Raw genomic sequence first — 48625 nt, 5'->3', positions numbered from 1 at the left:
ATCAAGCCAGCTCCTACAGGGGTTCCTACCGTAGGTTCCCGAAGGATTGTGTAGTGCGATAGATGACAGCGAAAACGACAAAGCCCGCACAAGGCGGGCTTTGGGATTCGAGTAGGTGGCCGGTGCTGGTCTCCGGCTTACAAGGTTTATCAGGACTCTCACAGAACAGTTTTGTGCTCTTCTGCTTCACACGGCATAAGGGCTGGATCTCAGCGCGGAGATCTTTCTAACCGTGTACCCTTCGGAACGCGCCCCACGTGTCCTTGCCATCCGCTTGCGCATCAGTCTGCGTCTTCACCTACATGTTCAATGGTAGCCCACCGTCAGCAATGCGAAACGGCATTTTTAGATCGATTTGATCCGCAACGAAGCCCCGCAGGAAGCAAAGAAAATAACCACCCCAAAGCCGCATTCCCCGCATACCTGCGCAATCTGGCAACAGTGTTTGTCCAGCGGACCGCTATTTGAGGAAAGACTAAACTCCTAGCATCGACTTCACCCGGTGAACATACGATTCAAGCAGCCACTGACTCACCGGGACCCACCGAAACTCGATGCGAAGGTGAACACCATGAAAGCTTTAAAAATCGCGATGTTTCTGGCATTTGCCGGTGTAGCCGCTCAGGCCTACTCGGATGAAACTCCCACTAATGCGGCCAGCCAGATTCCGGTTGAAAGTTACTCTTACGGCATGAAACTCGATATCCAGAAAATCATTACCGTGACGGATACGGGAGACGAGTGCTCGCCAGTGCCGAAGCAAATGACCTATGAAGACTCGAAGGGTCAACGCCGTATCCTTCAGTACCAGGTGATGGGAACCGGCTGTTCGAACGGTTGAGGACCGTGCGTACGATGGGGGGTCGACACTCCATGCCTGCCGCCCCCCCTGCATTATCGTCCTGCGGCTGAACCGGCAATTTCTTCATCGGATGCCAACAGCACCGGTAGGTAATCCTTCAGAAACTCCACCCATGTCTTTATTTTTGCGTCCACGAACTTGCGTGACGGGTAGATCGGCTGGCACGCAACGCAATCAACGTGATGTGCGGTTGTGGTTTTAAACGTGAGTGAAGGACTCGAAGACATTCTGGCCGAGCACTTGGCGGTGATTTTTTGCGGGATCAATCCGGGTGTGATGGCCGCGGCCCAGGGGCATCACTTTGCTGGCAGGGGCAATCGCTTCTGGCGCACGCTGCATCTTGCCGGTTTTACACCGCAGGAAGTACGCCCGGAAAACGACCGGCAGATTTTGCAGTATGAGTGTGGCTTGACCGCCGTGGTGGATCGGCCGACGGCGCGGGCGGATCAACTATCGATGGATGAATTCACCGTCGCCGCGGCGAGTTCCGAACAGAAAATCGAACGCCATGCGCCACGCTTCGTAGCGTTTCTCGGTAAAGCGGCGTATTGCGCGTTATCCCGCCAGCGAGACATTGCCTGGGGCCTGCAAACAACCACGTTTGGCAATGCCGCAGTGTGGGTGCTGCCCAATCCGAGCGGTCGGAATCTCGCCTTCACCCAGGAACAGTTGATTGCCGCTTACCGCCAACTCTATCTGGCGACCAAAGCGGGTCAGCCATCGACCGCTTGAATACTCCGCCATAAGCAGCGTTTCAGATCCATTGCGATACAGTCATTGGCAATGCTTTCAGAACAACAACAAAACAGGAGTTGAATATGTCCGAGCTGAAACTGCACCCCAACGCGGCAGCATCCTTGGCCCAGTGGCACGCAATGATCCGCGAAGCTGACCTGCAAGCCCTGCCCGCCCTGCTGGACCCGAACGCGGTGTTCCGCTCACCGATGGCACACACTCCGTACCCGGGCGCCAAGGTGGTCACGATGATTCTGACCACGGTGTTCAACGTCTTTGAAGAGTTCACCTACCACCGCGAGTTGGCGACTGCGGACGGCTTGAATGTCGTTCTCGAATTCAGCGCCAAGGTCGGCGGAAAAGAGCTCAAGGGCATCGACATGATCCGCTTCGACGAGCAAGGCAAAATCGTTGAATTCGAGGTCATGGTCCGTCCGCTGAGCGGCTTGCAGGCCCTGGGCGAAGAAATGGGTCGCCGTCTCGGTGCTTATCTGGCGGCCAGCAAGGCCTGAAGAATTAAAGGCATCGCCAGCAAGCCGGCTCCTACAGGGGCAGCGCAAAACCTGTAGGAGCCGGCTTGCTGGCGATGGCCACACCTCGACTTCAAGGTCGATCCCCTACAACGTCCTCTGCCCGTTGCCGATGCGCTTGGCTTTCTCGATCCCCCACTCCATCGCCGCTTCCATGTCGAGAAAATGCAGCGCGGGATGATCGTTCTCCTCAACGGCCGTGCCATCAGGTCGGTAGACACCGATAAACATACCCAACGAACCGTCCCGCAGGATCTCGGCCTTGACCTTGATGCTGCATCCGTTCGACAGCGTTTCCGTGTGGAGCAAATGGCGTTCAGTCATTGTTGCGTTCCTCCGGGTAGTTAAGTCGGTCAACGCGTACCGCAGTCCATATTTTTAGTTCAAAAAACCGCTGAAAGGCCTGGTGTACAAGGGTGCAAGACAGCGGCGCAATGCCACCTATACTACAAGCCACCGCCCCCTCGGGGTCTGCACTCCCAACAATAAAAAGCAGAGGTGGAACATGGTCTGGCAGCAAATCTACGATCCGTTCGGCAACCCGGTCATTTCAACCATCATGGCAGCAGTGCCGGTCGTGGTGATGCTGGCAGCCCTGGCGTTCTTCCACATCAAAGCACATCTGGCGGCATTGCTCGCCCTCGCCTCGGCCCTGGTCATCGCGATTTTCGCCTTCGGCATGCCGGCGAACATGGCAGGCTCGGCCGCTCTTTATGGCGCCGCCAACGGCTTGCTGCCGATTGGCTGGATTGTGCTCAACATCATCTTCCTGCACCGACTGACCACCGAGAACGGCTCGTTCAAAGTGTTGCAGGACTCGCTGGCGCGCATTACCGACGATCGTCGCCTGCAATTGTTGCTGATTGCCTTCTGCTTCGGCGCCTTTTTCGAAGGGGCTGCCGGGTTCGGTACGCCGGTGGCGGTGACCGGGGCGATTCTGATCGGTCTGGGCTTCTCGCCGCTGGCCGCGTCCGGCCTGGCATTGATCGCCAACACCGCACCCGTGGCGTTCGGCGCGCTGGGTACGCCGATCATTACGCTGGCCAAGGTCACCGGCCTGGATGAGATGGAGCTGTCGATGATGGTCGGCCGGCAATTGCCGTTTTTCTCGGTGATCGTGCCGTTCTGGTTGATCTGGGCCTTCGCCGGCTGGCGCAAGATGCTGGAAATCTGGCCGGCCATTCTGGTCGCTGGGGTTAGCTTCGCAGTGCCGCAGTTCCTGGTGTCCAACTACCACGGGCCGATGCTGGTGGACGTGATCGCCGCGCTGATTTCCATGGCCTGCCTGACCGGTTTTCTCAGGGTGTGGAAACCCGCGACAGTGCACACCTCCGCCGCGCTGTCCGGGCGCGTCGACAACTCCAAAATAGCCGAAGAGCATGATGAAAAACCCGTCGCCAGCGCGACTTTCGCCAGCGACACCAAGCCTGCTGTCATGCGCGCCTGGATGCCGTGGATCATCCTCACAGTGTTCGTTTTCGCCTGGGGCACCCAGGGCTTCAAGAACCTGTTCGATACCCGCCCGGCGATTGATCCGGTCACGAACTCGGCCAAGCTCGATCCCCAAGGCAAACCGCTGCGCGAAGCGAACCCGATCTTTGCCCCGGTCGTCACCTTCGGCACGATCCACCAGCAAATCGAAAAAGTCCCGCCGGTGGTGCCTGCGCCTAAAACCGAGGATGCGGTCTACAAGTTCACCTGGCTGACCAGCACTGGCAGCGGCATCTTGTTGGCGGCGATCTTAGGCGGCTTGTTGATGGGCTATTCCATCCCGCAATTGATCAAGCAGTACCTGCGAACCATCTGGGTTGTGCGTTACTCGCTGATTACCATTGTGGCGATGCTCGCGCTCGGCTTCCTCACCCGCTATTCGGGGCTGGATGCCACCATGGGTCTGGCGTTCGCGGCGACGGGGATTTTCTATCCCATGTTCGGCACCCTGCTCGGCTGGCTCGGCGTGGCGCTGACGGGTTCGGACACGGCGTCCAACGTGCTGTTCGGCGGCTTGCAGAAAGTGACTGCCGAGCAACTCGGTCTGAGCCCGGTGTTGATGGCGGCGGCCAACAGTTCCGGTGGGGTCATGGGCAAGATGGTTGACGCTCAGTCGATCGTGGTGGCTTCCACCGCCACGCGCTGGTATGGCCATGAAGGGGAAATTCTGCGTTATGTGTTCTTCCATTCCGTCATTCTGGCGATTCTGGTGGGTGGGTTGGTGACGTTGCAGGCGTATGTGTCGCCGTTTACGCAGATGGTTGTGGGTGGGCATTGAGCTAAGTGGGCATATCCGTTTCTTGGGTAACGGCGGAACCAATAGCCGCCGTTACCGCAGAAACGGATATACACCTAAGGCTCAAATAAACAGACCGCTGCCCGGCCATACACGAACGGAGTATCGTAAAACGACTATGAACATTCTCTACGATGAACGCGTTGATGGTGTGCTGCCGGACATCGACAAAGCCGCCTTGCTGCGAGCCCTGCAAACCCGCTTGCCGAAGCTGGAAGTACTGAGTCAGCAGGAAGAACTCAAGCCGTACGAATGCGACGGACTCTCGGCCTATCGCACCACGCCCCTGCTGGTGGTGCTGCCGCGCCACCTCGACGAGGTCCAAGGCGTGCTTCGACTCTGTCATGAATTGCACGTCCCGGTGGTCGCCCGTGGCGCCGGCACCGGTTTGTCCGGCGGCGCATTGCCGCTGGAAAAAGGCGTGCTGCTGGTAATGGCGCGTTTCAACAACATCCTGCACATCGACCCTGCCGCCCGCACGGCAAGGGTCCAGCCAGGCGTGCGCAACCTGGCGATTTCCCAGGCGGCCGCGCTGTTCGGCCTGTACTACGCGCCGGACCCTTCTTCGCAAATTGCCTGTTCCATCGGCGGCAATGTCGCTGAAAACGCTGGCGGCGTGCATTGCCTGAAATACGGCCTGACCGTGCACAACCTGCTTAAAGTCGACATTCTGACAGTCGATGGCGAACACCTGACGTTGGGCTCCGACGCCCTCGACTCGCCCGGCTTCGACCTGCTGGCGCTGTTCACCGGTTCCGAAGGCATGCTCGGGGTGATCACCGAAGTCACGGTCAAACTGCTGCCCAAACCACAGACCGCGAAGGTGCTGCTGGCCGCGTTCGATGCCGTCGAAAAGGCCGGTCGCGCGGTCGGGGACATCATCGCCGCCGGCATCATTCCCGGTGGCCTGGAAATGATGGACAACCTGGCGATTCGTGCCGCCGAAGACTTTATCCACGCCGGTTATCCGGTGGACGCCGAAGCCATCCTGCTGTGCGAACTCGACGGGGTCGAAGCCGATGTCCACGACGACTGCGACCGTGTGCGCCAGGTGCTGGAAAACGCGGGTGCCACCGAAGTGCGTCAGGCCAAGGATGAAGCAGAACGCGTGCGTTTCTGGGCCGGGCGCAAGAATGCCTTCCCGGCAGTGGGTCGCCTTTCTCCCGATTACTACTGCATGGACGGCACCATCCCGCGCCGCGAATTGCCTGGTGTGCTGCGTGCGATTGCGGCGCTGTCCGCCGAGTATGACCTGCGCGTCGCCAACGTTTTTCACGCGGGTGACGGCAACATGCACCCGCTGATTCTGTTCGACGCCAATCAACCGGGCGAGCTCGACCGCGCCGAAAACCTGGGCGGCAAGATCCTCGAGTTATGCGTGAAGGTCGGCGGCAGCATTACCGGAGAACACGGTGTGGGCCGCGAGAAAATCAATCAGATGTGCGCGCAGTTCAACAGCGACGAGCTGACCGTGTTCCATGCCGTCAAAGCCGCGTTCGATCCGAGTGGTTTGCTCAATCCGGGCAAGAACATTCCGACCCTGCACCGCTGCGCAGAGTTTGGTGCCATGCACGTGCACATGGGTCAACTGCCCTTCCCTGAGCTGGAGCGTTTCTGATGCACAGTGAATGGGATATCGATGACAGCGCCGTGCTGCTGGAGCAGGTCAACCAGGCACTGGAAAACGCCACGCCGCTGCGCATTCAGGGCTCCAACAGCAAGGCGTTTCTGGGACGCATTGTTGCGGGGGAAGTCCTCGATACACGCTCGCACCGTGGCATCGTCAGCTATGATCCGACCGAACTGGTGATCACCGCGCGCTGCGGTACGCCGTTGTCAGAGCTGAAGGAGGTGCTGGATGATGCGCAGCAGATGCTGCCCTGCGAACCGCCCTCCTTCGGTGACGACGCCACCGTCGGCGGGATGATCGCCTGCGGACTGTCGGGGCCACGCCGCCCATGGTCTGGCTCGGTTCGCGACTTTGTCCTAGGCACGCGCGTCATCACCGGGCATGGCAAACACTTGCGCTTCGGTGGCGAAGTGATGAAGAACGTCGCCGGCTACGACCTTTCGCGTCTGATGGCTGGCAGCTTCGGCTCCCTTGGCGTGATCACGGAAGTCTCGCTCAAGGTGCTGCCCAAACCACGTCAGTGCCTGAGCATCAGCCTGGAAATGGACAGCGAACGTGCCTTGTTGCGCCTCGCGGAATGGGGCCAGCAACCGCTGCCGATCAGCGCCGCGTGCCACGACGGGCAGCGCCTGCACCTGCGGTTGGAAGGTGGTGAAGGCTCGGTGACGGCGGCCCATGACCGGTTGGGTGGCGAGTTGTTGGACAGCGCTTACTGGACGGATCTCAACGAACAGCGACTGAGTTTCTTCGACGAGGATCAGCCGCTTTGGCGCTTGTCTGTGCCGCATAACACCGTTTGGTTGTCCCTGCCCGGCCGGCAATTGATCGACTGGGGCGGTGCCCAGCGCTGGCTCAAGTCCGACGCTGAAGCGGCGTTCATTCGCAAGGTCGTCGAAGAGGTTGGCGGCCACGTCACCTGCTACAGCCATGGCCTGATCGACAGCCCGTTCCAACCGCTGCCTGACGCGTTGATGCGCTATCACCGCAGCCTGAAGCAGCAACTCGATCCACGGGGCATCTTCAACCCCGCACGCCTGTACGCGGAGCTTTGACCATGCAGACGACCCTGAGCGACACCGCCCGACATCTGCCCCGCGCCGAAGAAGCCGAAAGCATCCTGCGCACCTGTGTGCACTGTGGATTCTGCAACGCCACATGCCCGACTTATCAATTGCTGGGCGATGAACTCGATGGACCACGGGGCCGCATTTACCTGATCAAACAGGTGCTGGAAGGCAACGAGGTCACCCAGAAAACCCAGCAGCATCTGGACCGTTGCCTGTCCTGCCGCAATTGCGAAACCACCTGCCCCTCTGGTGTCGATTATCACAACTTGCTGGACATTGGCCGCGCGGTGGTCGACGCAGCGGTGCCGCGCTCCATCGACCAGCGCCTGTTGCGTGAAGGTTTGCGCCGCGTCGTACCCAACCCGGGACTGTTCAAGGCACTGGTCAGCAGCGGTCAGGTGTTTCAGGCGCTGCTGCCCAACGCCTTGCAGGCCAAGTTGCCTCGTCGCGTTTATCCCTCCAGGCCTCGCCCCGTCGCCCGCCACGCCCGCCAGGTGCTGATGCTCGAAGGCTGCGTGCAGCCGAGCCTGTCGCCGAACACCAATGCAGCGGCTGCGCGAGTGCTGGATCGACTGGGCATCAGTGTCATCTCGTCCAGTGAGGCGGGTTGCTGCGGTGCCGTGGATTATCACCTCGACGCGCAGGCTGCCGGACTCGACCGCGCCCGGCGCAACATCGATGCCTGGTGGCCGAGTATCGAGAACGGCGCCGAAGCCATCGTGCAAACCGCCAGTGGCTGTGGCGCCTTCATCAAGGACTATGGCCATCTGCTCGAGCGCGATCCGGCCTACGCCGAAAAGGCAAAAAGGGTCAGCGCGCTGGCCAGGGATCTGGTGGAAGTGTTAGGCGACGAACCGCTGGAAACCCTCGGCGTCCACAGCGACCAGCGTCTGGCCTTCCATTGCCCCTGCACCTTGCAGCATGCGCAAAAACTCGGCGGCGCGGTGGAAGCAATGCTGATTCGCCTCGGTTTCAACCTCACGGCCGTGCCCGACAGCCACTTGTGTTGCGGTTCGGCGGGCACCTATTCGATCACCCAACCCGAACTGTCCCGGCAACTGCGCGACAACAAACTGAACGCGCTGGAAAGCGGCCATCCCGACGTCATTGTCACGGCCAATATCGGCTGTCAGTCGCACCTTGACGGTGCCGGCAGAACCCCGGTCCGGCACTGGATCGAACTGGTCGAAGCCGCGCTGCCCTCAACGATCCCCGGAGAAACCCCATGAAGAGCAAAGCCATCCTGAGCCAGGTCGAAGTCAGCCAGATCCTCGCGGCCGCACGCACCGAGGCGCAGAACAACCAATGGGCCGTGACCATCGTGGTCGTCGACGACGGCGGCCATCCCCTCGCCCTCGAACGCCTCGACGGCTGCGCACCCATCGGCGCCTACATCGCCACCGAAAAAGCCCGCACCTCGGCCCTCGGGCGGCGTGAATCCAAAGGTTATGAAGAGATGGTCAACGGTGGGCGCTATTCGTTTTTGTCGGCGCCGCTGCTGACGTCCCTTGAAGGCGGCGTGCCGATCATCGTCGATGGTCAGGTGGTCGGCGCGGTCGGGGTGTCTGGCGTAAAAGCCGAGCACGATGCGCAAGTGGCGAGGGTTGGGGCGCAGTGTTTGCCTTGATGATCCTTTCCCCCGCTCCGCGTCAGTTGAAAACGATGTAAAGCGGGTCGAGCCCCGACTCGACCGGGAACACTAGGATGTAGTCGTCAAACCGGTCATGCGCCTGCCCGGCATTGGCCTCAATGATCGGTGCTCGCGCGGACTGAACAAATCCCACACGACGCTGTTGGATCGGTGTAGCCACTGGATCGCTTACAACGGAAATTGGCCTGGCCCAGTGGACAGCGACTCCAGAAGAACCCTCAGGAGTAAAACTGAAACGGTTCCGATGCTGATCCTGCGTCGCGGCTCTGACCCTGACGCCAGAGATCGAACGACAGCCGCTGCAAGCCGTGACGTAAACCTGCGACAACGTTTTGATCTCGCGCAAACCCTGGAACATTTTGCCGGGGTTGGCGGGGACTGCCGCGGTGCTCATGCGAAAAGGCACATTGACCTCGGCCTGGTTCGCGGCGAGGTGTTGCCAATCCTGCCCTTCGATGGGCAGAAGCTCGGACAACGGTACGCTGACTCCGAACAACTGAGTGTCTGCCCGACTGGAAAAAGCGAAGCTCAAAACGGCGGCACGCTGGTTCTCTGTGTCCGGTTCGCTTGAGGTGTTCTGCCAGGAAAACTCGGCAACCGTCGAGCGTATCGCTTTAAGCAGATCCGCCTGCTGAGACGCCAGCAGCACCGGCGAACCGCCAGGCAATAAAAGATCGGGACGTTTATCGGCAGAATCGAGCGAAGCACTGATCGTGTGCACCGTTTGTGTCGTACTGCGCGAATCAATCAACTGTTGATGCGCCACTATCAGCAATGCTTCCGCTTCATCATGCAGAGTGCGATGTCGTTGAGTAATGCTTGCCAGCCGTGAGAGGTAGCGATCGTGAATGGCGTTGATCTGCTGCACAAGGCTCTGCCATTGCGCTTGCCCGGATTGCGCATAAGTCAGGTTGCGCTGAGCGCCGCTTTGGACAAACGCCACTCTCATTTTCCAGAACTCATACTTTCTGACGGCCATCAGTGCTTCATGCTGGGCAACTTCCAGAGTGCGTATGCCGGCTTCCTGATGGGGGATGTCCAGACGGGTGTTCTTTTGGCTTTCAAGGTGGCTTATCTGTAGTTCGAAATGGCCGAAAGCCTCTTCAACAACCTGTCCAGAGACCGCTACATCCGCCGCGATTTTTTCGACCTCGGCCAGGCTCCTGGCCAAAGGGCTTAGCGGCGCAACCGCTGGTTTGGTAACAGGAATGTCCTCGCATTTGAATGCCGGCATACCTTGTTGGTGATGCCATGTCCTGACGTGGTGGACAACGGCTTGCGGGCTGTTGGGGTTGGACTTGTCCGTAGGGTAGAACAGCAAATCTGCCCCTTGGGGATGACCAACGATCCGGTCGAAATGGTCGATCAGTTGGTCATGGGCCTGTTTCGGCAGATCAACGGCCCAGATTTTGTTGACCAGTGCCTGGAATTCCAGAGCGGTGTAATCCTTGAGTGTATTTTTAAGTTCCATCTTGGTTCTTCCTTGTTCTTTCGCACGATGAGACAGCACACCTGCTCACTTCTATGAGCAGGTGCGAATCTGATACGGCAAGTTATTCTGGTTTGAATCCCGGTTTGTTATTGGCTGCGCGCCATTCCTTGACTTCTTTCAGGATGCCTTCGGGGCTGTCTTCCTGACCTTCCTTTGGGTAGAAGATGACGTCGGAACGGTCTGGATGTTCGGAGACCACCTCAAAATGCTCCACGCGTTCAATTGAAAATTTATCAAACTCTTCCGAGGTTAAACCCTCCCCTCCATAAAAAAGTTCTCTCAGGAACTCCAGAAACTCAGACTCTGTGTAATCTTCGAGACGTGTAGTGTTTTTCATAATCAATTACCTCCTTTATGTACCAGAACATGCCGTCTCGGCGTCATCACGACAATATTTTCCATGTCGTAAACCGCTCCTCCCTGTGCAATCTCCAATTGATGATGAAGCTCGAATTTTACTCGACCTCCGTACTGGTCATTTGCACTCGGGTAAGGCGCCAACCCCTTTTGCATAAACCTCAGATTTCTAGCACTGAATTGTGTTCTCAGCTCAGGATCCGCGGCCACCGCCTTCCAGAACGCCCGCCTGAACTCATGAAAATTACGAAACTCCTTCCACCGCAACTGTTCTGCAATTTCCCATGGCACCGGTGCTCCCTCACCCCTCGCATCGTCTCCAAGCCAAACCTCCGAAACGTCTGATCCCCAGCCTGTAGCAATGCCTGGGTCATCACGTCGGTCTCGGAACAGCACATCCGACGATGGCAATTCCATATCCCCCGGAAACCCGGGAATACTCGCCCCCATCTCCCCTTCATCAACCGCCGGAAATGTCTCGTTTTGCGGTAGGACCGGGATGGCCGGGTTGCCGGGATAAACCACTGGCGGGATGGATGGGATGGGCGATGTCGTTGAGCCAAGATGCTCGCTACCCGGCGGCGCCAACGGTGTCCAGGTGCCAACTGGCGGAATCGGCCAGGGAACAACCGCCGGTACGATGCCCAACCACCCTTCGGCACTTTGCGGTGTTTTGATGCTGATTTTGTCGAGGTTGAACGGATCGGCCCAGAACTCGGGCCGCTCCTGATACCGCAATTCGAACTCGCGGTTTTCACCCACCCATGCGCTTTTCGGCGCGTACGGGGCGAAGCCTTGTTCGACACGTTTTTTGTTCACCTCATCGAGTCGATTTGTGAGCGACGAGTGTTCACCGAGCGCTCGCCACAACGCCTCATCGAACGCCCCGAACGACTTGAACTCCCTGCCCCGGAACTGATCGCCAATTTGGCTCGGTATCGCTGCGCCGGCTGTTTGGCTGACGCCTTTCCACCAATCAGTCGTCGCTGCTTGACCGGCTCCGGTTACTACACCTGTGCCTATGGGTGGAACGTTGAAGGACAGGTAAGTCGGTGGAAGGCCAGGCACGCAGACGATGCAATCCTGGATGCGCCAATCAACGCCCGGCGGGATGTCCTGAATCTGCGGTTCGGTGACAGTCAGACGAGTCTCGCTGGCCAAGGTCGCTTGAAGCGTGGCGTCTGGAGTGAACTGCACATACCTGGCCGGTGATCCAGGAACCTCGGCGGTGTAGATGCCTGTCTGCGGGTCGAGCACGGCATTCACGACCGGGACGCGAGAATCGATATCGCCACCCGTTGCGGTGACAACGATCGCGGTTCCTTGCGGTGTCGCAACAGGTTTGAGCCGGTATTCCACCTCCACCGAACTGCCTGCGTCAGCAGCGACCCGCACCTCTTGAGGGTCATGAAGCTCCAGAGCGTGAGCCGGGACTGCGACAGCCTCAAATAACCGATGTCGTTGCTCAGGGGTCAACTCGCCATTGCCCAGTTCACGAGTCGGATAAAGCACTCCCGCCATTAACAACGCAGCTTGCGGACGCGTGACCGTGCTCAAGACGCTGCCTACGACGATGGCCGCACGCGTTACTGCGGTTACCAGATTTCGCGCATCGACCCATTCACCACCGTGGCTGGGCAATACCCCGGCAGATAGCGCTGACGATGTGGCAGGTAATTGAAAGGTGTTGGCCTGCCTCACCCGTTCGAGGCGAGCATCCTCATCAACCTGCTGCTTGAACCGGACGCGCGCGTCTCGCTGCTCGGCGTGTTGCCGATGGCGTTCCCAGAGAGCCTCCCGCTCACGCCAGACGATGCTCTGCTCGGCATGATGAGCAGCCAGCACGTTGGATTTGTCGTGGAGCGCATCGAGTTGCGCCGACAACAACCGGGCTTCATGAGCCGCGTTGTAAGCGGCCTCCCAAAGCTGATGGCCACTCATGAGTGCATCGCCGAACTGCCCAAGTCGGGTCAGGTAATCATCGGCGGTGCGCGTGATTGGATCGTGTCCGTCGAATGCTGCGGCAATCGCGTTTTTGTCGTTGAGCGCTACGGTTTTCCGGGCGATCAGCCCATCGATTTCGTTCTTGTCTTTAGTGATGAGATAGAGCTGCCAGCGTTCGCTGGACTGACTGTCATGGTGGCGTTTGGCGCCAGAAATTTCGTGTTCAAGTGATTGCGTGAGTTGTTCGGCCCTGGCTGTAAAGCTTCGGTCGAGTTCGGTTCTGAAGGTGCTGTGACGTTGGGTCAGTACACCGAGCAGTTGCTGTCGCGATTGGATGCGGGCTTGCTCCTGAGCTCGTGCAACCGCATCGGCCTTGTCTTTCGCAGCCTTTTCTTCGCGTGCCTTGTTGGCGGCTTTCCTGAGCGCTTTGGTCTTTGAACTGACGCCCCCAAAATTGCCGGAAGCCCCAACGCGATTACCTCCGCCACCGCCACTACCACCACCCCAGCCGCCAGAAGCAGGCGGGCCGGACCTGATGACGACGTCTCCTGACGTGCCATCGTTGAATCGTTGTGCCATACAGTCTCTCCTTGTCTGTAGGGCACAGCTTGTCGATGGGGGAATGGCGAGGTGCGGTACATATGTATCGCGAGGGATTTATTTCGGAGATGGAAGCTTTCTGCATGGCTGAGTCGCGAACCCACATAAACCCTGCTCATGCGCTTAACTGACAGGGGTCCATCAACGTCAAAGAGGAAGCGCACCGATGACCCGTCTCACTGCGAAAGACTTTGCCCCGCAACTGCTCGAGCTCTACGACTACTACGCCCACGGCAAGATCAACCGGCGCGAATTCCTGGACCGCGCGGCGTTGTTCACCCTCGGCGGTTTGACGGCCAGTGCCTTGCTTACCGCGCTGAGCCCCGACTATGCGCTGGCCGAGCAGGTGAAATTCACCGACCCGGACATCATCGCCGAGTACGTCACCTACCCTTCCCCCAAAGGCAACGGGTCGGTTCGCGGTTATTTGGTGCGTCCGGCCAACGCCACCGGCAAGGTAGCGGCCGTGGTGGTCGTGCATGAAAATCGCGGGCTCAACCCGTACATCGAGGATGTCGCACGGCGGTTGGCCAAGGCCGGTTTCATCGCGCTCGCCCCCGATGGACTGACCTCGGTGGGCGGCTATCCCGGCAACGATGACAAAGGTCGGGAGCTGCAGGCGACCGTTGACCCTGAAAAGCTCATGAATGATTTTTTCGCCGCCATCGAGTGGCTGATGAAACACGATGCGAGCAGCGGAAAAGTCGGCATCACCGGCTTCTGCTACGGCGGTGGCGTAGTCAATGCCGCAGCAGTGGCCTATCCGGAGCTGGGCGCCGCCGTGTCATTTTATGGCCGACAGGCAGAGGCCAAGGATGCCCCTCGAATCAAGGCACCGCTGATGCTTCATTATGGGGAACTGGACACGCGCATCAACGAAGGATGGCCCGCCTATGAGACGGCTTTGAAAGCGGCGGGCAAAACGTATGAAGCCTATATCTATCCCGGCGCCAATCACGGTTTCCATAACGACTCCACGCCTCGATACGATGACGCCGCGGCAACACTGGCCTGGGAGAGGACGCTGGGCTGGTTTCGGCGTTACCTGGTCTAGCGAAGAAGCCGCCTACCCCACCACATCGATCAACTGCTCGCGCTGCGCCCCCGTCAGCATCGGACCGAACCCGGCACCGGCGTTTTCCGCCATGTAGCGCGGGTTGCCGGTGCCAGGGATGACGCAAGTCACCGCCGAATGTGCCAGCAAATACTTGAGCGCCAGTTGCGCCCAACTGGTGACACCGACTTGCGACGCCCAACCTGGCAGCGGCTTGCCCTTCAAGCGGGCGAGCAGATCACCACCACCGAATGGCCGGTTGCAGATCACTGCCACGCCGCGTTCGCGACACAGCGGCAGGATGCGTTTCTCGACGCCGCGATCGTCCAGCGCATAGTTGATCTGCAAGAAATCCAGTGGCTCGGCTTTCAGCACTGCTTCCACTTCGTCATACGCCGACGCGGTGTAATGGGTGATGCCGATGTAGCGAATGCGCCCTTCTTCCTTCCATTTGCGCAACGTGGGCAAATGGGTTTTCCAGTCCAGCAGGTTGTGAATCTGCATCAGGTCGATCCGGTCGGTCTGCAGCAGTTTGAACGACTGCTCCATCTGCGCGATGCCTTCTTCGCGACCACGGGTCCACACCTTGGTCGCCAGAAACGCCGGTGAGCGCGGCTTGTGGATAGACAGCAGTTCGCCGGTGGTCTGCTCGGCGCGGCCATACATGGGCGAACTGTCGATCACCGTCCCGCCCTTTTCGAACAACGCGCTGAGGACGGCGGACAGGTTTTTATAGGCCGGGTCGGCAGGCGCGACATCAAAGCCGCGATAGGTGCCCACGCCGACCATGGGCAGTGGCTCGTTGCTGGAAGGAATGGCGCGGGTCAGCATGTTCTTGCCTCCTATTGCCTTCGACGGCGCGGTGGCTGCAAAGGCCGGATCGAAAGTGAGCACCGCCGAAGCACCGGCAGCCAGCGTGAGTATTTGTCGACGCGTGTATCCATCAGTGTGGCTCATGGTTTCGTCCTTCCACTGCTTTGCTGTTTGCCTGTTGCGGCCAGCCACACTCATAACCCGCCCTTCAGTCCGGCAAACGGCACGATCAGCGGCGCCACCAGACTTCTGCTGGCTACAACAGAATAGCTGTCGGCGGCAGTTCGTCCTGGCTTGGGATACAACAAGGTGGCAAGGGCTGGTGTGCGGCAGCGATCGGTTGGGTGAATATCCGCTGCTTCGGCGATGGCTACTGGTGGTTCCGCTCTTACAGCGGGTCACTTGGAGAAAGCGCCAAGTAACCAAGCGATTTTGCCCCTTTCTTTCGGTGGCTCGCTGTGGCTCAGCATACCCGCGCTCCGCGAGGCGGCCTTCGGGCCGACCTGGCTCTTCAAGTGTGCGCATTACCCCTGTGGGAGCTGGCTTGCCAGCGATGGTCGTTAACGATGACGCGTGCGGTCTGAAGGAACGCGATGTCTGGGCATCCATCGCTAGCAAGCCAGCTCCTACAGGGGTTGCGCGAACTACCGCCAGTCCAGGCCGCGAACACGTTCTGGAGTGAACAGAATTAAACACCAGCGCCGGCGCACACCGTTGTCGTTCAACTACACTCTGAAAGCGATCAAGCCGTCGCAGTCGTCAAGCCCAGAGCAGGCAATGCCACCCACTCACGCCAACCGAATGTCCCGCCCCCTGATGTATATCGTCGTCATCGTCGCCGCGCTGTACCTGACGCTGTGCGTCGTGCTGTTCGTGTTCCAGCGCGCCCTGATCTACTTCCCGCAACCCGCCGCGCTCAACACACCCGAAACACTGCTCACGCTGACAATGGCAGACGCACAGCTGCAGGTCACCGTCAGACCGCACGCCGGGCCTAATGCATTGATCTATTTTGGCGGCAACGCCGAGGACGTTTCGCTAAACCTGCCGGAATTCTCCCAGGCGTTCCCCGACCACGCCCTCTACTTGCTGCACTACCGGGGTTTTGGCGGCAGCACCGGCTCACCTTCCGAAGAGGCGATTTCACGCGATGCCATGACCTTGTTCGACAAGGTCTACGACACCCACCCGCACATTGCAGTGGTGGGTCGCAGCCTCGGTTCCGGTGTCGCCGTGCGCCTCGCCAGCCAGCGCCCGGCCGCGCGGCTGATCCTGATCACGCCCTACAACAGCCTTGAGGATCTCGCCGTCCGCCAATACCCGATTTTCCCGGTGAAATGGCTGCTGCAGGACAAGTTCGAATCGTGGAAATACGCCGCGCATATCACGATACCGACGCTGCTGCTGGCGGCCGAACAGGACGAAGTCATCCCACGCTCAAGCACTGAACAACTCTACGAACATTTCGCCAAAGGTGTGGCCACTCTGAAAGTTATTCCGGGCGTGGGACACAATTCGATCTCCGACAGTCCCCAATACCTGAAGCTGATGGAAGACGGGCTGTAACTCACTCGATCATTTGCGCGCCAACTTAAAGCGCACGCAATCTTCATAGAAGCTCTGCCGCAGTGCCGCGGGTTTGATCCGCGACGGGCTGTCGTAGGTTTGCTCGGTAATACCCATCGCCGTCATGCGCATCCACGGCTTGCTGAACTTGTAGGTCTGTAATTTCTGGCGAGCGGCGTACAGCGAAACGCCCGCCAGTTTGAGTTCCTGGGCTCTTGCTGCCGTGCCCGCGCCCCAGCTGCACATATACCGGTCATTGTTTTGAAGCTCTTTGGACTGGGCCGACACGGCGACACCTGCCAGGCCCAACGAAATCAGTGCGATCCATACATTGCGCATTTAAAGCCAGCCCTAACCACCTGAAATTGAAGTGATTCTGTCTGTAACTTTCGGGCTTCGGGGCCAGCAAAATGCCTTGATCGCGGCGATCGCATTCGTATCGATCCCCAGCCCGGTGGCATGCACCTGATCCTGCGATTGACGGAACCATAGTCCGACCGAGCGCTGGTCGAGCGCCTGCTGGCGGCCGGCATCTATGCTAAAACGCTGAGCGACTGGCGTGTCCGTGGCGAGACCGATTCCGCGCTACTGCCTGGGTTTGGCAATGTCGATTTGGAAGATACTGCTGAACAGTAAGGGAACGGATTCTGGCGTTGATGCAGGGGGCCCATCGCCAGCAAGCCGGCTCCTACAAGGGTTTTGCGGCGCACCCGAATTTGTAGGAGCCGGCTAGCAATGCGTTTTAGCGTTTAGCGATGCACCCGGTTACGCCCATTGCGCTTGGCCTGGTAGAGCGCGTCATCGGCGCGGGTCACCAGGCTGTCCAGGCTCTCACCGGATTGCGCGAAGGCCACACCAAAGGACGCCGTGATCGTATCGAGTACTTTGCCGTCGACACGTGCCTTGATCCGCAATGACTGGATTTTCACCCGCAATTGCTCGGCAAAAACCCCGGCACTCGCCAGGTCGGCGCAGTGTTCCAGAATGACGCAGAACTCCTCGCCACCGTAACGCGCCGCCGTGGCGTGGGGTGGCAGCGAACTGCGCAGTACTTGCCCGACATGTTGCAGGACACGATCACCCAACGGGTGGCCGTATTGGTCATTGAATTGCTTGAAGTGATCGATATCCAGCATGACCAGCGCCACGCCTTGGTCGGTATTGCTCAGCGCCTGCTCCAGCAAACGGGTGAAGGCGCTGCGGTTGAGCAGCTCGGTGAGGCCATCGAGCGTCGCCGCCAGTTGTGCGCGTTCAAGTTTGCTGCGCAGGCTTTTGATCTCGTTCTGGGCCGAGTGCAGCTGGGAGAGAAAGCGTTCCTGCTGATTCTGCATGAGCTGGGTGCTCTGTTGCAGCTCGCTCAAAATATCCGGCAAACGCTCGCTGGCAGGCAACTCGAGCATCTCCAGGCAACGTCCCAGACTGCTTTGAAAGTTGAGATTGCCCTCGACGCTGCGCGAAACGTCGCGCTGCATGTCATCCACCAGATTGATTGCCTGTTGCTGCCCGGCGCGGGCCTCCGCCAGCTCGTCGCGAATGATGTAGTCGCGAAACAACCGGGTGGCGGACTCTGGCGGGAAATAATCAAAGTCCTTGACCACCCGGTCCAGCTGACGGTTGAGCTCGGGGTCCAGGCCTTTGCTGTAGGTGTACCAGAGCGCGTAATGCACCGGATTGGGCGGGATGTTGTGACGAACCATCAGCGGAATGGCTTGTTTGAGCAGCGCCGCAGCCTCGCGGGAATCTTCCGGATACAGCGCCAGGGCAGTCGCACGCGTCTCTATTTGGCTCATGACATCACTGTGGTTGTTAATGATTGGCACATTCAAAACGTTGCGAGCATAACCAGACGCGTGGCAAACGGCCATCCCAATGTTTAACACCCGCCCTGCAGGAGCCGAGCTTGCTCCCGGCGGCGTTCCGACGATGGTGTGTCAGCCCCCCGATGTGACTGATACACCATCAAGAGCAAGCTCGCTCCTACAGGGGTTACTCAGCTACCCGCACCACCGTGCGCTTCTTCGAAGAAGTAGTCCTTCCAGGTGGCCGCCTTGTTTTTCAGTACCCCCAGTTCCTGCAGTTTTTCGGCGTAGACCGCCGTGCGCTGCGGCACCACCGTGAAGTTGATTTCGGGGTCGTTGACGATTTGCTCAACCAGCGGCAGGGACAATTTCGATTGCTCGACGCGGATGTAGGTCTGGGCGGCTGCAGACTTGTCGGCCTTGATGATTTTTTCGGCTTCGGCGAGGGCGTCGTAAAACGCCTTGTAGGTCTTCGGGTTTTCGTCGTGGAATTTTTCCGTGGTGTACAGCACGTTGAATGTCGCCTGGCCACCCAACACGTCATAGGAACTCAGCACCTTGTGCACATTGGGATTCTGCAGTTCCTGGTACTGGAAAGGCGGGCTGGAAAAGTGCGAGTTGATTTCAGAACCACCGGCAATCAGCGCGGCCGTCGCATCCGGGTGGGCCAGGCTGATCGAGATGTCGTCGAATTTCTTGTAGTGCTCATTGCCAAACTGCCTGGCCGTTTCGATCTGCAAGGTGCGCGACTGGAATCCTACCCCGGCCGCTGGCACGGCAATGCGATCCTTCTCGGTGAAATCCTTCAGGCTCTTCACGTTCGGATTGTTGGTCAGCAGGTAGTTGGGCATCGAACCCAGCGAGGCGATGGCCTTGACGTTCTGCTTGCCCTTGGTTCGATCCCAGATAGTCAGCATCGGCGGCACGCCTGCCGAGACCACATCCAGCGCGCCGGCCAACAGCGCTTCATTCATCGCAGTGGCGCCGGAGATGCTGTTCCAGTCGACCTTGATGTCCAGGCCCTGTTCTTTGCCGTGTTTCTCGATGAGTTGCTGGTCGCGAACCACATCCAGAATCAGGTAACCGATACCGAATTGCTGGGCAATGCTGATCTTGCCTTCAGCCTGCGCACCGGGACTGAGTAACGCACTGACGGCTGCTACCGAGGCTGCCAATAAGGTCAACGCTGAGCGCTTGTGGGGAATCGCCATGAAGATCTCGCTGTGAGTGAGCCTTACAAAAAAAAAAGCGCGACACCCAAGTGCAGCGCTCCGCTGAGAGTTAAAGCTAAACGATCTTAAAAATCACATATAAATATCTTTTTAGAATTAGCTTAAACCTTTGCGTCGCTTCTGCTTTTCTCTGATCCCTGTACGTGCAGCCGAATCCACTCGCCTGTCGCCATGCTTTTTGACGAAGAAATCAAAATAACCAAAATGCATTAATAAATACAAAATCAGTATTTATCGTTATAAAAATATCCACGTAGTCTCAAGCCATCCCGTCATTCATCACGACAGTGAAGTGCCCTATGAATCCGACTGCCAACGTTATCGATTTCGTCAGCCACCACAAACGCAAACAGGCTCAGCAACGGGCGCGGGCCATGTGGGAGATGTACGCTCGGAACGCCGGTTTACAGGCCTTTCACTGGGTGCAGCCTGCTGATTCCACAGGAACCCGTCAGGCGTGAACAGCCGTGAACCCTCGCGCTTTCTGGCGAGCGCCGACGACCCCGTGCTGGACCTGAATGCTCTGGAGTCGCTGGAGGAGGATCCGATCTGCGAGCGGGTCGCGCAAAACCTTCAGCGTTTGCGGGGCAAGCGTCATCTGTCCCTCGACGCCCTGGCGCGGCAATGCGGTGTGAGTCGGGCGATGCTGGCGCAGATCGAGTCCGGGCGCAGCGTGCCGTCGATCAAAGTGCTGTGCAAAATTGCCAAAGGATTGAAGGTGTCGGTGGCCGCGTTTCTGGAACATCGGGCGTTCGAAGGTGTGGCGGTGTTGTCGGCGAGCCAGAGCAAACGCCTGGTCAGTGCCAGCGGTGCTTTCGTCAGCCGGGCGCTGTTTCCATTTGACGTGGCGCGCCAATCGGAGTTTTACGAACTGCGCTTGAGTCCGTTGGGTGAGGACGTATCCGAGGGTCACGGCCCTGGTGTGCAGGAGAATCTGGTGGTGTCACAGGGCGTGCTGGAAATCAGCGTCAACGATGAACGTTACCTGCTTTCAACGGGCGATTCGATTCTGTTTTACGCCGACCAGCCCCACCGCTATCGCAACCCGGCGGACAGTGAAGCAGTGGCGTATCTGGTGGTGACTTACCCAGAGCGCCTGGACTGAACGACAACCTGATGAGGGAGCGGGCTTGCTCGCGAAGGCGCGTGTCAGCCAACATCAATGCTGAATGTAAAACCGTATTCGCGAGCAAGCCCGCCCCCACATTTTGATCTGCGTTTAAGCCAATAAAAAAGCCCCCGAGGCCAAATGACCGCGGGGGCTTTTTTTGCGCTGTCAGAAATCAGCAGGTGCAGCACATCAGCGGCATGCCGTTGCAGCTCATCATCATCGGCATGCTGCAATCGTTCATCATTTTCATCATCAGGGCGCAGCAGTTTTTCATCATGTCCATGTTCATGCCGGCCATCGGCATGATTTTGCACATCATGCAGTCGGCCATCATGGTGCATTCCATCACGCACTTCATCGACGGCATCGGCATGCCCATCATCGGCATTGGCATCATCATGTTCATCATCGGCATGGCCATGGCTGCCTGGGACATGCACATCATGCTCATGTTGCCGCAATGCATCATCATCGGCATGCCGCAGTTCATCATCATCTGCATCATTTCAGCGCTGTTCTTGAACATGGCCATGTCCATGCCAGCGGCGGGCATCATCTTGCACATCATGCCGTCGTCCATCATTTCGCAGGTCATGGTCGCCATCATCATCGGCATGCCCATCATCGGCATCATTGGCATGTTGGCGTTCATCGGCATTTGCATCTGCATGGCATTCATCATGGCGTTGCTCCCTGAAGGATTGAATAGTTGGACGAAGCTGATGGCGCCGATTCTAAGGATTGGGTCAGGGGCGACAAGATGACCATCGAACAGCGGAATCTGATGCTGGAGCCGCTTTAGCGAGGTGGACAGAGCGTGCTTTTCTGCTGTGACGACAATCTGGATTTGATTGCAGACATAACGAAAACCACAACGCCGTTTTCGCCGTGATGGATATGCAGAGAGGATCTATTTAAATAACCGAAAGAAATAATCGTTCTAACTGACTTAGCGATTTTTCAATCCCAGCTTATTTCAGGCAAAAAAAATCCCGGGCAGCTGATGGACGCCCGGGATTTAAAAATGCATAAACCGTGGTGGTGAACGCGGGGCGGATATTACGGAATATTTCACCGTGTAACAAGATATTTTGACTCACCATCCGGTTACTAAACTTTCTAAGCCCTTAAATATCCACACTTTTTTTATGGTCGAGTGACGATAAGCGGTCAACTACAAGTACCAGCGATATTCACGGGCATTGATGTCCTGCAGAAATGCCAAATGATCCTGACGCTTGTTTTCGCAATATACATTCACGAACTCTGCACCCAATCCCTCGCGCAATTGCGCATGGTTTTGCATTGAACGCACAGCCTCCAACATCTCCAGCGGGAAATCGATTCCACTGCCACGATCTTCGTTGAGCGGTGCGATCGGCTCACGACCGGCTTCCAGTCCTTGTTCCAGCCCCACCAGAATCGCCGCCAGCACCAAGTAAGGGTTGGCGTCGGCGCCAGCGAGACGATGTTCGATCCGCAGGTTTTTCGCGTCCGACTCCGGTACCCGCAAGCACGCGTCGCGATCTTCGAAACCCCAACTGGCGCGTGTCGCGACATTCACGGTGCCACTCAAGCGACGCATTGCGTTGTGGTTCGGCGCAAAGATCGGCATGCAATGCGGCAACAGTTCCAGGCAACCGGCCACCGCATGGCGCAGCGGTCGTTGTCCGTTGGCCGCCAGCAGGTTGTTGCCCGCCTCGTCATACAGACTGACATGCACATGCATGCCGCTGCCGGGGTGTTGCAAGTAAGGTTTGGCCATGAAACTGGCGCGGTAGTTGTGCTTCATGGCAACGCCGCGGGTGCTGCGGCAAAACAGGGCGGCCCAGTCGGCGGCACGCAGCCCGTCATCGAGGTGGCCGAAGTTGATCTCGAACTGGCCCGGGCCCAATTCGGCGGTGATAACCGTGGTGTCGATGCCTTGCGCCCGCGCGGTCTCGACCATTTCATCGAGCACCGGCGCAAACCGCGACAGTCGTTCGATGTGCATGTTCGGCTGATCATCGGCATCCTCAGTCAGCGGATCCCGCGCGAATTGCGGCAAGCCGTCGCGCAACTCTCGATCGAACAGATAGAACTCCAGTTCGAAGGCCACCACCGGAAAAATCCCTTTGCGACCCAGGCGCTCCAGCACCTGCGCCAAGACTTCCCGCGGCTCGAAGACGATCGGTTTTTCAGTGCCACTGGAGGTGATCAGCATTTGCCCCAAGGGCTGTTTTTCCCAGTTGACGATTTTCAGCGTGCCCGGCACCAGACGGCGCGGCGCATCCGGGTCGCCGTCGTTGAAACAGTAGTCGCCGATTTTGAACAGTCCACCCTGGGTGCCCAGCAACACGCAATTCTGCGGCAGCTTGAGCGCGCTGCCCGCGGCGACTTTTTCGAGCATCTCGATCGGGTAGCGCTTGCCGTAGAAATGCCCGGGGATGTCCAGGGAAATCAGGTCCACGTAACGCACATCCGGGAAGCGTTGACGAAACCCGCGAACTTCAGCGACCAGATCAGAGCAGACAGCATCCATCATGTGATTCCTTGTTGTTTTTATCAGGTGTAGACCCAGAGCACCCGGGTGAGCTGATCGGAGAGATTGCCGTAGCGGCAATGGGTATGGCTGGCGAGCTGAAAGCTGTCCCCGGCCCCGAGGGTGACCGGTTGATCGTCATCCAGCCAAAGTGTCAGCTGCCCTTCGAGCACGTAACCGCCCTGCTCCGAGCTGTCGCTCATGTGCCGGTCGCCGCTGCTGGCGCCGGGCTCGAGCCGGCTTTCGAGCATCGAGAACGAGGCGCGCATTTTCGGCGAGACCAGGATGTCGGTGATGCCGTCGGCGTAATACAGCGTGCGGCGCTCGTCCGGCCGGGTCACCCACGGCAAGGCCATGGGTTTGGGCAGGCTGTAGAAATAGGTGGTCGGTACGCCGAGGGTTTCGCTGATGGCGGTCAGGTCCGCCACCGTCGGGCGCGACAGTCCACGCTCGACTTGCGAGAGAAAACCGACGGAGCGACCGATTTTGTCCGCCAGTTCCTTGAGCGTGTATTTTTTGTGTTTGCGCAGGTCCTGGATCAGGATCGCCAACGCCGAGATTTCTTCTTGCCTGTCCATCTGAAAGCTTCCAGAAAATGTGCGATTCAAAGGCTGTCGCGTAAGCGATACCAGGCCTTGCCGATGGCTTCCAGCGGGGCTGCCATGTACTTGCCGCCGGGGAAACGGCCATTGACCAGGCCTTGATACAAGGCAAGCTCATCCGGCCGGCCCAGTATCGCATCGGACACGGCGCGGGCCCCGGCCAGGGTCGGCAGCACGCCGTGCCCGGAGTAACCCTGAAGCCAGTAGAGATCGCCGCGGCGACCGATATCCGGCGTGCGCTTGAGGGTGAGATCGATGTGCCCGCCCCAGGCGAATTCCAGCTCTACATCCTTGAGCTGCGGAAATACCCGTTGCAGAAAGGGTCGGGTCGCCGCGGCGATGTCCTTCGGCATGCCACCCAGATAGGTGCAACCACCGCCAAACAGCAACCGGTTGTCCGGCGTACGACGGAAATAATCGAGTACGAATTGATTGTCGGTGACGCAGGCATTGCTCGGCAGCAGCGCAGTGGCCAACGCTGGCGGAAGTGGCGTGGTGGCGACCTGATAGGTCCCGACCGGCAACACACAACTCGACAGCTGCGGATCAAGCCGATCCAGATACGCGTTGCACGCCAGCACCAGCACATCGGCCCGAATACGACCGCGCTCAGTGGTGACCACGTACCGGCCACCCTCTTCGCGATAGTTCAGCGCCTTGCTTTGCTCATGAATTTTGCCGCCGGCGCGCTCGATGGCGGCGGCCAGGCCGAGCGCCAGTTTCAGCGGATTGAGGTGCGCGCCTTCCGGATCGAACAGCCCGGCCTGATAGCGTTCACTGGCGACCCATTGCGGCAACTGCTCACGCGGGATGAACTGTAAACCGTCGTGGCCCCACTTGTGGCTGGCCTCGTGTTGCCACTCGGTCAGCAGACTCACCCGACGCGGCAACACCGACGTCCAGAGGTGACCGGCCCGGTAGTCACAATCGAAACCGTGGCGTTCGGGCAATGCCCGCAGTTCCTGCGCGGCCCAGCGCATGCCGTCCCACAACTGCCGCGCACGTTCGTAACCCAGCGCAGCCTCCAGCGGCGGCATGTCGCACGACCAACCGAGAATGGCCTGACCGCCATTGCGCCCCGACGCCGCCCACGCTACCCGACTGGCTTCCAGCAAGGTCACGCGCTTGCCGGCCAAGGCCAGTCGCAACGCTGTGTGCAAGCCACTGAAGCCGGCGCCGACGATCAACACGTCGGTGTCCTGCTCGCCCTCCACAGCGGCACGCTCCACCAGAAGATCTGCGCAAGTGTGGGCGTAGTAACTGGCGACGTGCCGGGTGGATTGCTGGAACATGCGGGCCTCGTGAAATTTTCTATTTATAATTTCATGAAAAACTACACGTTAAATTTCATAGCCGCAACCATTCAGGCCGCAAAAAAAATCCCGCCCAAGAACACTTGGGCGGGATTATTTCAATCAGGCAACGTTATCGAACAACAGGCCTCAGGCGACAGGAATCATCGGATCAGCTGCAGCCAACGCGGCGGCGCGATCAGCGGCTGGCGGGTAGATCCACACCGTGTTGATCTGCGTCTTCAGGTTCTTGCCTTCCTGTTTGACCAGTTTCACCTGGCGGTCCCAACCCTCGGTGTACACCGCGCCCCAGCTGCCCAGATCCAGGCAGGTGACATATTTAGGCTGGCTGTACGGTGTCGGATCAACGCCGAGAATGTGCGCGGCAACGTTATTGCCGGCGTGACGCCCCAGGGAAATGGCGTGCTGGCAGGTCATCAATGCGTAATTGCCGATGTCGTCGGAAGCGGCGTAAGCAACGTCGCCGGTGGCGTAGATATCCTCCTGACCGATGACCTTCAGGTGGCTGTCCACGTGCAGGCGGCCAAGGTGATCGCGCTCCGCCGGGATCTGCTCGGTCAGCGAGCTGGCCCGCACACCGGTGGTCCAGACCACGGTTTTCGCATCGATACGCTGACCGTCGCTCAAGGTGACGCCATTGGCATCGACGGACAGTACCGACGCCTTCAAGTGCCATGTCACGCCGGTTTCAACGCTGGCCTCTTCGATCGACCTGGCGATTTCGGCACCCATCGAGCCGCCAATTTTCTCGCCGCGATCAACGATGATCACCTCGACGTCAGCCTGATCACCCAGGATGGCATGCAGGCGCGCGGTCATCTCGGTCGCCGTTTCAATCCCGGTGAAGCCACCACCCGCCACGACGACGGTATTGCGGGCCTTGCTTTCCGGCAGGCTGGCCAGGGATTTCAGATGGTTTTCCAGGCGCACGGCCTGTTCAATCTGGTCAACGTCGAACGCATGTTCAGCCACGCCTGCGGTGGCTGGAATGGCGAGACGGCTGCCGGTGGCCAGAACGAGTTTGTCGTAGCTGCACACTTGTTTGGCACCCGACGCATCGATGTAGCCAACGCGTTTTTGCACAACGTCGATGGTTTCTGCAGCGCCCTTGATGAACTTCACGCCGACCGCATCAAACAGCTCACCGATCGGCGCAGCCAGCTGGTGCGCATTCGGTTCATAGAAACGCGGACGCACGCGCAGCTCGGCCTGTGGAGCCAAAACAGTCACTTCAACGTCGTTGTGACCATGAATGTCGAACAGACGCGTAGCGCTCAAAGCTGTCCACATGCCACCGAAACCTGCGCCGATTACCAGGATGTTCTGTTTCATTTTTAACTCCGAGAGAAGGCCGATCAATGAATTCATCAAAGGTCATGCGCTTGCCAGTGCCGACCGAACAACTACGACTATATTGATCCTAGTTTTAGAGCACAATCGGTTTTTTCTGATGCCTGCTATCGAAAACTTTGATCCATTGCAGGGCGCGCCCCAATCATTGCGGCAAGGCGGTGATAGAAGAGATGGGTGGCTGCAGGGTTCGTTGCCTGGCTAATGTTCAGCTGATAACATTTACGACAACATTAGTCGGAGATAAAAATGTCTCTTTATAGCGCGGGCGTTGAGTACGGCATTCACTGCCTGCTTTTTCTGGTAGGCAATTGCGGCGATACCCGTGAGGCGAGCGTGCGCGAACTGGCGGAGCTGCAAGGCGTGCCGCAGGACTATCTGGCGAAAATCTTCACCAAACTGGCCAAGGCAAAACTGGTGGTGGCCACTGAAGGCGTGCGTGGCGGTTTCAAACTGGCGCGGCCCTCCGACGAAATCAGCGTGCTCGATATCGTCAATGCCATCGATGGGCAGAAGCTGATTTTCGATTGTCGCGAAATTCGCGGGCGTTGCGCCCTGTTCGAAGGTGGAGCACCTGCCTGGGCGATATCAGGTCCCTGCTCGGTGCATGCCGTCATGATGACTGCGCAAAAACGCATGGAGGACGCCCTCGCCCAACAGACCATTCTTGATCTCGCCAGGAGAGTGGGACGAAAGGCGCCGGCTGAATTCGGTGCGCAGGTAGACAACTGGATCAATGATCGCCGGGAAAAGAAAAGCAGTGCCCAGGCATCTGACGACCAGACTATCCCGGTCACCGAGATTTCCGGCTAAGCCTCAAAGACAGTCGCGAACAGCCTCGCGCAACGCGCCGGACTTGGCCCAGGGCGGCCCCTGATAAAGCGATACGCGGCTGCCATCCCTGGATTTCACGATATCGACAATTTCGTCAGCCGTGATGATGCTGGGCGCCGTGATCCGGTAGCCATTGGAGATCCCCGTTTGAGCTGACGCGGGAATTTCCTTCTGCCACGCCGGCAGCACGCAGGCGGCATACTCCTTCGGTGTTTTTTCGCTGTATTTGCTGACATTCGGCTCACCCGGCACCACAGAAGCCGGCAATGAGCAACCCGCCAGTAATGCCACCACCACTCCTGCCATCAACATCCGCATGACGCTTCCTTTTTCCGAAAAAAGGCAATGTAGCGCGCCGTTCAGTAAACAGCACTCACTGTGGGGCGTTTTCATCCTTGGGGGACCTGGTGTTCAAATAGGTCATCCACCGTTCGTACGCCTCGTGCTGCCACTGGTTCACCCGCTCCCATTCCGGGCCGCTCAGTTGATGCGCTGAAATCAGATTCATCATTTCCGTGGTCGCCGCGTCCAGATCGACGATCAGCTCATGCGCGTGAAATCTAAAATCATCAGTTGCCGTCATTTCGAAGTTGCCTCGCCCTAGCAAAAGTTGACCACTTGAGTACGACACCAGATCTGTCCATTCCCGTTCAACTTCCCGACCAAAGGCTGTATGGACTGTTCAGACGAACAAAACGCCCTGATCCACGAATCGGGACTAAAATTTCGTAGCAGAGATGTTCAGGAGGTCGCCATGTGGCTTAACGAATCTGAAAACGAACTTCGGCGCGACTTGCAAAGCGTAGCGTCGGATTTGAGGTGGTCGGCGGTAGAGCTGTTGCGTATCGCGGAGCAACTGCGCCTGGCCGGAAATGATGTGGACGCACAAGCGACCCTGAAGCTGTGCGAGTTGTTTCAGGGCGATGAAGATCGACTGAAGGGTTATGCCGAGGAAGTGAAAGCCAAGGCCATCACACGAAACAAGACGCACTGACCGGAGCGCTTCCATGAACAAGCCTCTATGCGTGCTGGTTGTCGCACTGGCAGCGCTGGGAGGCTGCAGCACCGAATCACGCGTCTACCGTGACCAGCCGCTGGTCGCCAAGGTCGAAACCGGCATGAGCAAGGAGCAGGTCCAGCAGATTGGCGGGCAGCCTCAATCGATCAGCGATCGCACGGTCGTGCCCGGCACCTGCTTTGACTACAAATTAGTGAAAGCCGGCCAGCAGCAGTCGTATAACGTGAGTTTCGATGGCAAGGGCAAGGTCGATCACAAAAGCTTCATGACCTGCGCGGAATGGAGCCATGCACAGCAAAAAGCCAGGGAGCCTTCCCATACGGGCGGGACGGGTGGCGGCGGCGGTTATTAGTCCGGCGGCAAGGTATGAAAAGCCCCGGCAAACCGGTCATGCTGTTCATTTAAATGCAGGCACCCATTTGTGGCGAGGGGATTCTGCGAAACGTCGCACCGCCCCGTTGGGTCGCGAAGCGGCCCCTGCGTCTGACCAAACAGACTGAATTGTCTGGATTTGCGACTGCTTCGCAGCCGAACGGGATAAGTCCCCTCGCCAAGGGTTTCTCTGATTCAAGACTCTCTTGAGTGAACAGCATTACGGCAAACCGGGGCAGGAAGCCGACTATTTATTTGTCGGCTTTGCGGCTATCGACCGGTTTTTTCGCCCGCGCCTTGTAACCGGGAAGAGATGCCGCAAAGGCCAGTGCCTCTTCTCTGCTGGCAAAGGCTGCCAACCGGTCGCCTTGTGTGCATACCCGCCAGGGGCCGTTGTTTACGCTGAGTACGTCATAACCGTTCATGTGCATCTTATTCAGCATCGGAACGCTCATAAGTTACCTCCATCTCGGTACTGATTTCAGAACTGACTTGCCTACCTTACACCCACCCTTCGCGCAGATGCCGACCAGACGTCGCGACAGGATTCCGACATTCGGTTGCACTTTCAGCCCCAGAGACGCCTCCAACCTGCCAGAGGCCGTCTAAACCGGGAGCGGCCCGAATATTGCATTTTTATTACCAAAATATGACAGCAGGCAGTCAGGTAACACATGAAAGTACGTGCAACCGTCATTTGTGAGCAGGACCGGCACATTCTCCTGGTGCGCAAGCCAAGGGGCCGCTGGACACTGCCCGGCGGAAAAGTCGAGCGCGGAGAAACCGTCGCCGCCGCGGCCATGCGCGAACTGTGGGAAGAGACCGGGCTGGGAGCCGACGACTTGCTCTACCTGATGGAGTTGGACTCGGGCGACATCCGGCACCAGGTTTACGAGGCATCGGTGCTGAACTCGAATGAGGCACGCCCGCAAAATGAAATCTTCGATTGCATGTGGTTTCCGATGGACGCGGTACACAACCTGAACACAAGCGACGCCACGCTGAGAATCGTCAGGGCGTTTCAGCGTCGCCTGTAGTTCTCTGTATTTTTCAGCCCTGGTCACCACCGCCCACCGGCATGATCATGCCCGTGATGTAGGACGCTTCGTCGCTGGCCAGAAACAGAATAGCGCCTGCCTGTTCATCCAGCGTGCCGTAGCGTTTCATCAGACTGCTGTCGAGCGTCTGGTCAACGATTTGCTGATACCACACCTTTTCCTCAGCGCTTTGTTCGGCGCTGTTGCGCGGAATCACCCGTGGCGGCGCTTCGGTGCCACCGGGTGCCGTTGCATTGACCCGAACCCCACGACCGGCAGTTTCGAACGCCAGGCAAGCGGTCAGCGCATTTACCCCGCCCTTCGCCGCACCGTACGGCACGCGGTTGATGCTGCGGGTGGCGATGGACGACACGTTGACGATGGCGCCACTGCACTGTTCCAGCATGTATGGCAATGCGGCGTGGCAGCACCAAAGCGTCGGAAACAGCGAGCGACGAACCTCGGCCTCTATCTGCTGTGCTTCGTAATGCTCGAAAGGCTTGGCCCAGATCGTCCCGCCGACATTATTGATGAGGATGTCGAGCCGCCCGAAACGCTCGACGGCGGTTTGCATCACGCGGCTGCATTCGGCGTACTGCTCGAGATCGGCGGTCAGCGCGAGCACCTGGCTGTGCAGGCCCAATTGTTGTTGCACTTCGAACACCAACTCGGAGCGATCGACCAGAATCAACCGCGCGCCCTCCGCCGCCATGCGTTCAGCGACGCGCCGGCCGATACCTTGGGCAGCGCCGGTGATCAGCGCGACTTTTTCGTGAAATCTGTTCATGTGTACCTCGTGACGACGGATGCCGGTCAACTGCAGGAGCGGGCTTGCTCGACGCCTTCGCGAGCAAGCCCGCTCCCACATTGGATCTGTGTCGAGAGCGGTGTTTGTGTACATCCCCACTCCCGGTGCGCGACTCATGCCGCGCTGGCGGCAAACTTCTCGTAGTAGAAGTTCACTGGCGCGATGCCTTGTTCGCGAATGTATTGGCTGACCGCCTCGACCATCGGCGGCGGGCCGCACAGGTAGACATCGACATCGCCATCGTTCAAATGCTTCGGCTCGATGTGCTGGGTCACGTAGCCCTTGAGCGGGTGCTGGCTGTCAGGGCTGGCGACGCAAGCGCTGAAGCTGAAATTCGGGATGCGTGCGGCGAAGGCTTCGAGTCGATCCATTTCCACCAGATCAAAATCGTTGGTCACGCCGTAGATCAGATGCAGCGGGTGCTCACTGCCCTGCTCGGCGATTTTTTCCAGCATCGCGGTGAACGGCGCCAGGCCTGTACCGCCGGCCAGCAGCAACAGCGGGCGACGGATGTCGCGCAGATAGAAACTGCCTAACGGCCCGGCCAGGCTCATGCTGTCGCCGGCCTTGGCCATGCCGGTGAGGAAACTGCTCATCAGGCCGCCAGGCACGTTACGAATCAGGAAACTGACTTCGCCGTCACGTTGCAACGAGCTGAACGAATAGGCGCGAGTCTGCTCGCTGCCGGGAATCCCGAGGTTCACGTATTGCCCTGGCAGGAACGCCAGTTTGCTCAGCGCCTCACCTTTGATCGACAACGCGATGGTGCTGTCGGACAACTGGCGCACGGCGCTGATGGTCGCCTCAAAACTGGCCTGTTGCGTGCGGCAGACGTCCGAGGAAACCGGTACCCGCACCACGCAATCGCTCTGGGCGCGCATCTGGCAGGTCAGGACAAAACCTTGCTCGGCTTCGTCGGCCGTGAGGGCGTCTTCGATGTATTCCTCGCCCAGGTCGTAGCGACCGGCCTCGGCGAAACACTTGCAAGTACCGCAAGCGCCGTCGCGGCAATCCAGCGGAATGTTGATGCCCTGGCGGTACGCGGCATCGGCCACGGTTTCGCCAACGTTGGCGTCGATGAACCGGGTGACGCCGTCTTCGAAATTGAATGCGATGGAATGAGTCATGACGGCCGCCTCACAGGTGGTAAACATCGATGACCTGACGAACGTAGTCGTTCTTCAGGATCACTTTCTTGGCCTTGATCAGCGGGTTTTCACCGCGCACATCCAGGGTGTAGAAACTGCTGCCGAAATAACTGTCGACGGTCTTGTAGCGAAAACTCAGGGTGTGCCAGTTGAAGCGCACCTTGCAGAGGCCGTCGGCCTGTTCCAGCAGCTCGATGTTGTTGATGTTGTGCGAGGTGCGGGTGTCCGGCACGGTGGCGCTGGAACGCTCGGTCTTGATGCGGAAGATGCGGTCTTCCAGACCGGTGCGGTTGCCGTACCAGATCAGCGAGATTTCCCGCTGCGGGTCTTCGGTCAATTCGTCGTTGTCGTCCCAGGACGGCATCCAGAACGTCGCGTCCGGAGCGTACAACTCCAGCCATTCGTCCCATTGCCGTTCATCCAGGTAACGGGCTTCGCGGTAGAGGAAGTCGCGAACGCTGTCGTAGGTAATAGTCATTGCACGGCCTCCACAGCAATCAACCGGGATTCTTCGGCAGCCAGCGCCTTGAGCATCGTTTGCTGCCAATACTTGTGTTGCAGCACGAACAGACCTTCGTCTTCGGTGCGCACGCCGCTGAGCAACGGATGCAGGTCAATTTCTTTCGCCGCATCGTCGGCGCCTTCGATCCAGTGCTCGGCGCCACGGGACATGTCGTTCCACGCGGTCACGCTGCCCTGATAGCTGGTCTGGCACGAGCGGAACTCTTCCAGATCGTCCGGCGTGGCCATGCCGCTGACGTTGAAGAAATCCTCGTACTGACGAATGCGGCTCGAACGGGCGTGGTCGCTTTCGCCTTTGGGGGCGATGCAATAAATGGTGATTTCCGTGCGGTTGACCGAGATCGGCCGGGCGATACGAATCTGTGAGCTGAACTGGTCCATCAGGTACACGTTCGGGTACAGGCACAGGTTGCGCGAGTTCTCGATCATCCAGTCCGCGCGAGCCTTGCCGAAATCCTGGGCCAGTTCATCGCGGCGCTCGTACAGCGGGCGATCTTCCGGGTTGGCCCAGCGGGTCCAGAGCAGCATGTGGCCCTTGTCGAAAGAATAGAAACCACCGCCCTGCTTGGCCCAGCTGCCGGCGCTCATGGTCGGATTACTGTCGCCGGCCTCGCGCTGCTTGCGCTGGTTCTGAGTGGCGGCATAGTTCCAGTGAACCGAGCTGACGTGGTAACCATCGGCACCGTTTTCGGCAGTGAGTTTCCAGTTGCCTTCGTAGATGTAGCTGGAGGAACCGCGCAGCACTTCCAGGCCATCGGCGGACTGGTCGACGATCATGTCGATGATCTTCGCCGACTCGCCCAAGTGCTCGACCAGCGGCACGACATCAGCCTTGAGGCTGCCGAACAGGAAGCCGCGATAGGATTCGAAACGGGCGACTTTGGTCAGGTCGTGGGAGCCTTCGCAGTTGAAGCTCGCCGGGTAGCCGGCCGCTGCCGGGTCTTTGACCTTCAGCAGTTTGCCGGAGTTGTTGAAGGTCCAGCCGTGGAATGGGCAGGTGTACGAACTCTTGTTGCCGGACTTGTGCCGGCAGAGCATCGCGCCACGGTGACTGCAGGCGTTGAGGAAGGCATTGAGCTCACCGTCCTTGTTGCGCGCGATGAAGATCGACTGGCGCCCCATGGTGGTGGTGTAGAAATCGTTTTTGTTGGGAATCTGGCTTTCGTGCGCCAGGTACAGCCAGTTGCCTTCGAAGATGTGTTCCATCTCAAGGTCGAACAGTCGCGGGTCGGTGAACATCTCGCGCTTGCAGCGATAGATGCCCTGTTCTGGATCGTCCTCGAGCAGGGATTGAAGATATTCGGGTCGCAGGGTCATGGCCGCCGCCTCCATTGTTATTGTTCAGGCAAGGCTCATGCTAGGACGGGGCAATGGGAGGGACTATCCGCTGGGTGCAGACCTTTATCCGTTTAGTGCAAGGGGATGAAACTGTGGGCGCCGGCTTGCTGGCGTTCGGCACAACGCGATACGCCAGGCACACCACCCTTGTGTAGGAGCCGGCTTGCTGGCGATTCAGGCAAAGCGGCGGGTCAGATGTACCGCGTCGCCTGAATCGCCAGCAAGCCGGCTCCTACAGTTTGTGGTGTACCGGCAATCATTCGCGGCGCTTGAGGGTGTCGGAGGGCAATTCGCCGAACTGTTTACGGTAATTGTCAGAAAACCTTCCCAAATGCAGAAACCCATAATCCATCGCCACTTCCGTGACGTTGCGCACGTTGCAGGTCGGGTCGATCAGGCAGGCGTTGATGCGTTCGAGGCGTTTCTGCCGGATGTAGTTTTTCGGCGTGGTGCCGGCGTTGCGTTCGAACAGGCCATACAGCGAACGCAGGCTCATCCGTGCCTGGCGCGCCAGTTCCGCGCTGTCGATGTCCTGCTTGAGGTTGCGCGCAATGTAGTCGGCGATCACCTCGAACGTGGCGGTCTGCGAACCGAGGCTGATACGGCTGACATTGGTCTGCATCAGGCTGAGCATCTTGCTGACGATGATCTGCGCGTAATGCTCCTGCACCTTGGGAATCTGTTCGGTGGCCTCGGCTTCCTGGCAAATCATCGCCAGCAGGCCGACAAACCCTTCCAGCTCATTGAGCTGATAACGGTTCTCGAGGAACCGCACGCCCTGCCCCGGATACCGCCAGCGCTGCTCGTCGCAGACTGATTCCAGCAATGACGTCGGGACTTTGAGGATGAATTTTTCGCAATCGTCGGAGTACGTCAGGTCCACCGGATCGTCGGGATTGATCAGCAACAACTCACCGGGCGCGAAGTAATGCTCTTGGCCGTGACCGCGCCACAGGCAATTGCCGCGCAGCAGCACTTGCAGGTGATAGATGGTTTCCAGCGCGCCGGAAGTGACGCGAACGCTGCCGCCGTAGCTGATGCGGCACAGGTCGAGACTGGCGAACTTGCGGTGATTGAGACTGGCCAGCGGGTGCCCGGCCCGGGGCATCAGGATGCAATGATTACCGACATGCTGATTGACGTAGCCCGACACCGCGTACGGGTCGGCGTGGTCAAATACGGAGCTGCGCTGACTCAACAGTTGCGCTTGCATCATCGGGTCACTCTCGTTGTTGTTATAGGGTGCATCGGGTCATTCTAAGGCAGTACTTGCAACGCTGTGTCAGTGGGCTGACATGTGGGCCTTTCTGGCCCCTTCGCGAGCAAACCGAATCGTCGCACCGCCGCTCCCGCATTTAACCGCGTTCGTTCTGAAGAAGCTCGGTCGAATGTGGGAGTGGCGGTGCGACGATTCGACTTGCTCGCGAAGGGTCCATCAGCTTCAACATCAATGTTGACTGACACTCCACTATCGCGAGCAAGTCGAATCGTCGAACCGCCGCTCCCACAGGGTTGCTGCTGTCAGTCCTCGAGTGCGCGAACCCGCTCGTGACGCTGCTGCTCTTCAGGCTGGGCTGACGACTGCAAGGTGAAATCGAATTCGATTTCAGCAAAGCGACCGCTCACACCATAAGCCGCCGCACGCGCCTGATCCTCGCTGAAGGTGATTTTCGCGATCAGCTCGTCACGGGTGGCGTAGGCGAAATCGTCGTGCAGGTATTGATCGCCGTCGAGGTTGATCTGAGTAGTCAGGTGACGATGATCCGGTGCCGAGATGAAGAAGTGCACGTGCGCCGGACGCTGGCCGTGACGGCCCAGTTGATCGAGCAGTTGCTGAGTCGGACCGTCCGGTGGGCAACCGTAGCCCGACGGCACGATGCTGCGGAAACGGTAACGGCCCTCGGCATCGGTGACGATACGGCGACGCAGGTTGAATTCCGACTGCGTGGTGTCGAAGTACGAGTAAGTGCCGCCCGTGTTGGCGTGCCAGACATCCACCACCGCGCCGGCCAACGGTTCGCCGGCGGTATTGAACACTCGGCCCTGCATGAACAGCGTCACACCCGGATCGACGCCATCATCCAGGCGCGCTTCACCTTGGGACAACGGTGCACCAGCCACATACAGCGGCCCTTCGATGGTCCGCGGCGTGCCGCCAGCCTTGCCGGCCTGCTCGTCTTCGGCGTCCATCAGCAGGTCCAGGTAATGTTCCAGACCGAGCCCGGCCACCACCAGGCCCGCTTCCTGACGCGCACCCAATACGTTGAGGTAATTAACGGCTTTCCAGAATTCTTCCGGCGTCACGGCGAGGTCTTCGATGATGTTCACCGAGTCGCGCAGGATGCGGTAGATCAGTGCCTTGACCCGCGGATTACCGGCGTCATTGAGCAGGCCGCTGGCCTCTTCGAGAAATTTCTGGGCGCTGGCAGTGTGGGAAATCTTGACGTTCATGGTGGTTCCTCATCTTGTAATTATTAGCGTGGCGAACTGAACAGGCTGGGTTCAGCGGTCATCCTCGCGGATGGAAGAAGGATGCCGGCACATCGCGGTGACTTCGATCGCCATGTACGGGTACAGCGGCAATTGCATCAGCAAGTCGTGCAGCTCTTGAACGCTGTCGACATCAAACACGCTGTAATTGGCATAGAGCCCGGCGATACGCCACAGGTGACGCCACTTGCCTTGTTCTTGCAGGCACTGGGACAGGGCTTTTTCGTCAGCCTTCAACCTGGCGGCTGCTTCAGGATTCATGTCGACCGGCAGGTTCACGGTCATTTTTACGTGGAACAGCATAATGCTCTCCTCAGGCTAGATGAATGGCGGTAGAAGTTTTGTCGCGACGGAAGAACGCCAGGCGTTCTTCATCGATGCTCAGCCCCAGGCCCGGGGTTTTCGGCACGTGCAGTTCGAAATCGCGGTAGACCAGCGGCTCGCTGAGGATGTCTTCGGTCAGCAGCAGCGGGCCGAACAGCTCGGTGTCCCACGCCAGTTTGTTCAGGGTGATAAACGCATGGGCCGACGCCAGGGTGCCGATGCCGCCTTCGAGCATGGTGCCGCCGTACAGGCCAATGCCGGCCGCTTCGGCAATCGCGGCGGTTCGCAGCACGGCACGCGGGCCGCCGTTCTTGGCGATCTTCAGGGCGAACACCGATGCAGCGCCTTCACGGGCCAGGTTGAACGCGTCTTCCACGCACTCAATGGATTCGTCCGCCATGATCGGCGCCGGGCTCATGGCGTTCAGGCGCGCCATGCCGGCGCGGTTGTTGCGCGAAATCGGCTGTTCGATCAGGTCGATGCCGTTGGTGCCGAGAATCCGGCAAGCGCGCAACGCGACGGCTTCGTCCCAGGCTTGATTGACGTCGACCCGCACGCTGGCACGATCGCCCAGGGCTTTCTTGATCGCAATGACGTGGGCCAGATCGCGGTTGACTTCGCCGGCGCCGATTTTCAGTTTGAAGATGCGATGGCGGCGCAGGTCGAGCATTTTTTCCGCTTCGGCGATGTCCTTGTCGGTGTCGCCACTGGCCAAGGTCCAGGCCACCGGCAGTGCATCGCGAACCCGCCCGCCCAGCAGTTCGCTGACCGGCAGGCCAAGGCGTTTGCCCTGGGCGTCGAGCAACGCCGTTTCGATACCTGACTTGGCAAAGGTGTTGCCCCGAATGCTGCGCTCCAGGCGCAACATCGCGGCGTTCACGTTGGCGCTGTCCTGGCCGAGCAACAGCGGCGCGAAGTGGCGGTCGATGTTGGTCTTGATGCTGTCCGGGCTTTCGTTGCCGTACGCCAGGCCACCGATGGTGGTGGATTCGCCAATGCCTTCAATGCCATCGGCGCAACGCACGCGAGTAATCACCAGGGTCTGGTTCTGCATCGTGTGCATCGCCAGCTTGTGCGGGCGGATGGTCGGCAGATCGACGATGATCGTCTCGATCGATTCAATGGCAGTTTCAAGCATGGCGATACCCGTCAGGTTCTTAAAGTTCTGGAACCGATTCTGGTACGGCTTTTTTCGGGAAGCCAATATAGAATTGGTCTGACTTGATACCTTAAAGGTATGAAACCAAATTGTTTGCGGAGGTCCCATGGAACTGCGTCACCTGCGGTATTTTCAGGTGTTGGCTCAAACCCTCAACTTCACCCGCGCCGCTGAATTGCTGCACATCGCCCAGCCGCCGCTGAGCCGGCAGATACAGCAGCTGGAAGACGAACTCGGGGTGTTGTTGCTGGAACGCGGGAGGCCGCTGAAGCTGACCGAGGCCGGGCGTTTTTTTCATGAGCACTCCACCGCCCTGCTCGAGCAACTGGGCAAGGTCTGCGACAACACACGACGGATTGGCCTGGGCGAAAAAACCTGGCTGGGTATCGGTTTTGCGCCGTCGACACTCTATGGCGTGCTGCCGGAACTGATCCGCCGGTTGCGCAGCGGCGAGCCTCTGGAGCTTGAGCTGGGACTCTCGGAAATGACCACGCTGCAACAGGTGCAGGCGCTCAAGGCCGGACGGATCGACATCGGTTTCGGGCGGATCCGCATCGACGACCCGGCCATTATCCAGACTGTCTTGACCGAAGACCGGCTGGTGGCCGCCCTGCCCGCCGGCCATCCCCTGCTGGCCGGGCCGATCAGCCTGCGCGACCTGGCGAAGGAACCCTTCGTGCTGTACCCCGGCAATCCGCGCCCCAGCTACGCCGACCATGTGATCGCGTTGTTCGAGTCGTACGGTGTGAGCATCCATGTGGCGCAATGGACCAACGAGCTGCAAACCGCCATCGGCCTGGTCGGTGCGGGAATCGGCGTCACCCTGGTGCCGGCCTCCGTGCAATTGCTGCACCGCGACGACATTGGTTTCACGCCGCTGCGGGAAGACAACGCAACTTCGCCGATCATCCTTAGCCGGCGCGTAGGCGATGTATCGCCGGGGCTGAATCATTGTTTGCGGATGATTGATGAGTTATTGCCAAGGGACTGACCGGTAAACACCCGGTGACCGACGCGCATGTCGACGTTGAGAACGGGCACGATCAGGACGCAGATACATTTTGTCATAACTTCCTGCCCCAACCCGACTTTGTCGCCTGCCGGGAAAAGGTGATCATGGCCGGCGCACGGAACACGGCAATACCCTGTCATATCTTTCCGCAGTCCGAATGGAATTCGGCAGTTACGGTTTTGCGACCGTAATGTTCAAGGAGTAAGGATGCTTCGCCCATCGACATTCAAGTCATCCATTCGCCTTTATGGTCTGGTCAAACAGGTGAGCGGCGCTCAGGCCGGACTCGCGCTGACGACCCGAGACAGTAAGGGCCACCCTGCCGTTCAGGCCTTCGTTTCCAGGCTGGACGCTGAAATCATGGTGCGCACGTGCGGTGATGAAGGTCTGCAGGTGCGGCCTCTCTCGCAGTTCTTTGACCCTGACTCTTTCCTCGCCGCCAATCGTGGCTGGCTGACGCTGCATATCGGTTGCGGGTTTGCCGCTCACACCGACAGGCTGATCGAAACCGATAAACGATTACGCCCCATGGGTTGGTTCATTCATGCCGATATCGGGAAGTGGACGCCTGACCACTACGTGTGTTGGGGCGAGCAACTCCCCCGTCAGCTCAAGGCGACTTACGACGCTGCCGGCCTGCATCACTACAACACCCTGCTCAACGAACTGGACGATGCAACGGCATACGATCTCCAGTGGCATACCGCAGAAGCCCTCAACGCTTTGCCAAGCGGTACATGCACCACCGAAAACCCCACACAGGTCGCACTGTTTGACGCCATCGAATGCCGATGGTGTTTCGCAAAATCGAATGCCCAAGGGAACAGCTTGCACGATACGCGCGTGCTTCAAGGAGGATTGTCATGAGTGGAAAACCTGCGGCACGGGTCACCGACCCCACGGCGTGCCCACTTCCGGGTCACGGTACGAACCCGATTGTCAGCGGTTCTGCGGATGTCTTTTTCGACGGATTGGCCGCCGCCCGGCAAACGGACACAACGGCCTGCGGGAGCGCATTGACCAGCAACGTCGTTCCCAATGTGCTGATCAATGGTCTGCCGGCGGTGACCATCGGGACGTTGGGTAATCACGGAAACGTCGTGGTGGGTGGATCCGGCACCGTCATCATCGGAATGAGTGGCGGAGGGGCCGCAGTATCAGCCGTCGCGTCGTTGCTCAAACTTCCGACGCTGTGCCTTCCCTGCTTGCTGGCAGCAGCCAAAAGGAACGCCAGCTTTGTTCCGCTGGAAAACCTCGGAGCCTCCCAATGATCCCGGATGACCAGACACCCCCTGTGGATCTGCAAACACGGAATTCACTGCAGGCGATTCAGCGGGCTCGCAGAGCGAATCCCGGTCTGCGTCACTATGCATTGGTTGACGGCGCGTGCTATCTGACACTGACCAAACGCTTCGATGAGCCTGGCGACCGGGTTCAATGGCAATGGTTGCTGGAAGGCACCGAGCTGGACGAAATCAAGCACGCGGGCCCGGCGCTTGTGACCTTTACGGACGACGACGCGCTCAGCGATCAGCTACTGCTCTGGCTGATCGGCAGGGATCAGCAATCGCCCCTGGTGTCCTGGCTGTGGAGTGAACAGGGGTTCGAGACTATCGCCGCTCACCTGAAAAACCAGTTGTTTACCCGCCTCCCGGACGGTCGCCGTGCGTTGTTCCGCTATTACAACCCAACCGTGCGCCAGGCCCTCGAACCGGTATTGACCGAGACGCAACAGGCGGAGCTCATGTCCGGCATCCTTTTTTGGCAAACCTGGCGGCCCTTGCAGCGAGATTACCTGACCTTCACTGCACCGAAAAAACCGGAGGTTTCCAGTGCTTGAACTCAGCGCAAAACAACTCGAACAACTGGATCACATCCGTCAGGACGAAGTCATCGACAAACTCCTGCTCGAAGTTCGTCAGCAAGACCCCGCGTGGTTCGCAAAAGTAGGTGAACCCAAAGCCAGTGCGTATCTCAGACAGCTACGTGATGAGGCCGAAGCGTTTGGAATCGTGGCCCCTGAAGAGACCGAACTGTTCATGCGCTATGGGTTGTACAAGCCCGGCTTTCAGACATCGCCGGGGTTTGTGGAATGGATGCAACGCCCCGTTGCCGATACGCCGGAACAACGTTTTCGAGATTACGACAGCGTCATGCAATACATTGACGCACTAAAGGAATGGCCACGCGCCAGGTAAACCAGGGACGACAATGAGCAACCTTCTGAAAACACCCGGCACCGAAGGCTCCGGCGAACAACTCGCCCGAGGGCCGTTTCCCGTACCTCGCGGAGGCCTGCGCGGTCCTCTTGAAGGGATCCGGGTTCCGCCACCGACCCGCTTGCCCGCGCCACCGCCCCGCCCTGCTCCCATGCCGGCACCTCAACCGGCGCCCAAACCGATGCCGATGCCACAGGCTCAACCGAAACTTCAAACCGACCAGAAAACCGACGCGCCACCGGTGACTCGCGAACAGACACGCCAGAAGGAAGAGCAGTGCAAGAGCGAGAAAAAAGACTGCGTGGAATGCCCTCCGGACAAAGGCGTAATGGCGATCGCCAACAACGGCAAAGGTCACAGCATGTCTGACCTGTCCTCTCGCTATCAGCAATGGGTGACGAACTTCCCCTTCCCGAACGAATGGCGATGGAGCAACACCTGGTGGGACGGTTTTGACAAAAGCCGATGCACATTGCTGGAGGCCAAGGCTCGCTATGCCTTCATGTTCATCCCGGTCCTGAATACGCCTCGGCCCTGGGCAAATGTCAGAGAAGAATTGATTGCGCCCGCCAGAGCCCACTCACAGAAAGCCAGGCCTACGCCTCCTGTTTCGGTCGAGTGGCATTTCATGCAACGTGTGGTCTACGAATACTGTTCAGAACAATACAGCGATCTGGGCCTGACCAACCTGAGGGCGTTCTGGAACCCGCTGCCCGGCAGCAAGGACCAGGAAGAATACGATGAGCTGCGCAGGGAAGAAGAGAAGCAAATGGAGGAGTACTACAGAGACAACCCGGGATTGATCGCATAGTCCGACCCGCAACTCATTCAAGGTATCAGCATGACCCACTTCAAAAGCTTCATTTTCACATTCAGGTTCAACAAACCGGCCATTACGTCACTTCCCCTTGAGCTGCAGATAGAAAGAGCGGCCAGGTTTTTGCGAGAGCTCGGAGCCATCAGTCCGCTTCTGGCCAACTGGTATCTGCAAGGGAAAAGCCTCAAGGACTCACTTGCAACCAACGTCAGTACCGACACTCAAGCGCTGATCGACAAGGTAAAACGTGCTCATGATCCGGAGCTTCCTGACCTGACCGAATTTTCGGTCTGGAACGCCATCCAGGACCCGCTTGAGGGAGGCGTCGCTTTTCATTACAGCGCACATAACCTCGATTCCGTTTCAGCCATGTCCTTCGAGGACGCCGGCGCCTTATTGATGAAGTTCGAGCACCCGCAGGAGATGTTCTCCGAAATCATCAGCCTGGCAGTGAATATCTGGCCTGAAATTGACTGGGTCACCCTCGTACCGGCCAGTTACTTCAGAAAAGGACGTGTCTTCAAAGACCGGCAGACGATTGGGTGGATCGGCTTTTGCCCCAAATCGTTGAACCCGGCAGACTTCCCTCAGGCACACAAACTGGTTCCTGTGCCAGATCGAGGAACCATAGTCATCAGCTGCCCTGAGGTGATGAACGAGCAGAATCTCGACCACGTTGAACGGGTTGGGGATATCGATACAAAACTGGTAGAGCTGGGTTATTTGCCGATGTTTCTGAACTGAATCCTGGCGGAAGGACGCATCAGTCAGCGTCCGCGCCCCAGATCCAGTTCCAGATCCCCGGCAATTTCACTGGTTGCGCACTGTCACGAACGGTGCGCGCCATGGCCGCCCGTTGCAGTTCGGCTTGATCATCGTAAAACGGCTTCTGCGCCGTTTTCACGCCGGTCGCCTGTGCACTGTCGAGAAGGATTTTCAGGTATTCGCGGGCATGTCGGGCCGTGTAGCGATTGAGGTCGTGGAAGGTCACCACCACCGGGATCACCCCATCCACCGTCGGCAACTCACCCAATGCGATGCGCTCGCGCACCTCCGACATCTGCCGCAGCATGTTAGCCCGGCGCCGGGGACTGGCGTTGAAACCCCAGATCTTGCCGTCGTTGGCACTCAGGTCGGTCAGCAACACGTGCATGCCGTGCTTTTGATAGGCCGCGAAGACCCGTTTGTCGTAGTTCCAGAATGGCGGACGCACCAGGGTCGGCGGCGCGCCGGTGATCGCGGCAATGTCGGCACTGCCTTTGGTCAGCGACTGTTCCAGCTCTTCCGGGCTTAGTGAGCGGTGATTGGTGTGCCAGTGAGTGGCCGTGTGAAAACCCAGTATCTGCCCGTCGGCCTGTTCGCGGCGCATGACCTCGCGGCCGATGTCGCTGTCGCCCGCCCGTGGCGCGCCGGTCTGCACGAAGAACACCGCTTTGAGGTTCGGTTGCACCGGGTTGGTGGCCAGGCTGTCGAGGATCATCATCGTCGGGTTCCATAAACTCGACGCGCTCGGACCGTCATCGAAGGTCAGCAGAAAACGGATCGGCGGTTGCGCACGCAGCCGCTGTTCCGTCTGTGCCGTCATTTCTATGGGAGCCGCGATGCAACCCACCAGCCCGACGGCAATGGCAAGTGCGCAGAAAACCTTGAACAGCTGTTTCATCGTGTGCCTTGGGCCTGACCGTTGAGCCCGCACACGTGTGCGGGCGCCGGTTGGATCAGGTTACACAGTGTTTGGTTCCAACGCTGCGTCGGTTACTGATTGAGTGCCTGCTGGAACGAGCTGTCGATGATCGGCGCGGTTGCCAGTGCCGAAGGCAGCGCCTTGACCTTGAACAGGAAGTCCGCGGTGCTCTGCAAATCCTTGGCCGCCTGCGCGTCTACCGGGCCGACAGTCATGTGCGCCTGACGCAACCAGTGGCGAGAAACGTTCTGGTCGAGATTGGCCTTCTTCGCCCACAGATCGGCGTACTCGTCGGTGTGGTTGTCGACCCAGGCCCGAGCCTTTTTCAGGCGCACCAGGAAATCGGCAATGGCTTCGCGTTTGCTGTCGATGGACGGTGTCGACGCGGCGATGGCGCTGAGGCCCGGCATCAGGTTCTTGGCGGTGAGAATCGGTCGGGCGCCGGAGAACAGGATCTGTTGGGAAATGTAGGGCTCCCACACCGGGAAGGCATCGATGCTGCCCTGCGGCAACGCGGCAGCGGCATCGATCGGCATCAGTTTGATGAAGTCGACGTAGTCCTCCGGCAGGTCAGCTTGTTGTAACGCGCGCAGGGTCAATTGCTGGCTCCAGGCGCCGGGCCAGTAGGCGACTTTCTTGCCCTTGAGGTCGGCGATGGTTTTGACCGGCGAATCCTTCGGCACCAGCAACGCGATCGTGTCCGGGTTCTGTCGCGAGACCCCGATCAGCTTCACCGGCGCCTGTTTGGCGGCGAGGAACAGGAAGCCCGAATCACCAAGAAAACCCAGGTCCAGCGCGCCGGTGTTCAAGGCTTCGGCCAGCGGCGCGGCGGCCTGGAAGTGCTTCCAGTCGACGGTATACGGCGCGCCTTCCAGCACACCCGACGCTTCCACCGAGGCGCGCACGTTGTAGTAGTTCTGATCACCGACGTGCAGGACGACGGGGTCGGCGGCGTAGGCCATCGGTGCGGTAAACAACGCGCTGGTCAACAGACCGCGCACAAATCGGGACAGGTTCATGGGGGCTCCTTGAGAGTGAATGCCATAGACCATAACGCTCTTACAGATAGCTTTTTAAATTCTATTTATGCATAAGCTCATGACCGTCAGGCAACACTGTTTGCTCAGCAACAGCGACTCGACAGACTGTTTTCCCGGCAACATCCCCTTGGCTTCAGACCCCACGCCAAGCCTTGAACCAGCGCGAAATCCGCCACATGGCACAGAGCCTGCAATATTCCGTTTACGCAGGAACCATTCATAAAAAATGATCTTTTGGAAATAAGACATTCAACGCCTTGCCGGAGCTGATCTCATGAAGTCCACCTTCCGTTTTCCCACCGTCAGGTCTCTGCTCAGCGCCTGCGTCCTGGCCTTGAGCCTGCAACCCGCAGCGCAGGCTGCGCAAACGCCGCCGGCCGAAGTGCATCTGGATTACGCCTATTACTCACCGGTCAGCCTGGTGCTCAAGCATTTCGGCTTCCTGGAGAAAGCGCTGCCGCAGACCAAAGTCAGTTGGGTGCTCAGTCAGGGCAGTAACCGTTCACTGGAGTACCTCAACAGCGGCGGCGTCGACTTCGCGTCCTCCGCCAGCCTCGCCGCGGTGCTCAGCCGCGCCAATGGCAGCCCGATCAAGTCGGTCTACGTCTACAGCCGCGCCGAATGGACCGCGCTGGTGGTGCGCAAGGACTCGCCCTACAAGACCGTCGCCGACCTGAAAGGCAAGAAGATTGCCGCCACCAAAGGCACCGACCCGTACCTGTTCACGCTACGCAGCCTGCAACAGGCCGGCCTGAGCAAGGACGATGTGGAACTGGTGCACTTGCAACACCCGGACGGTCGTACCGCGCTGGAAAAAGGTGACGTTGAAGCCTGGGCCGGCCTCGATCCGCACATGGCCGCGAGCCAGGTGCAAGCCGGTTCGCGCCTGCTGTATCGCAACACCCGTTTCAACAGTTACGGCGTGGTCAGCGTCACCGACACCTATGCGAAAGAGCACCCGCAGACCATCGAAACCGTCCTGAAGGCGTACGAAGAGGCTCGAGAGTGGGCGGTGAAAAATCCTGATGAGCTGGCGAAATTGCTCGCCACCGAATCAGGCCTGCCGCTGGAAGTGGCCAAGTTGCAGCTGTCGCGCACCGACCTGAGCAGTCCGCAACTGACCGCCAGGGACGTGATCGCTTCCAAGGCAGCCGCGCCGATTCTGGTCTCCGAAGAGCTGGTTCGTCGTGGGGTGAATGTCGATCAGGTGATCGATCAACTGATCGACACCGGCTTCAAGGAAACCGTGGCTCGTCAATAAAAGCAAAAGATCGCAGCCTGCGGCAGCTCCTACATTGGGATATGCGTTTCTCTGTAGCAGCTGCCGCAGGCTGCGATCTTTTGATCTTGCCGCAAATCAGCACTGTAGCCCGCGCCTGTCGCGGATTCATCGTGCCTGGAGAATTCCATGACCAGCAAAAGCAAACCCCTGCCCCTCGAATTACCATCACCGCGTAGCGCCACGCTTTCCTTGAGTAACGCCTGGCGCCTGCGTCTCAAGGGCCTGGCCTTGCCGGTGCTGATCATCCTGGTGCTGGAATGTATCGTACGCATCGGCTGGCTACCGTCCTACCAAATGCCCGCGCCCAGCGAAATCGCCCTGACCCTCGCAGACCTCGCCGAAGGCGCGTTGTGGAAACACATCAGCGCCAGCCTGTTGCGGGTGCTGCTGGGTTTTGCCATCGGCGCCGGCCTGGCCCTGGTGTTTGCTGCCTGGGTCGGTTTGAGCCGCGAAGCCGAAGCCTGGCTGGAGCCGACGTTCGCCGGCCTTCGCTCGATTCCGAGCCTGGCCTGGGTGCCGCTGTTGTTGCTGTGGCTGGGCATCGACGAAACCTCGAAAATCGTCCTGATCGCCATCGGCGCGTTCTTCCCGGTGTACCTCAACGGCGTCGCAGCCATTCGCGACATCGACCGAAAACTGGTGGAAGTCGGGCAAATGTATGGTTTCAGCCGGACGCGGCTGGTCCGCCGAATCCTGCTGCCGGCCGCCCTGCCCGGCCTGTTCACCGGGCTGCGCAGCGGCATGAGCCTGGCCTGGATGTTTCTGGTGGCCGCCGAGCTGATCGCCGCGACCAAAGGCCTGGGTTATCTGCTCAGTGACGGTCGGGAAACGTCTCGCCCGGACATCGTGCTCGCGGCAATCATCGTGCTGGCGCTGCTGGGCAAACTCAGCGACGGCATCCTCGCGGGCCTGGAGAAACGTTTCCTGGCGTGGCGCGACACTTTCAACGGCCAGAGCGCAGAGGATTGAGCCATGAGCGAGCACCTGCTGGACATTCGCGTCGAGCGCAAAACCTTCGCCAGCACCACCGTGCTGCAAAATATTCACCTGCAATTGCAGCCCCGGGAAACCGTCAGCCTGCTAGGCCCCAGCGGTTGCGGCAAAAGTACGTTGCTGCGAATCGTCGCCGGACTGGAAAAGGACTTTCAGGGAGAGCTCGACAGCCGCGCCGGTGAAGTCGCATTCGTGTTCCAGGAACCACGACTGATGCCATGGCTGACGGTCGAGCAAAACATCGGCTTCAGCGCCGACAACCATTACGACAAGGCCTGGGTGGCGCAACTGATCGATGAAGTCGGCCTGACCGGTTTCGCAGACGCCTTGCCCAAGGCGCTTTCCGGCGGCATGGCGCAGCGGGTCGCCATTGCCCGCGGCCTCTACTCGCGACCCGATGTGCTGCTGCTCGACGAACCTTTCAGCGCGGTGGACGCTTTCACCCGGATGAAACTGCAGGACCTGTTGCTGGAGCTGGCCGAGCGTCACGCCATCGCCCTGCTGCTGGTCACCCATGATGTCGATGAAGCGCTGTATCTCAGCGACCGGGTGCTGGTCATGGACAATCGCCCCAGCCGCATTCGCCAGGAACTGGCCGTGCAATTGGCGCATCCTCGCGACCGGCGTGATCCGCTACTCGCGCAACTCAAGGCGTTGTCGTTGACCGAGTTGCAGCGGGCACATGTGATCTGAGGCGCGACTATGCTGAAACCTCGAGGGGAGGATTCGGTCATGTGCGGACGACTGTCGCAGTACCGGGGTATCCACGATTTTGTCGCGGCGCTGAGCATTCCCGACGCGCTGATCAACCACGTCGGCGACGAGCCGTTGGCCCGCTACAACGCGGCGCCGACCAATCAACTGGCGTTGTTTCACCTGGAAGACGTCGGGCTGGTGGCCGACAAGGTGCGTTGGGGCTGGCGGCCGCATTGGGCGAAGGATCGCGCAGCACCGATCAATGCCCGCGTCGAAAAAGTCGCCCATGGCCCGTTCTTCCGCGCTATCTGGCCGCACCGGGCAATCGTGCCGATTGATAACTGGTTCGAATGGGTCGATGCAGGCGATTCGACGCGACAACCTTGGCTCATCCGTCGACGGGACCGCGCGCCGATTTTCTGTGCCGCGATTGGTCGGTTTCCTACGGGTAGCGAGGAAGCACGAGACGACGACGGCTTCGTGATCATCACCGCAGACAGCGCCGGCGGCATGCTCGATATTCATGACCGCCGACCGGTGGTGCTGTCGCCGGAACTGGCAAGGGAATGGCTCGCCCCCGCCACCCCCCGGGATCGCGCTGAACAAATGGCGTTGCTGCAAGGCGAAGGCAGTGAGAATTTCGAGTGGTACAAGGTCGGCAAAGCCATCGGCAACGTCAAAAACCAGGGTGCAGAGCTTATTCATGAACTGGCATGAAACTATCAATACCGATACAAACGCAATCGTATTTAACACCTGTCTATGCGGGCTAATAACTTCAGCGTTACAGAGAGTGTTTCACCCAGGAAACACTTATAGAAGTCTGGCGATTTGATCTTTTAACCGCTTGTCTGACATTGTCATCGACTTACATACATTTAGAATCACTACGGATAGCATGCGCGCCGCATTTCCATGGGTACCGCCCAGTTGACCAAAGAGTCAACAACTAAGGAAATCCCTACAACAAGCCTTGCAGAGAACTAAATGCGCGACGATTTTGCAATTGATCAAGTCGTTAGTCTGGAGTGCGTTTATCTTTCGATGACAGAACACTTTCGACTTAACTGTTTTATCGAACATTACATCAAGACCCGGAACCTGCGATCAGTTCCGGGGATTGACGGCGTCCTGCGTTCAACCCTTGGGCGCTATCCGGGCAAGCCTCCGGTGATGGTCAATGAGCTGAATGCGTGGATCGACAAGACCCTGGGTTATCGAGCCGCTCACCCTGATGTGTTGCAGTTGGATGACGCTTGAAAAAGGTCCGGGATGTCATTGGGCAAAGGAGCTGGACAGTCCTGTAGCTTGCCTGA

The 48625-nt window shown here is 58.9% G+C and carries 53 protein-coding genes and 1 pseudogene; 27 read left to right on the top strand and 27 right to left on the bottom strand.

Features of this window, described 5'->3' with window-relative positions; genetic code table 11:
* Positions 1-571: 571 nt before the first annotated feature.
* Positions 572-841, top strand: a complete 270-nt coding sequence (locus tag PMI01S_RS26945) for a DUF2790 domain-containing protein (protein WP_084323127.1) — start codon at positions 572-574, stop codon at positions 839-841.
* A 53-nt stretch (positions 842-894) separates the two neighbouring features.
* Here the strand turns inward: PMI01S_RS26945 and PMI01S_RS32145 are convergent.
* Positions 895-1017: pseudogene (locus PMI01S_RS32145) on the bottom strand (LysR family transcriptional regulator); the annotation flags it as partial.
* 49 nt (positions 1018-1066) lie between these two features.
* Here PMI01S_RS32145 and mug point away from each other — a divergent pair.
* A complete protein-coding gene (mug, locus tag PMI01S_RS26940) occupies positions 1067-1594 on the top strand; it encodes a G/U mismatch-specific DNA glycosylase (protein ID WP_084323126.1) in 528 nt (175 codons plus the stop codon).
* An 86-nt stretch (positions 1595-1680) separates the two neighbouring features.
* A complete protein-coding gene (locus PMI01S_RS26935) occupies positions 1681-2109 on the top strand; it encodes a nuclear transport factor 2 family protein (protein WP_084323125.1) in 429 nt (142 codons plus the stop codon).
* Positions 2110-2214: 105 nt separating this feature from the next.
* Here PMI01S_RS26935 and PMI01S_RS26930 read toward each other — a convergent pair whose 3' ends face one another.
* Positions 2215-2451 (bottom strand): hypothetical protein, encoded by a 237-nt coding sequence (locus tag PMI01S_RS26930; RefSeq protein WP_084323124.1) that lies wholly within the window; start codon positions 2449-2451, stop codon positions 2215-2217.
* A gap of 181 nt (positions 2452-2632) precedes the next feature.
* On the opposite strand from PMI01S_RS26930, the gene PMI01S_RS26925 reads away from it, so the two are divergent.
* From PMI01S_RS26925 to PMI01S_RS26905, 5 genes are all read left to right on the top strand, one after another.
* Positions 2633-4396, top strand: coding sequence for an L-lactate permease (locus PMI01S_RS26925; protein ID WP_084323123.1), 1764 nt, complete (start codon positions 2633-2635; stop codon positions 4394-4396).
* Between the two features lie 136 nt (positions 4397-4532).
* Positions 4533-6032, top strand: a complete 1500-nt coding sequence (glcD, locus tag PMI01S_RS26920) for a glycolate oxidase subunit GlcD (protein ID WP_084323122.1) — start codon at positions 4533-4535, stop codon at positions 6030-6032.
* Positions 6032-7096 carry a glycolate oxidase subunit GlcE gene (gene glcE / locus PMI01S_RS26915; RefSeq protein ID WP_084323121.1) on the top strand — a complete coding sequence of 355 codons (1065 nt, stop codon included), beginning with the start codon at positions 6032-6034 and terminating at the stop codon, positions 7094-7096. The genes glcD and glcE overlap by 1 nt, the downstream gene beginning before the upstream one ends.
* Positions 7097-7098: 2 nt before the next feature.
* Positions 7099-8340: a glycolate oxidase subunit GlcF gene (gene glcF / locus PMI01S_RS26910; protein ID WP_084323120.1), complete on the top strand. Its 1242-nt coding sequence runs from the start codon at positions 7099-7101 to the stop codon at positions 8338-8340.
* Positions 8337-8738 carry a heme-binding protein gene (locus PMI01S_RS26905; protein WP_084323119.1) on the top strand — a complete coding sequence of 134 codons (402 nt, stop codon included), beginning with the start codon at positions 8337-8339 and terminating at the stop codon, positions 8736-8738. The genes glcF and PMI01S_RS26905 overlap by 4 nt, the downstream gene beginning before the upstream one ends.
* Positions 8739-8760: 22 nt before the next feature.
* Here PMI01S_RS26905 and PMI01S_RS26900 read toward each other — a convergent pair whose 3' ends face one another.
* The 3 genes from PMI01S_RS26900 to PMI01S_RS26890 all read right to left on the bottom strand — a co-directional run bounded on the left by PMI01S_RS26900 (position 8761) and on the right by PMI01S_RS26890 (position 13134).
* Positions 8761-10233, bottom strand: a complete 1473-nt coding sequence (locus PMI01S_RS26900) for a bacteriocin immunity protein (RefSeq protein ID WP_084323118.1) — start codon at positions 10231-10233, stop codon at positions 8761-8763.
* 82 nt (positions 10234-10315) lie between these two features.
* A complete protein-coding gene (locus PMI01S_RS26895; RefSeq protein WP_084323117.1) occupies positions 10316-10591 on the bottom strand; it encodes a bacteriocin immunity protein in 276 nt (91 codons plus the stop codon).
* Positions 10592-10593: 2 nt separating this feature from the next.
* Entirely contained in the window at positions 10594-13134 is a 2541-nt protein-coding gene (locus PMI01S_RS26890) for a pyocin-S2/colicin E7-DNase domain-containing protein (protein ID WP_084323116.1), read from the bottom strand.
* Positions 13135-13321: 187 nt separating this feature from the next.
* Between PMI01S_RS26890 and yghX the strand changes: the two genes are divergently transcribed.
* Entirely contained in the window at positions 13322-14209 is an 888-nt protein-coding gene (gene yghX, locus PMI01S_RS26885) for a YghX family hydrolase (protein WP_084323115.1), read from the top strand.
* Between the two features lie 12 nt (positions 14210-14221).
* On the opposite strand, the gene PMI01S_RS26880 is transcribed toward yghX, so the two are convergent.
* Entirely contained in the window at positions 14222-15040 is an 819-nt protein-coding gene (locus PMI01S_RS26880) for an aldo/keto reductase (protein ID WP_084323114.1), read from the bottom strand.
* A 759-nt stretch (positions 15041-15799) separates the two neighbouring features.
* Here PMI01S_RS26880 and PMI01S_RS26875 point away from each other — a divergent pair.
* On the top strand, positions 15800-16588 hold the full coding sequence (locus PMI01S_RS26875) for an alpha/beta hydrolase (RefSeq protein ID WP_084323113.1): 789 nt from the start codon (positions 15800-15802) through the stop codon (positions 16586-16588).
* Between the two features lie 9 nt (positions 16589-16597).
* On the opposite strand, the gene PMI01S_RS26870 is transcribed toward PMI01S_RS26875, so the two are convergent.
* The 3 genes from PMI01S_RS26870 to PMI01S_RS26855 all read right to left on the bottom strand — a co-directional run bounded on the left by PMI01S_RS26870 (position 16598) and on the right by PMI01S_RS26855 (position 19598).
* Positions 16598-16927, bottom strand: coding sequence for a hypothetical protein (locus PMI01S_RS26870; protein WP_084323112.1), 330 nt, complete (start codon positions 16925-16927; stop codon positions 16598-16600).
* A 410-nt stretch (positions 16928-17337) separates the two neighbouring features.
* Complete coding sequence (locus PMI01S_RS26860; RefSeq protein ID WP_235864420.1) at positions 17338-18378, bottom strand: GGDEF domain-containing protein; 1041 nt, start codon at positions 18376-18378, stop codon at positions 17338-17340.
* Between the two features lie 200 nt (positions 18379-18578).
* Positions 18579-19598 (bottom strand): ABC transporter substrate-binding protein, encoded by a 1020-nt coding sequence (locus tag PMI01S_RS26855; protein ID WP_084323110.1) that lies wholly within the window; start codon positions 19596-19598, stop codon positions 18579-18581.
* 535 nt (positions 19599-20133) lie between these two features.
* Here PMI01S_RS26855 and PMI01S_RS26850 point away from each other — a divergent pair.
* Positions 20134-20724 carry a helix-turn-helix domain-containing protein gene (locus PMI01S_RS26850; RefSeq protein WP_371850941.1) on the top strand — a complete coding sequence of 197 codons (591 nt, stop codon included), beginning with the start codon at positions 20134-20136 and terminating at the stop codon, positions 20722-20724.
* Positions 20725-20902: 178 nt separating this feature from the next.
* Here the strand turns inward: PMI01S_RS26850 and PMI01S_RS26845 are convergent, their stop codons facing one another.
* From PMI01S_RS26845 to PMI01S_RS26825, 5 genes are all read right to left on the bottom strand, one after another.
* Complete coding sequence (locus PMI01S_RS26845; protein ID WP_084323108.1) at positions 20903-21412, bottom strand: hypothetical protein; 510 nt, start codon at positions 21410-21412, stop codon at positions 20903-20905.
* A 492-nt stretch (positions 21413-21904) separates the two neighbouring features.
* On the bottom strand, positions 21905-23251 hold the full coding sequence (locus tag PMI01S_RS26840) for a glutamine synthetase family protein (RefSeq protein WP_084323107.1): 1347 nt from the start codon (positions 23249-23251) through the stop codon (positions 21905-21907).
* A 23-nt stretch (positions 23252-23274) separates the two neighbouring features.
* Positions 23275-23829 carry a helix-turn-helix domain-containing protein gene (locus PMI01S_RS26835; RefSeq protein ID WP_084323106.1) on the bottom strand — a complete coding sequence of 185 codons (555 nt, stop codon included), beginning with the start codon at positions 23827-23829 and terminating at the stop codon, positions 23275-23277.
* A 26-nt stretch (positions 23830-23855) separates the two neighbouring features.
* Positions 23856-25145: an NAD(P)/FAD-dependent oxidoreductase gene (locus PMI01S_RS26830; protein WP_084323105.1), complete on the bottom strand. Its 1290-nt coding sequence runs from the start codon at positions 25143-25145 to the stop codon at positions 23856-23858.
* A 150-nt stretch (positions 25146-25295) separates the two neighbouring features.
* Positions 25296-26498, bottom strand: a complete 1203-nt coding sequence (locus tag PMI01S_RS26825; RefSeq protein WP_084323104.1) for an NAD(P)/FAD-dependent oxidoreductase — start codon at positions 26496-26498, stop codon at positions 25296-25298.
* Positions 26499-26765: 267 nt separating this feature from the next.
* On the opposite strand from PMI01S_RS26825, the gene PMI01S_RS26820 reads away from it, so the two are divergent.
* On the top strand, positions 26766-27329 hold the full coding sequence (locus PMI01S_RS26820; RefSeq protein ID WP_084323103.1) for an RrF2 family transcriptional regulator: 564 nt from the start codon (positions 26766-26768) through the stop codon (positions 27327-27329).
* Positions 27330-27332: 3 nt separating this feature from the next.
* Here the strand turns inward: PMI01S_RS26820 and PMI01S_RS26815 are convergent, their stop codons facing one another.
* Positions 27333-27668, bottom strand: coding sequence for a hypothetical protein (locus tag PMI01S_RS26815; RefSeq protein ID WP_084323102.1), 336 nt, complete (start codon positions 27666-27668; stop codon positions 27333-27335).
* Positions 27669-27723: 55 nt separating this feature from the next.
* Positions 27724-27933 (bottom strand): hypothetical protein, encoded by a 210-nt coding sequence (locus PMI01S_RS26810; RefSeq protein WP_084323101.1) that lies wholly within the window; start codon positions 27931-27933, stop codon positions 27724-27726.
* Positions 27934-28104: 171 nt separating this feature from the next.
* Between PMI01S_RS26810 and PMI01S_RS26805 the strand changes: the two genes are divergently transcribed.
* Both PMI01S_RS26805 and osmE read left to right on the top strand, forming a co-directional pair.
* On the top strand, positions 28105-28344 hold the full coding sequence (locus PMI01S_RS26805; protein ID WP_084323100.1) for a hypothetical protein: 240 nt from the start codon (positions 28105-28107) through the stop codon (positions 28342-28344).
* 13 nt (positions 28345-28357) lie between these two features.
* Positions 28358-28720, top strand: coding sequence for an osmotically-inducible lipoprotein OsmE (gene osmE / locus PMI01S_RS26800; protein WP_084323099.1), 363 nt, complete (start codon positions 28358-28360; stop codon positions 28718-28720).
* 271 nt (positions 28721-28991) lie between these two features.
* Here the strand turns inward: osmE and PMI01S_RS26795 are convergent, their stop codons facing one another.
* Entirely contained in the window at positions 28992-29195 is a 204-nt protein-coding gene (locus PMI01S_RS26795; protein WP_084323098.1) for a DUF2188 domain-containing protein, read from the bottom strand.
* 219 nt (positions 29196-29414) lie between these two features.
* On the opposite strand from PMI01S_RS26795, the gene PMI01S_RS26790 reads away from it, so the two are divergent.
* On the top strand, positions 29415-29777 hold the full coding sequence (locus tag PMI01S_RS26790) for an NUDIX hydrolase (protein ID WP_084323097.1): 363 nt from the start codon (positions 29415-29417) through the stop codon (positions 29775-29777).
* Between the two features lie 13 nt (positions 29778-29790).
* Here the strand turns inward: PMI01S_RS26790 and PMI01S_RS26785 are convergent, their stop codons facing one another.
* The 8 genes from PMI01S_RS26785 to PMI01S_RS26750 form a co-directional block, all read right to left on the bottom strand.
* Entirely contained in the window at positions 29791-30564 is a 774-nt protein-coding gene (locus tag PMI01S_RS26785; protein WP_084323096.1) for a 1,6-dihydroxycyclohexa-2,4-diene-1-carboxylate dehydrogenase, read from the bottom strand.
* A gap of 134 nt (positions 30565-30698) precedes the next feature.
* Positions 30699-31712 carry a benzoate 1,2-dioxygenase electron transfer component BenC gene (gene benC / locus PMI01S_RS26780; protein WP_084323095.1) on the bottom strand — a complete coding sequence of 338 codons (1014 nt, stop codon included), beginning with the start codon at positions 31710-31712 and terminating at the stop codon, positions 30699-30701.
* 10 nt (positions 31713-31722) lie between these two features.
* Positions 31723-32211, bottom strand: a complete 489-nt coding sequence (benB, locus tag PMI01S_RS26775; RefSeq protein WP_084323094.1) for a benzoate 1,2-dioxygenase small subunit — start codon at positions 32209-32211, stop codon at positions 31723-31725.
* The gene (gene benA, locus PMI01S_RS26770) at positions 32208-33572 is read right to left on the bottom strand and encodes a benzoate 1,2-dioxygenase large subunit (RefSeq protein WP_084323093.1); all 1365 of its coding nucleotides are present in this window, start codon (positions 33570-33572) and stop codon (positions 32208-32210) included. Before benA ends, benB begins: the two co-directional genes overlap by 4 nt.
* Positions 33573-33849: 277 nt before the next feature.
* Complete coding sequence (locus PMI01S_RS26765; protein ID WP_084323092.1) at positions 33850-34809, bottom strand: AraC family transcriptional regulator; 960 nt, start codon at positions 34807-34809, stop codon at positions 33850-33852.
* Between the two features lie 305 nt (positions 34810-35114).
* Positions 35115-36044: a catechol 1,2-dioxygenase gene (gene catA / locus PMI01S_RS26760; protein ID WP_084323091.1), complete on the bottom strand. Its 930-nt coding sequence runs from the start codon at positions 36042-36044 to the stop codon at positions 35115-35117.
* 51 nt (positions 36045-36095) lie between these two features.
* Positions 36096-36386: a muconolactone Delta-isomerase gene (gene catC / locus PMI01S_RS26755; RefSeq protein WP_084323090.1), complete on the bottom strand. Its 291-nt coding sequence runs from the start codon at positions 36384-36386 to the stop codon at positions 36096-36098.
* A gap of 10 nt (positions 36387-36396) precedes the next feature.
* Complete coding sequence (locus tag PMI01S_RS26750) at positions 36397-37545, bottom strand: muconate cycloisomerase family protein (protein ID WP_167362926.1); 1149 nt, start codon at positions 37543-37545, stop codon at positions 36397-36399.
* Between the two features lie 127 nt (positions 37546-37672).
* Between PMI01S_RS26750 and PMI01S_RS26745 the strand changes: the two genes are divergently transcribed.
* The 7 genes from PMI01S_RS26745 to PMI01S_RS26715 all read left to right on the top strand — a co-directional run bounded on the left by PMI01S_RS26745 (position 37673) and on the right by PMI01S_RS26715 (position 42358).
* The gene (locus PMI01S_RS26745) at positions 37673-38557 is read left to right on the top strand and encodes a LysR family transcriptional regulator (RefSeq protein ID WP_084323088.1); all 885 of its coding nucleotides are present in this window, start codon (positions 37673-37675) and stop codon (positions 38555-38557) included.
* A gap of 228 nt (positions 38558-38785) precedes the next feature.
* Complete coding sequence (locus PMI01S_RS26740; RefSeq protein ID WP_084323087.1) at positions 38786-39445, top strand: hypothetical protein; 660 nt, start codon at positions 38786-38788, stop codon at positions 39443-39445.
* The gene (locus tag PMI01S_RS26735; RefSeq protein ID WP_017339358.1) at positions 39442-39849 is read left to right on the top strand and encodes a PAAR domain-containing protein; all 408 of its coding nucleotides are present in this window, start codon (positions 39442-39444) and stop codon (positions 39847-39849) included. The genes PMI01S_RS26740 and PMI01S_RS26735 overlap by 4 nt, the downstream gene beginning before the upstream one ends.
* Positions 39846-40418: a DUF4123 domain-containing protein gene (locus PMI01S_RS26730; protein ID WP_084323086.1), complete on the top strand. Its 573-nt coding sequence runs from the start codon at positions 39846-39848 to the stop codon at positions 40416-40418. The genes PMI01S_RS26735 and PMI01S_RS26730 overlap by 4 nt, the downstream gene beginning before the upstream one ends.
* The gene (locus tag PMI01S_RS26725) at positions 40411-40776 is read left to right on the top strand and encodes a hypothetical protein (RefSeq protein ID WP_084323085.1); all 366 of its coding nucleotides are present in this window, start codon (positions 40411-40413) and stop codon (positions 40774-40776) included. Before PMI01S_RS26730 ends, PMI01S_RS26725 begins: the two co-directional genes overlap by 8 nt.
* Positions 40777-40789: 13 nt before the next feature.
* Positions 40790-41608, top strand: a complete 819-nt coding sequence (locus PMI01S_RS26720) for a Tox-REase-5 domain-containing protein (RefSeq protein WP_276526380.1) — start codon at positions 40790-40792, stop codon at positions 41606-41608.
* Between the two features lie 30 nt (positions 41609-41638).
* Positions 41639-42358 carry an Imm52 family immunity protein gene (locus PMI01S_RS26715; protein ID WP_084323084.1) on the top strand — a complete coding sequence of 240 codons (720 nt, stop codon included), beginning with the start codon at positions 41639-41641 and terminating at the stop codon, positions 42356-42358.
* Positions 42359-42377: 19 nt separating this feature from the next.
* Here the strand turns inward: PMI01S_RS26715 and PMI01S_RS26710 are convergent, their stop codons facing one another.
* Both PMI01S_RS26710 and PMI01S_RS26705 read right to left on the bottom strand, forming a co-directional pair.
* Positions 42378-43277: a polysaccharide deacetylase family protein gene (locus PMI01S_RS26710; RefSeq protein ID WP_084323083.1), complete on the bottom strand. Its 900-nt coding sequence runs from the start codon at positions 43275-43277 to the stop codon at positions 42378-42380.
* A 92-nt stretch (positions 43278-43369) separates the two neighbouring features.
* Positions 43370-44317 (bottom strand): ABC transporter substrate-binding protein, encoded by a 948-nt coding sequence (locus PMI01S_RS26705; protein WP_084323082.1) that lies wholly within the window; start codon positions 44315-44317, stop codon positions 43370-43372.
* A gap of 295 nt (positions 44318-44612) precedes the next feature.
* Between PMI01S_RS26705 and PMI01S_RS26700 the strand changes: the two genes are divergently transcribed.
* The 5 genes from PMI01S_RS26700 to PMI01S_RS26680 all read left to right on the top strand — a co-directional run bounded on the left by PMI01S_RS26700 (position 44613) and on the right by PMI01S_RS26680 (position 48569).
* Positions 44613-45599, top strand: coding sequence for an aliphatic sulfonate ABC transporter substrate-binding protein (locus tag PMI01S_RS26700; RefSeq protein WP_084323081.1), 987 nt, complete (start codon positions 44613-44615; stop codon positions 45597-45599).
* Between the two features lie 147 nt (positions 45600-45746).
* Positions 45747-46589 (top strand): ABC transporter permease, encoded by an 843-nt coding sequence (locus PMI01S_RS26695; RefSeq protein WP_084323080.1) that lies wholly within the window; start codon positions 45747-45749, stop codon positions 46587-46589.
* A 3-nt stretch (positions 46590-46592) separates the two neighbouring features.
* Positions 46593-47306, top strand: coding sequence for an ABC transporter ATP-binding protein (locus PMI01S_RS26690; RefSeq protein WP_084323079.1), 714 nt, complete (start codon positions 46593-46595; stop codon positions 47304-47306).
* Positions 47307-47345: 39 nt separating this feature from the next.
* On the top strand, positions 47346-48026 hold the full coding sequence (locus tag PMI01S_RS26685) for an SOS response-associated peptidase (RefSeq protein ID WP_084323078.1): 681 nt from the start codon (positions 47346-47348) through the stop codon (positions 48024-48026).
* A gap of 270 nt (positions 48027-48296) precedes the next feature.
* Entirely contained in the window at positions 48297-48569 is a 273-nt protein-coding gene (locus PMI01S_RS26680; RefSeq protein WP_084323077.1) for a hypothetical protein, read from the top strand.
* Positions 48570-48625: the final 56 nt, after the last annotated feature.

Origin of the sequence: Pseudomonas migulae NBRC 103157, from assembly GCF_002091715.1 — a bacterium.
GTDB classification, from domain to species: Bacteria; Pseudomonadota; Gammaproteobacteria; order Pseudomonadales; family Pseudomonadaceae; genus Aquipseudomonas; species Aquipseudomonas migulae_A.
Note: the sequence above shows the minus strand (reverse complement) of the source record. Positions and strands in the feature narration are given on the sequence as shown.

What these genes read in the sequence shown, in the direction of transcription:
- PMI01S_RS26740 (WP_084323087.1), top strand. Translation starts at nt 38,786, where the DNA reads ATGCTTCGCCCATCGACATTCAAGTCATCCATTCGCCTTTATGGTCTG.
- PMI01S_RS26790 (WP_084323097.1), top strand. Translation starts at nt 29,415, where the DNA reads ATGAAAGTACGTGCAACCGTCATTTGTGAGCAGGACCGGCACATTCTC.
- PMI01S_RS26730 (WP_084323086.1), top strand. Translation starts at nt 39,846, where the DNA reads ATGATCCCGGATGACCAGACACCCCCTGTGGATCTGCAAACACGGAAT.
- PMI01S_RS26840 (WP_084323107.1), bottom strand. Translation starts at nt 23,251, where the DNA reads ATGGATGCTGTCTGCTCTGATCTGGTCGCTGAAGTTCGCGGGTTTCGT.
- PMI01S_RS26925 (WP_084323123.1), top strand. Translation starts at nt 2,633, where the DNA reads ATGGTCTGGCAGCAAATCTACGATCCGTTCGGCAACCCGGTCATTTCA.
- PMI01S_RS26935 (WP_084323125.1), top strand. Translation starts at nt 1,681, where the DNA reads ATGTCCGAGCTGAAACTGCACCCCAACGCGGCAGCATCCTTGGCCCAG.
- PMI01S_RS26695 (WP_084323080.1), top strand. Translation starts at nt 45,747, where the DNA reads ATGACCAGCAAAAGCAAACCCCTGCCCCTCGAATTACCATCACCGCGT.
- PMI01S_RS26680 (WP_084323077.1), top strand. Translation starts at nt 48,297, where the DNA reads ATGCGCGACGATTTTGCAATTGATCAAGTCGTTAGTCTGGAGTGCGTT.
- benB (WP_084323094.1), bottom strand. Translation starts at nt 32,211, where the DNA reads ATGACTATTACCTACGACAGCGTTCGCGACTTCCTCTACCGCGAAGCC.
- PMI01S_RS26745 (WP_084323088.1), top strand. Translation starts at nt 37,673, where the DNA reads ATGGAACTGCGTCACCTGCGGTATTTTCAGGTGTTGGCTCAAACCCTC.
- PMI01S_RS26880 (WP_084323114.1), bottom strand. Translation starts at nt 15,040, where the DNA reads ATGCTGACCCGCGCCATTCCTTCCAGCAACGAGCCACTGCCCATGGTC.
- PMI01S_RS26805 (WP_084323100.1), top strand. Translation starts at nt 28,105, where the DNA reads ATGTGGCTTAACGAATCTGAAAACGAACTTCGGCGCGACTTGCAAAGC.
- PMI01S_RS26735 (WP_017339358.1), top strand. Translation starts at nt 39,442, where the DNA reads ATGAGTGGAAAACCTGCGGCACGGGTCACCGACCCCACGGCGTGCCCA.
- PMI01S_RS26685 (WP_084323078.1), top strand. Translation starts at nt 47,346, where the DNA reads ATGTGCGGACGACTGTCGCAGTACCGGGGTATCCACGATTTTGTCGCG.
- PMI01S_RS26835 (WP_084323106.1), bottom strand. Translation starts at nt 23,829, where the DNA reads ATGGACAGGCAAGAAGAAATCTCGGCGTTGGCGATCCTGATCCAGGAC.
- PMI01S_RS26705 (WP_084323082.1), bottom strand. Translation starts at nt 44,317, where the DNA reads ATGAACCTGTCCCGATTTGTGCGCGGTCTGTTGACCAGCGCGTTGTTT.
- benA (WP_084323093.1), bottom strand. Translation starts at nt 33,572, where the DNA reads ATGACCCTGCGACCCGAATATCTTCAATCCCTGCTCGAGGACGATCCA.
- PMI01S_RS26820 (WP_084323103.1), top strand. Translation starts at nt 26,766, where the DNA reads ATGTCTCTTTATAGCGCGGGCGTTGAGTACGGCATTCACTGCCTGCTT.
- yghX (WP_084323115.1), top strand. Translation starts at nt 13,322, where the DNA reads ATGACCCGTCTCACTGCGAAAGACTTTGCCCCGCAACTGCTCGAGCTC.
- PMI01S_RS26900 (WP_084323118.1), bottom strand. Translation starts at nt 10,233, where the DNA reads ATGGAACTTAAAAATACACTCAAGGATTACACCGCTCTGGAATTCCAG.
- PMI01S_RS26795 (WP_084323098.1), bottom strand. Translation starts at nt 29,195, where the DNA reads ATGAGCGTTCCGATGCTGAATAAGATGCACATGAACGGTTATGACGTA.
- PMI01S_RS26785 (WP_084323096.1), bottom strand. Translation starts at nt 30,564, where the DNA reads ATGAACAGATTTCACGAAAAAGTCGCGCTGATCACCGGCGCTGCCCAA.
- osmE (WP_084323099.1), top strand. Translation starts at nt 28,358, where the DNA reads ATGAACAAGCCTCTATGCGTGCTGGTTGTCGCACTGGCAGCGCTGGGA.
- PMI01S_RS26875 (WP_084323113.1), top strand. Translation starts at nt 15,800, where the DNA reads ATGCCACCCACTCACGCCAACCGAATGTCCCGCCCCCTGATGTATATC.
- PMI01S_RS26690 (WP_084323079.1), top strand. Translation starts at nt 46,593, where the DNA reads ATGAGCGAGCACCTGCTGGACATTCGCGTCGAGCGCAAAACCTTCGCC.
- PMI01S_RS26710 (WP_084323083.1), bottom strand. Translation starts at nt 43,277, where the DNA reads ATGAAACAGCTGTTCAAGGTTTTCTGCGCACTTGCCATTGCCGTCGGG.
- PMI01S_RS26810 (WP_084323101.1), bottom strand. Translation starts at nt 27,933, where the DNA reads ATGACGGCAACTGATGATTTTAGATTTCACGCGCATGAGCTGATCGTC.
- PMI01S_RS26815 (WP_084323102.1), bottom strand. Translation starts at nt 27,668, where the DNA reads ATGCGGATGTTGATGGCAGGAGTGGTGGTGGCATTACTGGCGGGTTGC.
- PMI01S_RS26855 (WP_084323110.1), bottom strand. Translation starts at nt 19,598, where the DNA reads ATGGCGATTCCCCACAAGCGCTCAGCGTTGACCTTATTGGCAGCCTCG.
- catA (WP_084323091.1), bottom strand. Translation starts at nt 36,044, where the DNA reads ATGAACGTCAAGATTTCCCACACTGCCAGCGCCCAGAAATTTCTCGAA.
- PMI01S_RS26765 (WP_084323092.1), bottom strand. Translation starts at nt 34,809, where the DNA reads ATGATGCAAGCGCAACTGTTGAGTCAGCGCAGCTCCGTATTTGACCAC.
- PMI01S_RS26720 (WP_276526380.1), top strand. Translation starts at nt 40,790, where the DNA reads ATGAGCAACCTTCTGAAAACACCCGGCACCGAAGGCTCCGGCGAACAA.
- glcF (WP_084323120.1), top strand. Translation starts at nt 7,099, where the DNA reads ATGCAGACGACCCTGAGCGACACCGCCCGACATCTGCCCCGCGCCGAA.
- glcD (WP_084323122.1), top strand. Translation starts at nt 4,533, where the DNA reads ATGAACATTCTCTACGATGAACGCGTTGATGGTGTGCTGCCGGACATC.
- PMI01S_RS26715 (WP_084323084.1), top strand. Translation starts at nt 41,639, where the DNA reads ATGACCCACTTCAAAAGCTTCATTTTCACATTCAGGTTCAACAAACCG.
- catC (WP_084323090.1), bottom strand. Translation starts at nt 36,386, where the DNA reads ATGCTGTTCCACGTAAAAATGACCGTGAACCTGCCGGTCGACATGAAT.
- benC (WP_084323095.1), bottom strand. Translation starts at nt 31,712, where the DNA reads ATGACTCATTCCATCGCATTCAATTTCGAAGACGGCGTCACCCGGTTC.
- PMI01S_RS26890 (WP_084323116.1), bottom strand. Translation starts at nt 13,134, where the DNA reads ATGGCACAACGATTCAACGATGGCACGTCAGGAGACGTCGTCATCAGG.
- PMI01S_RS26700 (WP_084323081.1), top strand. Translation starts at nt 44,613, where the DNA reads ATGAAGTCCACCTTCCGTTTTCCCACCGTCAGGTCTCTGCTCAGCGCC.
- PMI01S_RS26905 (WP_084323119.1), top strand. Translation starts at nt 8,337, where the DNA reads ATGAAGAGCAAAGCCATCCTGAGCCAGGTCGAAGTCAGCCAGATCCTC.
- PMI01S_RS26845 (WP_084323108.1), bottom strand. Translation starts at nt 21,412, where the DNA reads ATGATGAATGCCATGCAGATGCAAATGCCGATGAACGCCAACATGCCA.
- PMI01S_RS26895 (WP_084323117.1), bottom strand. Translation starts at nt 10,591, where the DNA reads ATGAAAAACACTACACGTCTCGAAGATTACACAGAGTCTGAGTTTCTG.
- PMI01S_RS26825 (WP_084323104.1), bottom strand. Translation starts at nt 26,498, where the DNA reads ATGAAACAGAACATCCTGGTAATCGGCGCAGGTTTCGGTGGCATGTGG.
- PMI01S_RS26870 (WP_084323112.1), bottom strand. Translation starts at nt 16,927, where the DNA reads ATGCGCAATGTATGGATCGCACTGATTTCGTTGGGCCTGGCAGGTGTC.
- PMI01S_RS26860 (WP_235864420.1), bottom strand. Translation starts at nt 18,378, where the DNA reads ATGAGCCAAATAGAGACGCGTGCGACTGCCCTGGCGCTGTATCCGGAA.
- PMI01S_RS26945 (WP_084323127.1), top strand. Translation starts at nt 572, where the DNA reads ATGAAAGCTTTAAAAATCGCGATGTTTCTGGCATTTGCCGGTGTAGCC.
- PMI01S_RS26750 (WP_167362926.1), bottom strand. Translation starts at nt 37,545, where the DNA reads ATGCTTGAAACTGCCATTGAATCGATCGAGACGATCATCGTCGATCTG.
- PMI01S_RS26830 (WP_084323105.1), bottom strand. Translation starts at nt 25,145, where the DNA reads ATGTTCCAGCAATCCACCCGGCACGTCGCCAGTTACTACGCCCACACT.
- PMI01S_RS26930 (WP_084323124.1), bottom strand. Translation starts at nt 2,451, where the DNA reads ATGACTGAACGCCATTTGCTCCACACGGAAACGCTGTCGAACGGATGC.
- glcE (WP_084323121.1), top strand. Translation starts at nt 6,032, where the DNA reads ATGCACAGTGAATGGGATATCGATGACAGCGCCGTGCTGCTGGAGCAG.